The 57,034-nt window shown below is 71.4% G+C and carries 53 protein-coding genes (1 of these 53 cut by a window edge); 13 read left to right on the forward strand and 40 right to left on the reverse strand.

What is annotated here, in order from left to right; genetic code table 11:
• Positions 1 to 304 (forward strand): integrase core domain-containing protein (locus tag ABD213_RS11885; RefSeq protein ID WP_344328763.1); only part of this gene is annotated, 304 nt, incomplete at its 5' end.
• A gap of 253 nt (positions 305 to 557) precedes the next feature.
• Here ABD213_RS11885 and ABD213_RS11890 read toward each other — a convergent pair.
• The 14 genes from ABD213_RS11890 to ABD213_RS11955 all read right to left on the reverse strand — a co-directional run bounded on the left by ABD213_RS11890 (position 558) and on the right by ABD213_RS11955 (position 19,503).
• A complete protein-coding gene (locus tag ABD213_RS11890) occupies positions 558 to 1,676 on the reverse strand; it encodes a cysteine desulfurase family protein (RefSeq protein ID WP_344328766.1) in 1,119 nt (372 codons plus the stop codon).
• Entirely contained in the window at positions 1,673 to 2,551 is an 879-nt protein-coding gene (gene nadC, locus ABD213_RS11895) for a carboxylating nicotinate-nucleotide diphosphorylase (protein ID WP_344328769.1), read from the reverse strand. The genes ABD213_RS11890 and nadC overlap by 4 nt, the downstream gene beginning before the upstream one ends.
• Entirely contained in the window at positions 2,548 to 4,200 is a 1,653-nt protein-coding gene (gene nadB / locus ABD213_RS11900; RefSeq protein ID WP_344328772.1) for an L-aspartate oxidase, read from the reverse strand. Before nadB ends, nadC begins: the two co-directional genes overlap by 4 nt.
• Complete coding sequence (gene nadA / locus ABD213_RS11905) at positions 4,200 to 5,486, reverse strand: quinolinate synthase NadA (RefSeq protein ID WP_344328774.1); 1,287 nt, start codon at positions 5,484 to 5,486, stop codon at positions 4,200 to 4,202. The genes nadB and nadA overlap by 1 nt, the downstream gene beginning before the upstream one ends.
• Positions 5,483 to 6,160 carry an NUDIX hydrolase gene (locus ABD213_RS11910; RefSeq protein ID WP_344328776.1) on the reverse strand — a complete coding sequence of 226 codons (678 nt, stop codon included), beginning with the start codon at positions 6,158 to 6,160 and terminating at the stop codon, positions 5,483 to 5,485. The genes nadA and ABD213_RS11910 overlap by 4 nt, the downstream gene beginning before the upstream one ends.
• Positions 6,161 to 6,358: 198 nt before the next feature.
• A complete protein-coding gene (locus ABD213_RS11915) occupies positions 6,359 to 9,847 on the reverse strand; it encodes an error-prone DNA polymerase (protein WP_344328779.1) in 3,489 nt (1,162 codons plus the stop codon).
• A 24-nt stretch (positions 9,848 to 9,871) separates the two neighbouring features.
• Positions 9,872 to 11,389 carry a DNA polymerase Y family protein gene (locus ABD213_RS11920; protein ID WP_344328781.1) on the reverse strand — a complete coding sequence of 506 codons (1,518 nt, stop codon included), beginning with the start codon at positions 11,387 to 11,389 and terminating at the stop codon, positions 9,872 to 9,874.
• Entirely contained in the window at positions 11,386 to 12,129 is a 744-nt protein-coding gene (locus ABD213_RS11925; RefSeq protein WP_344328785.1) for a hypothetical protein, read from the reverse strand. Before ABD213_RS11925 ends, ABD213_RS11920 begins: the two co-directional genes overlap by 4 nt.
• Before the next feature lie 76 nt (positions 12,130 to 12,205).
• Entirely contained in the window at positions 12,206 to 13,924 is a 1,719-nt protein-coding gene (locus tag ABD213_RS11930; RefSeq protein WP_344328789.1) for a dipeptide ABC transporter ATP-binding protein, read from the reverse strand.
• Positions 13,921 to 14,898: an ABC transporter permease gene (locus ABD213_RS11935; protein ID WP_344328791.1), complete on the reverse strand. Its 978-nt coding sequence runs from the start codon at positions 14,896 to 14,898 to the stop codon at positions 13,921 to 13,923. The genes ABD213_RS11930 and ABD213_RS11935 overlap by 4 nt, the downstream gene beginning before the upstream one ends.
• Positions 14,891 to 15,817, reverse strand: coding sequence for an ABC transporter permease (locus ABD213_RS11940; RefSeq protein WP_344328793.1), 927 nt, complete (start codon positions 15,815 to 15,817; stop codon positions 14,891 to 14,893). The genes ABD213_RS11935 and ABD213_RS11940 overlap by 8 nt, the downstream gene beginning before the upstream one ends.
• A gap of 93 nt (positions 15,818 to 15,910) precedes the next feature.
• Positions 15,911 to 17,530: a peptide ABC transporter substrate-binding protein gene (locus ABD213_RS11945; protein WP_344328796.1), complete on the reverse strand. Its 1,620-nt coding sequence runs from the start codon at positions 17,528 to 17,530 to the stop codon at positions 15,911 to 15,913.
• 225 nt (positions 17,531 to 17,755) lie between these two features.
• Positions 17,756 to 18,706, reverse strand: a complete 951-nt coding sequence (locus ABD213_RS11950; protein ID WP_344328799.1) for an electron transfer flavoprotein subunit alpha/FixB family protein — start codon at positions 18,704 to 18,706, stop codon at positions 17,756 to 17,758.
• Between the two features lie 14 nt (positions 18,707 to 18,720).
• Positions 18,721 to 19,503, reverse strand: coding sequence for an electron transfer flavoprotein subunit beta/FixA family protein (locus ABD213_RS11955; RefSeq protein ID WP_344328803.1), 783 nt, complete (start codon positions 19,501 to 19,503; stop codon positions 18,721 to 18,723).
• Between the two features lie 189 nt (positions 19,504 to 19,692).
• Between ABD213_RS11955 and ABD213_RS11960 the strand changes: the two genes are divergently transcribed.
• Complete coding sequence (locus tag ABD213_RS11960) at positions 19,693 to 20,460, forward strand: class I SAM-dependent methyltransferase (protein WP_344328808.1); 768 nt, start codon at positions 19,693 to 19,695, stop codon at positions 20,458 to 20,460.
• Here the strand turns inward: ABD213_RS11960 and ABD213_RS11965 are convergent.
• From ABD213_RS11965 to ABD213_RS11985, 5 genes are all read right to left on the reverse strand, one after another.
• The gene (locus tag ABD213_RS11965) at positions 20,447 to 21,961 is read right to left on the reverse strand and encodes a hypothetical protein (protein ID WP_344328813.1); all 1,515 of its coding nucleotides are present in this window, start codon (positions 21,959 to 21,961) and stop codon (positions 20,447 to 20,449) included. The two genes, ABD213_RS11960 and ABD213_RS11965, sit on opposite strands and share 14 nt — an antisense overlap.
• Positions 21,912 to 24,812: a hypothetical protein gene (locus ABD213_RS11970; RefSeq protein WP_344328816.1), complete on the reverse strand. Its 2,901-nt coding sequence runs from the start codon at positions 24,810 to 24,812 to the stop codon at positions 21,912 to 21,914. The genes ABD213_RS11965 and ABD213_RS11970 overlap by 50 nt, the downstream gene beginning before the upstream one ends.
• A gap of 141 nt (positions 24,813 to 24,953) precedes the next feature.
• Entirely contained in the window at positions 24,954 to 25,586 is a 633-nt protein-coding gene (locus ABD213_RS11975; protein WP_344328820.1) for an acyltransferase, read from the reverse strand.
• On the reverse strand, positions 25,586 to 26,572 hold the full coding sequence (locus ABD213_RS11980; protein ID WP_344328826.1) for a class I SAM-dependent methyltransferase: 987 nt from the start codon (positions 26,570 to 26,572) through the stop codon (positions 25,586 to 25,588). The genes ABD213_RS11975 and ABD213_RS11980 overlap by 1 nt, the downstream gene beginning before the upstream one ends.
• Positions 26,572 to 27,354: an enoyl-CoA hydratase/isomerase family protein gene (locus tag ABD213_RS11985; protein ID WP_344328832.1), complete on the reverse strand. Its 783-nt coding sequence runs from the start codon at positions 27,352 to 27,354 to the stop codon at positions 26,572 to 26,574. Before ABD213_RS11985 ends, ABD213_RS11980 begins: the two co-directional genes overlap by 1 nt.
• Before the next feature lie 137 nt (positions 27,355 to 27,491).
• Here ABD213_RS11985 and ABD213_RS11990 point away from each other — a divergent pair, with 137 nt between their 5' ends.
• The 3 genes from ABD213_RS11990 (at position 27,492) to ABD213_RS12000 (ending at position 32,447) form a co-directional block, all read left to right on the forward strand.
• Positions 27,492 to 29,396 (forward strand): alpha-1,4-glucan--maltose-1-phosphate maltosyltransferase, encoded by a 1,905-nt coding sequence (locus ABD213_RS11990; RefSeq protein WP_344328838.1) that lies wholly within the window; start codon positions 27,492 to 27,494, stop codon positions 29,394 to 29,396.
• Positions 29,397 to 29,475: 79 nt separating this feature from the next.
• Positions 29,476 to 31,149, forward strand: coding sequence for a maltose alpha-D-glucosyltransferase (treS, locus tag ABD213_RS11995; protein ID WP_425546059.1), 1,674 nt, complete (start codon positions 29,476 to 29,478; stop codon positions 31,147 to 31,149).
• Entirely contained in the window at positions 31,146 to 32,447 is a 1,302-nt protein-coding gene (locus ABD213_RS12000) for a maltokinase N-terminal cap-like domain-containing protein (RefSeq protein ID WP_344328844.1), read from the forward strand. The genes treS and ABD213_RS12000 overlap by 4 nt, the downstream gene beginning before the upstream one ends.
• 45 nt (positions 32,448 to 32,492) lie before the next feature.
• On the opposite strand, the gene ABD213_RS12005 is transcribed toward ABD213_RS12000, so the two are convergent.
• The gene (locus ABD213_RS12005; RefSeq protein WP_344328850.1) at positions 32,493 to 33,197 is read right to left on the reverse strand and encodes a lytic transglycosylase domain-containing protein; all 705 of its coding nucleotides are present in this window, start codon (positions 33,195 to 33,197) and stop codon (positions 32,493 to 32,495) included.
• An 84-nt stretch (positions 33,198 to 33,281) separates the two neighbouring features.
• On the opposite strand from ABD213_RS12005, the gene ABD213_RS12010 reads away from it, so the two are divergent.
• Complete coding sequence (locus ABD213_RS12010; RefSeq protein WP_344328855.1) at positions 33,282 to 34,145, forward strand: NUDIX hydrolase; 864 nt, start codon at positions 33,282 to 33,284, stop codon at positions 34,143 to 34,145.
• Positions 34,146 to 34,173: 28 nt separating this feature from the next.
• Here ABD213_RS12010 and ABD213_RS12015 read toward each other — a convergent pair whose 3' ends face one another.
• The 7 genes from ABD213_RS12015 to ABD213_RS12045 form a co-directional block, all read right to left on the reverse strand.
• On the reverse strand, positions 34,174 to 35,127 hold the full coding sequence (locus ABD213_RS12015) for a DUF8094 domain-containing protein (RefSeq protein ID WP_344328859.1): 954 nt from the start codon (positions 35,125 to 35,127) through the stop codon (positions 34,174 to 34,176).
• On the reverse strand, positions 35,124 to 36,173 hold the full coding sequence (locus ABD213_RS12020; RefSeq protein WP_344328861.1) for a hypothetical protein: 1,050 nt from the start codon (positions 36,171 to 36,173) through the stop codon (positions 35,124 to 35,126). The genes ABD213_RS12015 and ABD213_RS12020 overlap by 4 nt, the downstream gene beginning before the upstream one ends.
• 79 nt (positions 36,174 to 36,252) lie before the next feature.
• Entirely contained in the window at positions 36,253 to 37,173 is a 921-nt protein-coding gene (locus ABD213_RS12025) for a tetratricopeptide repeat protein (RefSeq protein WP_344328864.1), read from the reverse strand.
• A gap of 32 nt (positions 37,174 to 37,205) precedes the next feature.
• Entirely contained in the window at positions 37,206 to 37,760 is a 555-nt protein-coding gene (locus ABD213_RS12030; protein ID WP_425546060.1) for a PH domain-containing protein, read from the reverse strand.
• Between the two features lie 7 nt (positions 37,761 to 37,767).
• Entirely contained in the window at positions 37,768 to 37,926 is a 159-nt protein-coding gene (locus ABD213_RS12035) for a hypothetical protein (protein WP_344328872.1), read from the reverse strand.
• Positions 37,927 to 38,015: 89 nt separating this feature from the next.
• The gene (gene meaB, locus ABD213_RS12040) at positions 38,016 to 38,981 is read right to left on the reverse strand and encodes a methylmalonyl Co-A mutase-associated GTPase MeaB (protein WP_344328875.1); all 966 of its coding nucleotides are present in this window, start codon (positions 38,979 to 38,981) and stop codon (positions 38,016 to 38,018) included.
• Positions 38,982 to 38,989: 8 nt separating this feature from the next.
• Positions 38,990 to 40,180 carry an acetyl-CoA C-acetyltransferase gene (locus tag ABD213_RS12045; protein WP_344328879.1) on the reverse strand — a complete coding sequence of 397 codons (1,191 nt, stop codon included), beginning with the start codon at positions 40,178 to 40,180 and terminating at the stop codon, positions 38,990 to 38,992.
• Between the two features lie 169 nt (positions 40,181 to 40,349).
• Between ABD213_RS12045 and mce the strand changes: the two genes are divergently transcribed.
• The 3 genes from mce to ABD213_RS12060 all read left to right on the forward strand — a co-directional run bounded on the left by mce (position 40,350) and on the right by ABD213_RS12060 (position 43,632).
• Positions 40,350 to 40,844 carry a methylmalonyl-CoA epimerase gene (gene mce / locus ABD213_RS12050; protein WP_344328883.1) on the forward strand — a complete coding sequence of 165 codons (495 nt, stop codon included), beginning with the start codon at positions 40,350 to 40,352 and terminating at the stop codon, positions 40,842 to 40,844.
• 100 nt (positions 40,845 to 40,944) lie between these two features.
• Positions 40,945 to 42,285 carry a crotonyl-CoA carboxylase/reductase gene (ccrA, locus tag ABD213_RS12055; protein ID WP_344328887.1) on the forward strand — a complete coding sequence of 447 codons (1,341 nt, stop codon included), beginning with the start codon at positions 40,945 to 40,947 and terminating at the stop codon, positions 42,283 to 42,285.
• A gap of 117 nt (positions 42,286 to 42,402) precedes the next feature.
• The gene (locus ABD213_RS12060; protein WP_344328892.1) at positions 42,403 to 43,632 is read left to right on the forward strand and encodes a DivIVA domain-containing protein; all 1,230 of its coding nucleotides are present in this window, start codon (positions 42,403 to 42,405) and stop codon (positions 43,630 to 43,632) included.
• Between the two features lie 22 nt (positions 43,633 to 43,654).
• Here the strand turns inward: ABD213_RS12060 and ABD213_RS12065 are convergent, their stop codons facing one another.
• The gene (locus ABD213_RS12065; protein WP_344328895.1) at positions 43,655 to 43,927 is read right to left on the reverse strand and encodes a hypothetical protein; all 273 of its coding nucleotides are present in this window, start codon (positions 43,925 to 43,927) and stop codon (positions 43,655 to 43,657) included.
• Positions 43,928 to 44,061: 134 nt separating this feature from the next.
• Positions 44,062 to 45,255 (reverse strand): 3-hydroxyacyl-CoA dehydrogenase family protein, encoded by a 1,194-nt coding sequence (locus ABD213_RS12070; protein WP_344328898.1) that lies wholly within the window; start codon positions 45,253 to 45,255, stop codon positions 44,062 to 44,064.
• An 81-nt stretch (positions 45,256 to 45,336) separates the two neighbouring features.
• Between ABD213_RS12070 and ABD213_RS12075 the strand changes: the two genes are divergently transcribed.
• Both ABD213_RS12075 and nucS read left to right on the forward strand, forming a co-directional pair.
• Positions 45,337 to 45,720 (forward strand): hypothetical protein, encoded by a 384-nt coding sequence (locus ABD213_RS12075; protein ID WP_344328903.1) that lies wholly within the window; start codon positions 45,337 to 45,339, stop codon positions 45,718 to 45,720.
• Positions 45,721 to 46,398, forward strand: a complete 678-nt coding sequence (gene nucS / locus ABD213_RS12080) for an endonuclease NucS (RefSeq protein ID WP_344328909.1) — start codon at positions 45,721 to 45,723, stop codon at positions 46,396 to 46,398. It begins immediately after the preceding gene.
• A 215-nt stretch (positions 46,399 to 46,613) separates the two neighbouring features.
• Here the strand turns inward: nucS and ABD213_RS12085 are convergent, their stop codons facing one another.
• Together ABD213_RS12085 and ABD213_RS12090 are read right to left on the reverse strand one after the other, a co-directional pair.
• Positions 46,614 to 47,042: an SSI family serine proteinase inhibitor gene (locus tag ABD213_RS12085; protein ID WP_344328914.1), complete on the reverse strand. Its 429-nt coding sequence runs from the start codon at positions 47,040 to 47,042 to the stop codon at positions 46,614 to 46,616.
• Positions 47,035 to 47,559 (reverse strand): ferritin, encoded by a 525-nt coding sequence (locus ABD213_RS12090; RefSeq protein WP_344328919.1) that lies wholly within the window; start codon positions 47,557 to 47,559, stop codon positions 47,035 to 47,037. The genes ABD213_RS12085 and ABD213_RS12090 overlap by 8 nt, the downstream gene beginning before the upstream one ends.
• A gap of 111 nt (positions 47,560 to 47,670) precedes the next feature.
• Between ABD213_RS12090 and ABD213_RS12095 the strand changes: the two genes are divergently transcribed.
• A complete protein-coding gene (locus tag ABD213_RS12095; RefSeq protein WP_344328924.1) occupies positions 47,671 to 47,838 on the forward strand; it encodes a hypothetical protein in 168 nt (55 codons plus the stop codon).
• A 73-nt stretch (positions 47,839 to 47,911) separates the two neighbouring features.
• On the opposite strand, the gene ABD213_RS12100 is transcribed toward ABD213_RS12095, so the two are convergent.
• A complete protein-coding gene (locus tag ABD213_RS12100) occupies positions 47,912 to 49,891 on the reverse strand; it encodes a protein meaA (protein ID WP_344328928.1) in 1,980 nt (659 codons plus the stop codon).
• 121 nt (positions 49,892 to 50,012) lie between these two features.
• Between ABD213_RS12100 and ABD213_RS12105 the strand changes: the two genes are divergently transcribed.
• On the forward strand, positions 50,013 to 50,615 hold the full coding sequence (locus ABD213_RS12105; protein ID WP_344328933.1) for a cob(I)yrinic acid a,c-diamide adenosyltransferase: 603 nt from the start codon (positions 50,013 to 50,015) through the stop codon (positions 50,613 to 50,615).
• Positions 50,616 to 50,703: 88 nt separating this feature from the next.
• Here the strand turns inward: ABD213_RS12105 and ABD213_RS12110 are convergent, their stop codons facing one another.
• The 8 genes from ABD213_RS12110 to ABD213_RS12145 all read right to left on the reverse strand — a co-directional run.
• Complete coding sequence (locus tag ABD213_RS12110) at positions 50,704 to 50,889, reverse strand: hypothetical protein (protein ID WP_344328937.1); 186 nt, start codon at positions 50,887 to 50,889, stop codon at positions 50,704 to 50,706.
• 128 nt (positions 50,890 to 51,017) lie between these two features.
• Positions 51,018 to 51,461 carry a DUF2550 domain-containing protein gene (locus ABD213_RS12115; RefSeq protein ID WP_344328940.1) on the reverse strand — a complete coding sequence of 148 codons (444 nt, stop codon included), beginning with the start codon at positions 51,459 to 51,461 and terminating at the stop codon, positions 51,018 to 51,020.
• 35 nt (positions 51,462 to 51,496) lie between these two features.
• Positions 51,497 to 51,874 carry a F0F1 ATP synthase subunit epsilon gene (locus ABD213_RS12120; RefSeq protein WP_344328945.1) on the reverse strand — a complete coding sequence of 126 codons (378 nt, stop codon included), beginning with the start codon at positions 51,872 to 51,874 and terminating at the stop codon, positions 51,497 to 51,499.
• Entirely contained in the window at positions 51,874 to 53,331 is a 1,458-nt protein-coding gene (gene atpD / locus ABD213_RS12125) for a F0F1 ATP synthase subunit beta (protein ID WP_344328950.1), read from the reverse strand. The genes ABD213_RS12120 and atpD overlap by 1 nt, the downstream gene beginning before the upstream one ends.
• 5 nt (positions 53,332 to 53,336) lie before the next feature.
• Positions 53,337 to 54,281 carry a F0F1 ATP synthase subunit gamma gene (locus ABD213_RS12130; RefSeq protein WP_344328954.1) on the reverse strand — a complete coding sequence of 315 codons (945 nt, stop codon included), beginning with the start codon at positions 54,279 to 54,281 and terminating at the stop codon, positions 53,337 to 53,339.
• A 6-nt stretch (positions 54,282 to 54,287) separates the two neighbouring features.
• Positions 54,288 to 55,928, reverse strand: coding sequence for a F0F1 ATP synthase subunit alpha (gene atpA, locus ABD213_RS12135; RefSeq protein ID WP_344328956.1), 1,641 nt, complete (start codon positions 55,926 to 55,928; stop codon positions 54,288 to 54,290).
• Positions 55,929 to 55,957: 29 nt separating this feature from the next.
• Complete coding sequence (locus tag ABD213_RS12140; protein ID WP_344328958.1) at positions 55,958 to 56,761, reverse strand: F0F1 ATP synthase subunit delta; 804 nt, start codon at positions 56,759 to 56,761, stop codon at positions 55,958 to 55,960.
• Between the two features lie 23 nt (positions 56,762 to 56,784).
• Positions 56,785 to 57,034, reverse strand: the 3' portion of a protein-coding gene (locus ABD213_RS12145) for a F0F1 ATP synthase subunit B (RefSeq protein ID WP_344328961.1). Its footprint extends 287 nt past the window's final position; only the last 250 of its 537 coding nucleotides appear in the window; its start codon lies beyond the right edge, outside the window; the stop codon is at positions 56,785 to 56,787.

Consider the following 57,034-nt stretch of genomic DNA (forward strand, 5'->3'; position numbering starts at 1 on the left):
CACCGGCAAGGCGTTCAGGACCCGCGTCGAGGACCTGGGTCTGGTTCATCACCGGATCCCGCCCCGCTCGCCGAACCACAACTCGGTCTGCGAACGGTTCCACGGCACCGTGCTGCGCGAGTTCTACCGGCCCCACTTCCACCGCGGCCGCGTCGAGAACATCGACCTGCTCGATCGGTCCCTGCAAGCCTGGGTGGTCGACTACAACCACCACCGACCCAACCACGGCGACTACATGGCCGGCCGCACCCCGGTCCAGGTCAAGAAGCAACTGAGCCGCCGCACCCGGCAGACTGCTGCCTGACAACCATCACCGGCAACACCAGAGACGTCGACCTGTCACCCCAACCCGTGCTCCGGAAGCCCTAGAGAAGGAAACATCGCGTCGGACGACCACCCTTCGTACCGCACACACCCGGACACGCTGACGAGGACGGCCAAAGTGCTCGGCCTCAGCCGCTCCAGCACCGCGCTCAGAGTCGCTGACGGCCGCTACCCCTTCTCATCACCAGGCCACGCTCGTCCTGCATCAGCGAACGGCTGAGAATCGTCGAGCCCTATGCCTTCGCACCGGCGACGGTGGTGAACAGCTCGGCTGCAGCGCGGAGGTCATCCGCGGACACGGCAGGTCCGAAGCTGAACCGGACCGCCGTCTGCGCGAGCTCACGTTCGAACCCCATGGCGGTGAGCACGTGGCTGGGCTCGTCGCTGCCGGCGTGGCACGCCGAGCCGCTGGAGGAGGCGACGCCGTGCCGGTCGAGGTCGAGCAGCACCGACTCCCCCGACCGTCCGGGCAGGACGAACGAGGCGTGACCAGGGAGGCGGTCGGTGCGATGACCGGTGAGCCGGGCGCCGGGGACACGGGCGAGGACATCATCGACGAAGACGTCGCGGCGGGCCGCGACCTCGACCGCCCTCGCGAGGTCGACGAACCCGAGCGCGGTGGCGAGTCCGACGGCGCCGGCGACGTTCTCGGTGCCCGAGCGACGGCCGGCCTCCTGCCCGCCACCGTGCACGATCGGCTCGAGCGGCACGCCGCGCCGCACCCACAGCGCGCCGATCCCCTTTGGGGTGCCGAGCTTGTGGCCCGACAGGCTCAGCGCCTGCACGCCGAGCCGGTCGACGGTGAGGTCGAGCCACGGCGCGGTCTGCACCGCGTCGGTGTGGAACGGGACGCCACGCTCCGCCGCGACGGCCGCGAGCTCGGCGACCGGCTGCACGGTGCCCACCTCGTTGTTGGCGTGCTGGACGCTGACGACCGTGGTGTCGTCGCGCAGTGCAGCGGCGAGCGTCTCGGGGTGGACGAGGCCGTCGGAGTCGACGTCGAGCTCGGTGACCTCGAAGCCGAGCCGGCCGAGCCAGCGTGCGGACTCCAGCACGGCCGGGTGCTCGACGGCGCTGACGACGACGTGCCGACCTCTCGGCGTCGCCAGCGCGATGCCCTTGACGGCGAGGTTCGCGGCCTCGGTGCCGCCGGAGCAGAACACGATCTCGCCCGGCCGGGCGCCGAGGGCGTCGGCGACGGCTCGACGGGCGTCGTCGAGCGCCCTGGCCGCGACCTCACCGGTCGCGTGCCGACTCGACGGGTTGCCGAACGCCGGGCCGAGGTAGGGGCCCATCGCGGCGAGCACCTCGCGGCGCACGGGAGCGGTGGCGGCCTCGTCGAGGTAGATCACGAGACCGCTCCCCCGGAGCCTCCGAGGCGGACGTCGACGTCGAGCCCCAGGTCGATCGCCGGGACGCCGTGCGTGAGGGCGCCGACGCTGATGACGTCGACGCCGGTGCGGGCGACGTCGCCGATGGTCTCCAGCGTGATGCCGCCGCTGGCCTCGATCGTGGCGCGACCGGCGACCTGCTCGACGCCCGTGCGCAGGTCGCCGAGGGAGAAGTTGTCGAGCATGATCGTGCCGACGACGCCGGAGGCGAGGACGGGCTCGACCTGGTCGAGCCGGTCGACCTCGACCTCGATGTGCGTGGTGTGCGGCAGCCGCTCGGCGGCCTCGCGCAACGCGGAGGTGACGTCGTCGAGCAGGGCCAGGTGGTTGTCCTTGGCCATGACGGCGTCGGAGAGGGAGAAGCGGTGGTTGTGGCCGCCGCCGCAGCGCACGGCGTGTCGCTCGAGGGCGCGCAGGCCGGGGGTCGTCTTGCGGGTGTCGACGACCCGCGCCCCGGTGCCGGCGACCTCGGCGACGTACCGCGCCGTCAAGGTGGCGACGGCGCTCATCCGCGCCACGAGGTTGAGGGCGACCCGCTCGGCCTGCAGCACCGCACGGGCCGGACCCTCGACGCTCGCGAGCCGGTCGCCGGGCTGGAACGTGTCACCGTCGACGGCGTGGAGCGTCACAACGACGGTGGGGTCGACGGACGTCATGGCGACCTCGAAGACCTCGGCCCCGGCGAGCACCCCGGCTTCGCGGGCGACGAGGTGAGCCACCGCAACGGCGTCGGCCGGCACCAGCGCGGCTACGGTGACGTCGCCGAAGGGCGCGTCCTCGGCCATTGCGGCCTCGACGACGCGACGGATCTCCGCCCTCGAGAGCGGCGCGCTCATCGCAGCACCACACCGGAGTGCACGGCGGGAGCCCCGGCGGGGGTCCCGGGCCCTGGGCGGGGAGAAGACACTGCGGGGGTCCCGGGCCCTGGGCGGGAATCGGACACGGCGGGGGCCCCGGGCCCCGGGCGGGGAGAAGACACTGCGGGGGTCCCGGGCCCCGGGCGGGACACCGGCACAGCATCGGTGCGGTGGTGGCCGCCGCGCGACTCGGTGCGGACGGCGGCTGAGGCGACGACGGCGCGAGCGACGAGCAGCAGAGCGGCATCCTCGGCGGCCTTGGCGTCGACGGGCTCGGGCACTCGCCACTGAGCCAGCGCATCGGCGGCCTCGGCGAGTCCCTCGCCGTCGCGGACGAGGCCGGCGGCGTCCCACATGAGCTGCTGGAGGTCGGCCCGGCTGCCCTGGACGGTCCCGGCGGTGCGCTCGAGCACGAGCGGCTCGGCCCACTGCTCACCGAACGACCTCGAGGTGTCGGCCTCGTGGGGGTCGGCCTCGTCGAGGACGGCCCGCGCGACCCGGCGGCCGTAGACGGCGCCCTCGAGCAGGGAGTTGGAGGCGAGCCGGTTGGCGCCGTGCAGGCCGTTGCAAGCCACCTCGCCGACGGCGAGGAGTCCTGGCACGGAGGTGCGTCCCCAGACGTCGGTGCGCACGCCACCCATGAAGTAGTGCGCCGCCGGGGTGACGGGCAGCGGCTCGCGCGACCAGTCGAAGCCCTGGGACCGCACGACGGCGTCGATCGTCGGGAAGCGACGCGCCAGGAACTCCGCCCCCATGGCGGTGGCGTCGAGCCGGACCGGGACGCCGTTCTGCGCGGCCATCTGCGCGGCGATGCCGCGAGCCACGACGTCGCGCGGGGCGAGCTCGGCGTCAGGGTGGACGTCCGTCATGAAGCGACGACCGTCGGCGTCGAGCAGCACGGCGCCCTCGCCACGGACGGCCTCGGAGACCAGGTGGTTGCCAGGAGCGGCGAGCGAGGTGGGATGGAACTGGTAGAACTCCAGGTCGGCCGCGACCGCACCGGCCCGCAGCGCGAGCGCGATGCCGTCACCCGTGGCCACCGCGGGGTTGGTGGTGTACGGGTACAGCTGGCCGGCGCCGCCGGTGGCGAGCACCACGGCGTCGACAGTCAGGGTCTCACCGCCGAGCAGCCGGACGCCCGTGACGCGACGGTCGTCGCGGAGCAGCTCGACGACGGTTGTCTCGGCCCGGACGGTGACGCGGGAGCGGCCGAGGGCGGCGAGCAGGCCGTCGGCGATGGCCGCACCGGTGGCGTCGCCGCCTGCGTGCAGGATGCGCGGGTGGGCGTGTGCAGCCTCCAGGCCCAGGGCGACCTGGCCGTCCTCGACGTCGAAGCGCACCCCGCGGCGGATCAGGGCCGCCACGGCGTCCGGACCCTCGGCGCACAGCACCTCGGCGGCGGGCTCGTCGCTCAGGCCCGCACCGGCGACGAGGGTGTCGGCGACGTGCGACGCGACGGTGTCCGGCTCGCCCGTGACGACGGCGATGCCGCCCTGGGCGTAGCGCGTGTTGCTCTCGCGCAGGGGCGCCTTGGCCACGAGCGTCACCTCGACGCCCGGCCGCTCCGCCAGCTCGAGCGCGGCGGTGAGTCCGGCCACCCCCGCACCGACGACGACGACCCTGGTCATCAGGCGTCCTTGGGCAGCGCGGCGAGCATCCGCTCCAGCGCGACCTTCGCGTCGGCGGCGGTGGCGTCGTCGACGACGATCTCGTTGCGGACCTCGCCCTCGACCAGGCCGTCGAGCGTCCACGCCAGGTAGCCGGGGTGGATGCGGTACATCGTGGAGCAGGGGCAGATGACCGGGTCGAGGCAGAAGATCGTGCGGTCCGGGTACTGCGCGGCGAGCCGGTTGACCATGTTGATCTCGGTGCCGATCGCGATGACGTCGCCGGGGCTGCTGGCCGCGACGAACTTCTTGATCGCGTCGGTGGAGCCGGCGGCGTCGGCGGCGTCGACGACCGGCATCGGGCTCTCGGGGTGCACGATGACCTTGCAGCCGGGGTGGTCGGCGCGGGCCTTGTCGATCTGCGCGACGGTGAAGCGCTTGTGCACCGAGCAGAATCCCGGCCACAGCAGCACGCGGGCCTGCGCGAGCTCCTCGCTGCTCAGCCCGAGACCGGGCTTGCGGGCGTTGACCATCGGCATCTGCTCGAGTGGGATGCCCATCGCCTTGGCGGTGTTGCGACCCAGGTGCTGGTCGGGGAAGAACAGCACCCGCTGGCCGCGCTCGAACGCCCACTCCAGCACGGTGGCGGCGTTCGACGACGTGCACACGATGCCGCCGTGACGTCCGCAGAACGCCTTGAGGGCCGCCGAGGAGTTCATGTACGTGACGGGCACGACCGAGGCGATCTCGCGGCCGTCGGCGTCGGTGAGGTGCTCGTCGGCGTAGGCGGCCATGAGCTGTTCCCACGCGGTCTCGACCGAGTCCTCGTCGGCCATGTCGGCCATCGAGCAGCCGGCTGCCAGGTTCGGCAGGATCACCCGCTGCTCGGGCCGGGCGAGGATGTCGGCGGTCTCGGCCATGAAGTGCACGCCGCAGAAGACGATCGTCTCGGCCTCGGGACGGGTGAGCGCGGCATTGGCGAGCTGGAAGGAGTCGCCCACGAAGTCGGCGTACTGGACCACCTCGTCGCGCTGGTAGAAGTGGCCGAGGATGACCAGGCGGCTGCCGAGCGTCTCCTTGGCGGCGCGGATGCGCGCGTGCAGCTCGTCGTCGCTCATGCGCTGGTAGGCGGCGGGCAGCTGCCCGGGACGCACGACGGGGTCGGGCATGACGTCGCCCTCGGAGGCGCCAGGACCGTAGCCGGGGACGAGGTCGAAGATCGACGGGTGCTCGGCGAGGTCGGCGTCGCAGGTCTGTGCCGGGGCGGCCACGACGGCGTCGTTGACCGAGACGGTGGAGGTGCTCATCGGGACTTCTCCTGCTCTCGTGGGGCGGCGCGGTACAGCGCCGGGGGTCGGTGGCTGGTGCCGGTCAGGTGGGTGCCGGTCGGTTCGACGGTGCCGCCGGCAAGCACCTGGCGGCGGAAGTTGGCCGGGTCGAGGCAGCGGCCGAGCACGGCCTCGTGCACGCCGCGCAGCTCTGCGAGGGTGAACTCGTCGGGCACGAACGCCAGGGCGATCGGCGAGTAGGTGATCTTGGCGCGCAACCGGTCGAGCGCGTGGCGCACGATCTCGTTGTGGTCGAAGGCGAGCTGCGGCACCTCGTCGGCGACGAACCACTCGACGTTGGGGGTCTCGGTGGTGCGGGCGTCCTCGTCGGGCCGCACGAGCGCCCAGTAGACGATGGAGACGACGCGGTCCGCCGGCGACCGGTCGACCGCACCGAAGGAGTAGAGCTGCTCGAGGTGGGCGGGCTCGAGGCCGGTGGTGTCGGCCAACGTCTCGCGGGCCGAGGCCGCCAGGTCCTGGTGGGCCTTGAGGGGGCCACCGGGCAGCGCCCAGCGCCCCTCGTAGGGCTCGCGGATGCGGCGCACCAGTGGCAGCCACAGCGTGGTCTCCCCCGTACGGGGGTGCGGGCGCAGGGCGAACACGACGGTCGAGACCGCGAGGCTCACCTGCTCGGTGACGACGCTGCTGCTCATCGCCCGCTCCTTAAGGTGGAAATGACACTAACTGCGAGCCCTACTCTACGGGGCACTTCTGGTCTAGGCAACCCTAAGTGGATCGACGCTCAGGCACGGACACAGGGCACGACGGGTCCAGCGAGGAGGACGACGACGCCACGTGCGATGCCCTGTTCTGCCGTGGGCCGGTCGAGGTCGCCGACTACTTCTGAGACCTCACTGGAAGTCGCGCGAGCGGTGCCTGGCCGGCAGCGCCCCGGCCGAGTCCGGGTACAGCGACTCGATCGGGGCGACGTCGTCCAGCACCAGGTTGGTGGCACCCTCGACGTTCTCCACCGTGCCGGTGACCAGCACGCCGGCCGCCGAGCGCAGCACTCGGCGGTACCGCTCCCACATCCCTGCGAAGACGACGACGTTGAGCATGCCGGTCTCGTCCTCCACGTTGAGGAAGGTCACCCCCGAGGCGGTGTAGGGGCGCTGGCGGTGGGTGACGAGCCCGGCCACCCGGATCCGCCGCCCCGTCCCCTGGCTCGAGCAGTCCTGCACCGCGAGCACCCCCTCGCTCCGCAGGAAGGACCGCAGGTGCAGCATCGGGTGGTCCTGCGCGGAGATGCGCGTGGCCCACAGGTCGGCGACGGTGAGCTCGACGTCGCTCATGCCCGGCAGCATCGGTGGTGGCGCCTGGACCGCGGTGCCCTCGAGCCGGTCGGGTGCGTCGCCGTAGCCGGCGTTCCACAACGCCTGGCGTCGGGAGATACCGAAGACGTCGAACGCCCCCGCGGTGGCGAGGGACTCCATCTGCGCGACGTCCAGACCCGTGCGCCGCACGACGTCGGACATCGACGTGAAGGCTCGCTCGGTGCGGGCGGCGACGATCCGCTCGGCGTCGGCCTCCCCGATGCCCTGCACCTCGGTGAGCCCCAGCCGCACGGCGAGGGCGGCGTCGCGGCGGTGCTCGCCGAGACGGTGGTCGGCGTCGGGGTCGAACTCCGAGGGTGGCGGCTGGTCACGCTCGCGGCAGCCCGGCAGTCCTGACGCCCGGACCGGCCCCCCATCGACCGAACCACCGATCGGTTCGAGGTCGGAGTGCACGGCCGAGGCGGCGATGCACGGACGGCGCACCTGCACCCCGTGGCGACGGGCGTCGGCGGTCAACGACTGCGGCGAGTAGAACCCCATGGGCTGGGAGCGCAGCAGCGCAGCGAGGAACGCTGCCGGGAAGTGCAGCTTGAGCCACGCGCTGGCGTAGACGAGCAGGCCGAAGCTCAACGCGTGGCTCTCGGCGAAGCCGAAGTTCGCGAAGGCCTGGATGCGGGCGTAGATGGCGTCGGCGTCGTCACCGACGATGCCGTTGCGCTCCATGCCGGCGTACAACGTCTCGCGCAGCCGCTCGATGCGCTCGACCCCGCGCTTGGAGCCCATGGCCCGGCGCAGGAGGTCGGCGTCGTCGCCGGTGCACTCCCCCACCGCCATGGCGATCTGCATGAGCTGCTCCTGGAAGAGCGGGACGCCCAGGGTGCGCTCCAGCACCGGCACGAGCTTGGGGTGCTGGTACGTGATGGGTTCCTTGCCCAGGCGTCGGCGGATGTAGGGGTGGACGGCGCCGCCTTGGATGGGTCCGGGGCGGATGAGGGCGATCTCGATGACGAGGTCGTAGAAGCGGCGCGGGCGCAACCGCGGCAGCGTGCCGATCTGCGCACGGCTCTCGACCTGGAAGACCCCCACGGAGTCGGCCCGGCACAGCATGTCGAAGACCGCCGGCTCCTCCGCAGGGATGGACGCGAGGTCCCACTGCTCCCCGACGTGCTCGGCGGCGAGGTCGAACGTGCGTTGGATGGCTCCCAGCATGCCGAGGCCGAGGAGGTCGAACTTGACCAGACCCATCCACGCGCAGTCGTCCTTGTCCCACTGCAGGACCGTGCGCTGGTCCTTGCGTGCCCGCTCGATGGGCACGACCTCCCCGACGGGTCGCTCGGTCAGCACCATGCCACCGGAGTGGATGCCCAGGTGGCGGGGCGCCTTCAGCAGTGCCGTCGCGAGCTCCACCACCGTCGGCGGGATGACGGGGTCGTCGGACCGGTCGGACTCGTCCACGACCCCGGGCCCGACCGGGGACCCGGTGGTGACCTGCGTCCAGGACTCGATGCTCTTGCTCCAGGCGTCCTGCTGCCCGACGGAGTAGCCGAGCGCCTTGGTGACGTCGCGCACCGCCGACTTGGGCCGGTAGGTGATGACGTTGGCCACCTGGGCGGCGTTGCGGCGCCCGTACCGGTCGTAGACCCACTGGATGATCTCCTCGCGACGGCCGGCGTCGAAGTCGACGTCGATGTCGGGCTCCTCGTCGCGCGTGGCCGACAGGAACCGCTCGAACGGCAGCCCGTAGCGGATGGAGTCGACCGCGGTGATGCCGAGCGCGAAGCACACCGCGGAGTTGGCCGCCGAGCCCCGTCCCTGGCACAGGATCCCGCGCCGCCTCGCCTCGGCGACGATGTCGTGGACGATGAGGAAGTAGCCGGCGAACCCCTTGTCCTCGATGACGGCGAGCTCGCGCTGCAGTCGGGTCTCGGCACCGGCCCGGGCGTGGGCGTAGCGGTCGTCGGCGCCACGGCGCACGAGCTCGCGCAGCCAGCTCATCGGCGTGTGTCCGGGCGGGACGTCCTGGACCGGCAGGCGCGGAGCGGCGCGACGCAGGTCGAAGGCGACGTCGGCGGCGATCTGGACCGACCGCTGCACCGCACCGGGGTAGCGCGCGAACCGCGCCTGCATCTCCTGCCCCGACCGCAGACAGGCCTGTGACGACGCGGCCAGCCAGCCGTCCATCTCCGCGAGGGAGCGGCGGGCCCGGACCGCGGCCATCACCTGGGCCAGGCGCAGTCGGGACACGGTGGCCGCGTGCACGTTGCCGGTGGCCACGACCGGCAGCCCGACCCGGCGCGCGAGGGTGGCGAGGGCGTCGTTGGTGGCGGAGTCGGTGGGTTGGGCGTGGTCGGTGAGCTCGACGTCGACGTGCTCGGACCCGAACAGCTCGACGAGGCGCCGCAGCGCCCGCTCGGCCGCCTCGGGGCTCTCGGCGAGGCCCTGACGGACGAATCCCTTGCGGCAACCGGTGAGGACGTGCCAGTGACCACGCCCGGTCTCGGCCAGGCGCTCGAGGTCGTAGACCGGGCGTCCCTTCTCGTCGCCCTCCAGCTGTGCCTCGGTGATGGCACCGGCGAGACGGTGGTAGCCCTCGACCCCGCGGGCGAGCACCAGCAGGTGGCTGCCCTCGGGGTCGGGGACGCCGTTCTGGGGACCAGTGAGCCCCAGGGACAGCTCGGCGCCGTAGACCGTCGCGAGTCCCGGGTGGGCCTGGGCGGCTTCGGCGAAGCGCGCGGCGCCGTGGAACCCGTCGTGGTCGGTGAGGGCGACGGCCGTCAGTCCGAGCTGGGCCGCCTGCTCGACGAGGCTCTCCGGCGAGCTGGCGCCGTCGAGGAAGCTGAAGTCGCTGTGGCAGTGCAGCTCGGCGTACGGCACCGCACCGGGACGGACGACACCGTCCACGGACGGGGTGTAGGGACCGCGCTTGCGACTGAAGGCCGGGCCGTCGCCACCGTCGGGGGGCCGCTCGTGGCCGCCCCGACCGTCGTGCGGGAGTGCGTGGGTGGGCCGGCCCGACAACCGCGCCTCCAGCTCACGCCACGGGACGTCGGGGTTGTTCCAGCCCATCAGGGACCTCCGGCGGACGAGCGGTCAGTCATAGCGGGCCTCGGTCCACCACTGGCCGTTCTCGACGAGCATGAGCCAGGCCGTGCCGTTGACACCGACCACCTGGAACCGCGCCACCCGCCGGGCGGAGGCCTCGTCCCACCACCGCTCGTCGACGGGCCACGGACCGGCCCAGGAAGCCACCGGCTGCCAGCCCTCCTCCTCGACCCGGACCCGCGTGGGCTCGCAGGTGACGGCGCCGCGACCGTCGACGCCGACCACCTGACCGCTCGCCCCGACGACGCGAGCGGCCCGCGGGACGGGGAAGACCACTGCCGGGGCAGGCGCCGGGATCGAGGCGGGCCACGGGCCCTGGCGGGCGCGCTGAGGGTCGGTCTGCTCCCCCCAGGGGGAGGCCGCGCGTCGATCGGCCGGGGAACGACCACCCTGCACCCGCACCTGGACGACGCCCTCGTGCCCCACCATCGACTGCACCCGCGCGACCGCCCGCTCCACCCGCTCGTCCGGCCGCGGACCGAAGAGAGGGTCGGCGTGGTCGGCGACGGTCTCGGTGGTCTCCGGGACGAACCGCACGGCGTCGATGCCCCTCCCGGGGCCACCCAGCGCCGCGCCCTCGAGCTGCCAGCGCACCCGGTCGACGAGGTCGGCACCGCCGAACCACCGCGGATGGCGCCACGTGCGACTGGAGGCCACCACCTGGTCGACGTCGGCCTCGATGCGGACCGCGGTGCAGACGACGCCGCGGTCAGCCAGCCGCGCCACGAATGCGTCGGCCGCGGCCCGGACGCTGAACGCGACGGTCTCGCTGCTCTCCAGCGCCGGCTCGAAGACCACCTGCCGCTCGAGCTCCGGCGGGAGGTCGCGGCGGCTCACGGGAGCGGGGTCGAGCCCCTGGGCCAGGCGGTGCAGCACCGCCCCCTGCGAGCCGAAGCGGGTGAGCACGTCGGAGGCGGGGAGCGAGGCGAAGGCCCCCAGGGTGGTGAGTCCGAGCCGGCGCAGCAGGCTGACCAGCTCGGCGTCCTCCAGCACGTCGATGGGCAGGTCGGCGACGAAGGCCCGCGCCTGGCCCTCGGGCACGACCAGGCAGTCCTGGGCCGCGGCACGTCGGGCGGCCTGCTCGGCGGCGAAGAGGGTGTCGGCCACACCCAGGCGGACGTCCCACACCCCGAGGGCGACGAGGCGTTCCGCGACCACCGCGGCGGCCTCCGCCTCGCCGCCGTAGAACCGCGACGACAGCCGGATCGCACACAGACCGGGCCGCAGGGGGCTGACGCCCGCGGTGAGCTCCTCGACCGCGACGAGCACCTCCTCGAACGCCCGGGCGTCCGCCTCGGGCCGGTGCTCGGCGACGACCAGCTCCGGGGACCGCGACTGCGCGTCGCGCCGACGCATGCCACGGCGCACCCCGTCGGCCCGCGCTCCCGGCGAGCAGGCCAGCACCGTGCCCGCGGACAGCACCGCCACGGGGGTCCCCTCCGGCTGCTCGGCGAGCTCGGCCATGACCGGCCAGTCCGGGCACCAGACCACCAGGGTGCGCATCATGCACCCCACGCCGCGTCCGTCACTGGGGCCTCGTCCTGCGCGAGGACATCCGGAGGTCTCCGGTCCGCCCTGTCCTCGCCGGGCCCGACCGGCCGCACCGAGAGATCGGCTGCCGGCCACCACAGGGTGCGGGTCCGCGCCGGGGCGCGCCCGCGCTCGACGGCGACCTTCACCTGGCGCGAGCGCAGGTGACCGTGACCCCGCCCGACGCCGGCCCATCGAGGTTCGGACACGCTCAGGTGGGCGTCGGCCCCCGGCCAGGCGCCCCACGGGACGAGCACCGAGCCCCGGCTGCGCAACCGTGCCGCGACCCGCTGAGCCTGCCCGGGTCCCACCTGCTCGGGCGGCCGAACGACCACCAGGGAGAGGACGTCGACCAGGGCGGCGGTGACCTCCAGCCACCGCGGGCCGGGATCGGGCACCACGACGGTGCGGGCGGGGTCGACGCCGAGCTCGATCGCCGCCTCGACCCCCAGCTCGGGGGCCCCGACGATCCCGCACCATGCTCCGCCGGCCGAGGGTCCGGCCAGCATCAGCAGCGCGAGACCGGCGGAGGCGACCGTGTAGGTGCCCCCCGCACGCGGCTCGAGCAACCCGGCCAGCCCTGGATGGACCGGCAGCGGCTCGGGCGTCGAGCGCCCCTGCAGGCGGTCGACCCGGGCCCTCAGGTCGGCGACGACCTCCAGCACCGGCCGAGGCCCGGAGGCGTCGGGCTCGAGGCGGGAGGGGACGGCGACCATCCACCCATGATCGAACACTTGTTCGACCGTGTCAATCGCACACCCGTTCCCCCCTCGAGCGCCGAGTCGTTCGTCGTCAGCGACCGCCTCCCAGCGGGATGGACCCACCAGGGATGGCGTCGAGCAGGGCCCTGGTGTACTCCTCGCGTGGCGAGGCGAACAGCTCCTCGGCCGGCGCGTGCTCCACCACGCGACCCTCCTGCATCACCAGCACGTCGTCGGCGATCTGACGCACCACCGCCAGGTCGTGGGTGATGAACAGGTAGCTCAGCCCCAGCTCGGCCTGCAGGTCGTTCAGCAGGTTCAGGATCTGCGCCTGCACCAGCACGTCGAGCGCGGAGACCGCCTCGTCGCAGATGACGACCTCGGGGTCGAGGGCCAGGGCCCGCGCGATCGCCACGCGCTGGCGCTGGCCGCCGGACAGCTCGCTGGGGTAGCGACGCATGACCGAGGCCGGCAGCGAGACCTTGTCCAGCAGGTCGCGGATCTTGGCCTCCCGCTCGGCCTTCGACCCGATCTTGTGGGTCGCGAGGGGCTCCTCGATGGAGCGGTAGATCGTGAACCGGGGATCCAGGGAGGCGAACGGGTTCTGGAAGACCGGCTGCATCTGGCGACGGAACGCCAGCTGCTGGGTGGTCGACCTCAGCGTCGTGATGTCGACGCCGTCGAACTCCACCGTGCCCGAGGTGGGGTCGAGCAGGCCGAGCACCATGCGTGCGACGGTGGACTTGCCGGAGCCGGACTCGCCGACGATGGCGGTCGTCGTGCCGCGACGGATGCCGAACGAGACGTCGTCGACCGCCGTGAAGTCGGTCGAGGCACCGGGACGACTGCCGCGGATGGTGAAGACCTTGGTGAGGTTCTTGACCTCCACGACGCGCGAGCGCCCCTCGCCGAACTCGTCGCCGTGCGAGGCGACCTCGGCGGCGACCTCCTCGGCGACGGACTCGGCCTGCTCGCGCACCTCGGCACGGTGCTCCTGGGCGGACAACCGCTGCGAGGCCAACGACGGAGCGGAGTCGACGAGCCGCTTGGAGTAGGGGTGGCGCGGGTCCTGCAGGATCTCCAGCGCCGGACCGGACTCCACGACCTGCCCCTTGTACATGACCACCAGGTGGTCGGCCCGCTCTGCGGCCAGCCCGAGGTCGTGCGTGATGAGCAGGACCGCGAAGCCGAGCGTGTCGGTCAGGTGGTCCAGGTGGTCCAGGATCTGCTTCTGGACGGTGACGTCCAGCGCCGACGTGGGCTCGTCGGCGATGAGCAGCTTGGGCCGCGCCGCCAGACCCATGGCGATGAGCGCTCGCTGGCGCATGCCGCCGGAGAACTCGTGCGGGAACTGCTGCGCGCGACGCTCGGCGTCGGGCAGACCCGCCTCCTGCAGGAGCTCCACCACACGGGCGTCGGCCTCCTTGCCCTTGGCGACGCCGTTGGCCTCGAGTGCCTCCCTGATCTGCTTCCCGACCCGGATGAGGGGGTTGAGGTTGGACATCGGGTCCTGGGGCACGAGGCCGACCGACGATCCGCGCAGCGCGAGGATGTCGCCCTTGCTCGCCCCCGCGACGTCCTTGCCCTCGAAGAGGATCCGACCGTCGGTGACGCGGCCCGTGCCGGGCAGCAGGTCGATGATGGCGTGGGCGGTGGTGGACTTGCCCGACCCGGACTCGCCCACGATGGCGACCGTCTGCCCGGGGTAGACGACGAGGTTCGCCCCCCGCACGGCCGGGACGACCTTCTTGCGGTCGGTGACGAAGCCGACGTGGAGATCCTTGACCTCCAGCAGCGGGGTGGGGCTCATCGGCTCCTCCTCTTGGGATCGAGGGCGTCGCTGACGGCGTCGCCCAGCAGGATGAACCCCAGGGCGGTGAGGGCGAGGGCACCGGCGGGCCAGTACATGACGCCCATGCGGTTGCCCGAGCGGACCTGGACCTGGGCCGCGGCGATGTCGTTGCCCCAGGACACGATGCCGAAGGGCAACCCGATGCCGAGGAAGGACAAGGTCGCCTCGGCGACGATGAAGATGCCCAGCGAGACGGTGGAGGTGACGATCACCGGCGCCAGCGAGTTGGGGACCACGTGACGCATCAGGTTGCGCCGCCGGGTGACCCCGATCGCCTTGGCCGCGTCGATGAACTCGAGGTTCTTGACCTCCAGCACGGCACCGCGCGTGATGCGGGTGATCTGCGGCCAGGCGAAGGCGCCCAGGGCGATGACGACCGCGATGATCGCCGCCCAGAAGCCGCGGTTCGGGAAGAGGTTGTTGACCACCGAGAGGCCGACGATGGCACCGAGCAGCAGCGGGATGGCGAAGAAGACGTCCGCGAGGCGCGAGAAGATCGTGTCGACGAACCCTCCGTAGAAGCCGGCGAGCGCGCCGGTGATGACGCCGATGACGACGACCACCACCGTGCACAGGAAGCCGACGAGCACCGAGGCCCGTGCCCCGTAGACGGTCCGGGCGAAGACGTCGTAGCCCTGGCGGTTGAACCCGGCGATGTGTCCGCCGCTGGGGCCTTCCAGGCTCCGCGAGAGGTCCGCACGGTTCGGGTCGAGGTCGGTGAACAGCGACGGCCAGACGACCATGAGCGCGACGACGGAGAGGATCGCGGCGGAGACCCAGAAGATCCAGTTGCGACGCAGGAGCTTCCACGCCTCCTTCCACTGGTTCTCCGGCGGCTGGGAGTCGTCGATGGCGCCGCCGGTCTCCTGCAGGGGGGTCTCGTCGAGGGGGGCGACGAACCGCTCCTGCCCGGGCAGGGGGGTCTCAGGCATAACGGATCCTCGGGTCGAGCGCGGCGTAGAGGAGGTCGACGACCAGGCTCATGATGATGTAGATGAGCACCATGACGGTGACGACGGAGACGACCGTGGAGCCCTCGCCACGCAGGATGGCCTGGTAGGCGAGGTTGCCGATCCCGGGGATGTTGAAGATCCCCTCGGTGACGATCGCCCCGGCCATCAGGGTGCCGAGGTCGGCACCGAGGTAGGTGGTCACGGGGATGAGGGAGTTGCGCAGCACGTGCCGGCGGTTGACGTCGCGGTCCGACACGCCCTTGGCGCGGGCGGTGCGGACGTGGTCGGCCATCAGGTTCTCGACGACCGAGGTCCGCGTCAGGCGCAGGACGTAGGCGAAGGAGACCAGGCCGAGCACGATGGCCGGCACGAGCAGCTCGCGGAACCCGGCGTTCTGGCCGGCGGTGATGGGCACCCAGCCGAGCCGCACGCCGAAGACGAGCTGCATGAGGAAGCCGAAGACGAAGATCGGGATGGCGATGACCACGAGCGAGACGACCAGCATCGTGGAGTCGAACAGCTTGCCGCGACGCAGGCCGGCGTAGAAGCCGGCGGCGATGCCGAGCACGGCCTCGATGACGAGTGCCATGAAGGCCAGTCGCAGCGTGACGGGCAGGGCGTCGGCGAGCAGCTCGGTGACCGGCCTGCCGGAGTAGGCGATGCCGAAGTCCAGCGTGAGGATGCCCTTGAGGTACAGCAGCCACTGCACGATGAAGGGCTTGTCCAGGTTGTACTGCGCAGCGATCTGGTCACGGACGGCGTCCGAGACCGGCTTCTCGCCGAACAGGGCTGCGATGGGGTCCCCGGGTTGCAGGAAGACCAGCGCGTAGATCAGGAAGGTCGAGCCGAGCAGCACAGGGATCGCCTGCAGTGCCCGTCGGCCGATGTACCACCACATGATTCGGTGCCTCCTCGAGGAGCGCCCACACCGAGGAGTGGGGCAGCACCCAAAGGTACTGCCCCACTCCGTCGGCAGTGAGCGTCGACCTGCTTACTTGGTGACGTTCTGGAGCTCGGGCCTGTTCTGCCAGTTGAACTCCACGTTCTCGACACCCTGGGCTGCGGCGGCGGCGATGCCGGTGTTCCACAGCGGGATGGCGGGCAGGTCCTCCATCAAGATGGCCTGGGCCTCGGCGAGCAGCTCGTAGCGCTCCTCGTCGTCCTGCGCACCGGCGGCGCGCTGGATGGTGTCGTCGAACTCGGCGTTGCTGTAGTCACCGTCGTTCGAGCCGGCCCCGGTACCGAAGATCGGGCCCAGGTAGTTGTAGATCGACGGGTAGTCGGGCTGCCAGCCGGTGCGGAACGCCGTGCCGATGGAGCGGTCGGTGACCCGCTCGCGCAGCTCGGCGAACGTCGGGAACGCCTGCGGCTCGGCACCGATGTCGAGGACGTTGTTGATCTGGTTGACCACGGCCTCGACCCACTCGCGGTTGCCCGGACCGTCGCCGTTGTAGGCGAGGACGAACTCGCCGTCGAACTCGGCGATCTCGTTGGCCTGCTCCCACAGGTCCTGCGCCTCGGCCTCGTCGAACTCCAGGACCTCGTTGCCCTCGATGTCCTCGGTGTAGCCGGGCATCAGCGGCGAGCTGAAGTCCTTGGCCGGGATGCGCGAGCCGTCGAAGATCGCGTCGGTGATCTCCTCGCGGTTGATGGCGCGGGAGATGGCTGCACGACGCAGCTTGCCCTCGTCGTTCTCCCCGAACCCGGGCAGCGAGGACGGGATGGTGATGGTCGCGTTCGGCGAACCGGCCTCCTTGAAGGCCTGGATGTCGTCGTTCTCGTACGTGGTCAACGCGCTCGGCGGGACCTGGTCGAGGACGTCGAGGTTGCCCGCGAGGACGTCGGAGTACGCGGCGTCGGGATCGGTGTAGAACTTCAGCGTGACGCCACCGTTGCGGGCCGGGCGGTTGCCGTCCTCGGGGTAGGTCTCGCTGGGCACCAGGCGGGCCTCGACGTTGTTCTCGAGGGCCTCGAGGTCGTACGGACCGTTGCCGACGGGAGCATCGCCGAAGGCCTCGATGTCCTCGAACGCGGACTCGGGCAGCGGGAAGTACGCCGAGTAGCCCAGACGGCCCGGGAAGTCGGACTCGGCCTGCTTGAGGGTGATCGTGAAGGTGCGCTCGTCGATGACCTCCAGGCCGGAGATCTCGTCGCCGCCACCCTCGATCGTGCCGTCGCCGGACGTGCCCTCGATCGGGTAGAAGAAGTACGCCGAGAGCTGCTCGTTCTCGGGGTTGGCGCCATAGTTCCACGCGTCGACGAAGGAGTTGGCCGTGACGGGCGTTCCGTCGGAGAACTCCCAGCCCTCCTCGATCGTGACGGTCCAGGTCTGGTTGTCGTCGGACTCGATGGACTCCGCGACCTCCAGCTCGGTCTCGCCGTCGATGGAGTAGGAGACCAGACCAGCGAAGATCAGGTCGACGATGTTGCCGCCACCGACCTCGTTGGTGTTGGTCGGGACGAGCGGGTTCTGGGGCTGCACGCTGTACGACGTGATGACAGCGTCGGTGCTGTCGCCCTCATCTCCTCCGCCACCGCACGCGGCGAGCACGAGGCTGCCGACGGCGACGAGGGCCACACCCGCAAGGCGAGTACGCCGAGTGAGACGCATGGATGTCCTCCTGTAGTAGCTGCGCACGCGATCGCGTGCGCCCCCATTGCTATCACCGCGAAGGGACCGGACGACAGGGATCGGCGGCTACTTAACCAAAGTGGAACCTACTCCGACGGGCCATGTCGCCTTGGCACGCACGAGGCAGCACCCATGGGCCGTTCGGGCCAGGACGCACCGGACCCCCGGAACCGACGGGGGTTCCGGGGGTCCGACGGACGGGGTTCAGCCCTTGCGGGAGGCGATGCCCTCCGTGGCCTGCGGCAGGACCGTCTTCAGGTCGCCCACGACGCCGAAGTCGACGAGCTCGAAGATCGGCGCCTCCTCGTCCTTGTTGACCGCGACGATGGTCTTGGACGTCTGCATGCCGGCCCGGTGCTGGATGGCGCCGGAGATGCCGTTCGCGACGTACAGCTGCGGCGAGACCGTCTTGCCGGTCTGACCCACCTGGAACGAGTGGGGGTACCAGCCGGAGTCGACGGCGGCGCGCGAGGCGCCGACGGCGGCGCCGAGGCTGTCGGCGAACGCCTCGACCTCGGAGAAGTCGCCGCCGGTGCCACGACCACCGGAGACCACGATGGCGGCCTCGGTGAGCTCGGGGCGACCCGTGGAGGCCTTCTCGGAGCTGGAGACGATCCTGGCGCCCTTGGCGGCGTCGGAGATGTCGACGCTGACGGACTCGACGGTCCCGGCGCCGAAGGCGGCCTCCGGGCTCGTGGAGTTCGGCTTGACGCACACGACCGGGACGCCCTTGGTGACCACGGACCTCGTGGTGAAGTTGCCGGCGAAGACCGACTGCGTCGTGGTGACGGTGCCACCGTCGACGGCGACGTCGACGGCGTCGGTGATCATGCCGGACTCGGTCTTGAGCGCCACGCGGGCGGCAATCTCCTTGCCCTCTCCTCCGGAGACGACCAGGACGGCCGCCGGGGAGGCGTCGGTGACGAGCTTGGCGAGCGCCTCGGCCTTGGGAGCCACGAGGTAATCGCTGTAGACGGCGTCGTCGAGCTGGTAGATCTTCTCGGCGCCGTGCTCGGCGAGGACCGAGGGGACCTCTCCCCCGCCGAAGTAGACGGCGGACGGCTCACCGATCGAGCGGGCGATCGTGAGGAGCTCGAGCGTGGGCTTGGTGACGGCTCCGTCGACGTGGTCGACGAGCACGAGGACTTCGGACATCTCGGTGCTCCTTCTCAGACGAACTTCTTGGACGCGAGGAACTCGACGAGCTTGGTGCCGCCGTCTCCCTCGTCGGTGACGACCTCGCCGGCGGTGCGCGGCGGACGGGCCTCGTAGGACTCGACCTTCGTCCAGGCGGCGTCGAGACCGACCTCGGAGGCGTCGACACCGAGGTCGGAGAGGTCCCAGGTCTCGACCGGCTTCTTCTTGGCCGCCATGATGCCCTTGAAGGACGGGTAGCGGGCCTCGCCGGTCTGGTCGGTGACCGAGACGACGAGCTTGCCGTTGCCGGTGATCTCCTGCGTCGCGGCGTCGCCGTCGCGGCGGATCGTGACGGCGTCGCCGTCGACGGAGATCTCCGAGCCGAGCGTCACGGCGGGCAGGCCCAGGCGCTCCGCGACGAGCGCGGGCATGACGCCCATGGAGCCGTCGGTGGAGGCCATGCCGAAGAAGACGAAGTCGTACTCGAGCTTCTCGATGGCCTTGGCCAGCACGAGCGACGTGGCGAAGGCATCGGACCCGGCGATCGCGTCGTCCTCGACGTGGACGCCCTTGTCGGCGCCCATCTGCAGCGCCTTGCGCACCGCGTCGGCGGCGTCGGCCGGGCCGACGGTCAGCACCGTCACCTCGCCCTCGCCCTCCTCGACGATCTGCAGCGCCTGCTCGACCGCGTACTCGTCGAGCTCGGACAGCAGGCCGTCGACGTTCTCGCGGTCGACGGTGTTGTCTGCGGAATCAAAGGTGCGGTCGGCCGTGGCATCCGGCACGTACTTCACCGCGACGACGATGTTGGTCACGAGGACCCTCCTGTGGTCGGGGGTACGCGGCGACTCTCGCCGCGGGTGGGAATGGGCTCACCCTGCCACGTCGGGGACTGCAGCGGTCAGGTCGCCCATGCCTGCCGACATGTTACCCACGCGTAACGGATCGAGCGAGCGCCCGGCCGCATGGAGTGGGTCACACGAGCACGCCGATAGGGTCCTCGCGTGGACGAGCAGAACGGCGCCGAGCACGCGCGCCCGACGATGGTGATCACCGGTGAGCGGACCGTCCCGGGGATCTGGCACGAGAACTACTGGTTCCGCCGCCACGAGGTGGTCTACGAGTGGGTCGCCTCCCGCGTCACCGGTCTCGAGGTCCTCGAGGCCGGGTGCGGGGAGGGCTACGGGGCGGACCTGCTCGCCCGCCACGCCGCCGGGGTCGTCGCGCTCGACTACGACGCGTACGCCACCGGCCACGCCAGGTCGGCGTACCCGGACGTGCCGGTGGTCCGCGGCAACCTGGTCGCCCTGCCGCTCGCGGACCGTTCCGTCGACGCCGTGGTCAGCCTGCAGACGGTCGAGCACCTGTGGGACCAGCCGACGTTCGTCGCCGAGTGCGTCCGGGTGCTGCGTCCCGGCGGACTGCTGGTCATCAGCACCCCCAACACCCTGACCTTTCCGCCCGGCAACATCTACCACCCTCGAGAGCTCGAGCCGCACGAGCTCGAGGCGCTCGTCGACCCCGTCGCCGACGTCGCCGCCCATCTCGGTCTTCGCCACGGTCCCCGTCTGCGCGCCTGGGAGGACCAGCACGGCTCCATCGTCGACGCTCAGGTCGCCGGCACCCCGGACACCTGGTCGCCCGCCACCTGCGCCATGGTCCGTGACGTCACCACCGCCGACTTCGAGCTGCTCGAGGACGGGTTGGAGGAGAGCCTGGACCTCGTGCTCGCCGCGCGGCGCTCGCCCGAGACGTCGGTCAGCGACCGGTGACGATGCGCGCGACCTTGGGGATCGCGAAGGCCAGTCCGAGGTACAGCAACGAGCCGATCCCGTAGGCCGCGAAGGCGTTGCGCAGGTCGGCGTCCTCGCCGGACAGGGTCACGATGCCGCTGACCGGAGCACTCATCGCGTCGCCGAAGCCGTAGAGCGCACCCGCGGCGCCGGCGTCCGACACGCCGGCACCGAGCAGCAGTGCCGCCATCGCCAGCGCGACGGAGACCACGAAGGCCGCCACGGCCACGACGTTCGCCGTCTGGACGACCACGGCCGCGGCCCGGGCCGAACGCTCCTCGGGGACCGACGGAGGTTCGGGGACGTCGTCGGTACCACGACCCGACGACCCGCGGCGCTTGTCGGCCTTGGCTGCCTTGGCCGCGAGGGCGGTCCTGCGGGCCGCTGCACGTTCGGCGCGAGGATCGACCTCGTCCGCCTCCTCGGCAGGCGCCCCGGCCGACGAGGAGATGAGCGTCAACTCGGTCTCCTCGGCCCCCCGCTCGGCGGCCTCGGCGTGGGCGTCGGGATCGGCGTCGACGTCATGGGGAGCCCCCGTCGCGTCCGCCGCAACGGCCGCCGGGGCTGCGGCCGCGTCGCCCTCGTCCTCGACCCCGTCCGCGTCCTCGACATCGGCCGTGCCGTCCTCCACGACGTCGCCGTCACCGTCGCCGGCACCCTCGCCCGAGTCCTGCTCGTCGGCGGCCGGAGCGTCGACGACGCTCCCCTCCGCGCCGTCGGTCGTGCCGTCCCCCTCGGAGCCCACGTCCTCCGCGGCGTCGGATTCTGGGCCGTCGCCAGACTCCGGCGTGGTCGCGGCCGGGCGCCGGACCAGCCGTTCCTTCACCGATGCCCCAGGAGCAGCGGCGAGCGCCGCGACCGCTGCCGCCTTCTCACGCTCGCGCCGCTCCGCCTTCGCCGCAGCCGCCTCGGACGCCTCCTTCTCGAGCCGCTCCTGCTCGCGCTGGGCCTCACGCTGCTCGACCGCGAGCCGCTCGGCGTCCTCGCGACGCGATCGCTCGGCGGCGTCACGCTCGGCCCGCTCGCGCTCGCGCTGCTCCGCGCGACGGCGAGCCGCGTCCTCGCGACGCCGGCGCTTGGCCGCCTTGGCCTCGGCACGCTTGGCCTTGGCCTCCGCACGCGCCTGCCCGCGCTCGGCCTTCGCCCGCGAGCGGGCGTCGCTCGACTCCGCGTCCGCCCCACCAGAACGTGCGAGCTCCCCTGCATCGGAGGATCCCTCGCCCGAGAAGTCCTCCTCCGGCGTGCCCGGCACGTCGGCGCCGACGGCACCGGGGACCGCGTCCTCGTAGCTCAGCTGAGCCGTCGTCAGGACCGCCTCCGACCGTCGATCGGCCGCATCGTCCTGGGACTCCGTGGCGACCTCCCAGGGCCGCCGCCGCGCCCGCTCCTCGGCGGACATGCTGGCGACGATCGCACCGGCGGTCAGGTACTCAGCGGCGTCGGACGATTCTTTTTTTGGTCGGGGTGGCGGATCCCCCACGCCCGTCGCTCACCTCCTGGGGAGCCGGGTCCGACGCCTCGGGCGTGGGCTTCTCCTCGACGAACTCGCTGACGTCCGGCGGGAGGGAGGGCTCGAAGGTGGGCGCCTCCTTGCCCGACTGGTTGGCCACGACGATGTGAGCCTGAGCCACCCGCTCCGCCTCGGCCTCGGCGGCGGCAACCCACTCCAGAGCCGTCCGCTCGGCGTCCGCGAGCTTCTGCTCGGCCGCCTCGCGAGCAGCAGCGACAGCCTGGCTGAGACGCTCGTTCGCATCCTTCTTGGCCACCTGCGTCAACCGTTCCGCCTCGCGGCGGGCCTCCTCCATGCGGCGCTGCGCCTCGGCCTCGGCCCGCTCGGCGACGCGCTTGGCCTCGGCCTCGGCCTTGGCGATGCGCTCCTCGGCGTCCTTCTCGGCCTTGGCGATCCGCTCCTCCGCCTGGCGCCTGGCCGCCTCCGTCTCCGCTGCCTGGACCCGCGCGGCCTCCTCCCGCTCGCGGGTGGCAACCCGTGCGGCCTCGGCGGCCTCGGCGGCCACCCGCTCGGCCTCGACCTGGGCATTGCGCACCCGCTCCTCGGCGACCCGCTCCGCCTCCTCGAGCTTGGCCTGCGCCTCGGCCTTGTCCTCCTCCGCGCGCTGCGCCACCTTCTGGGCCTCGGCGGTGACCCTCTCGGCCGCGGCACGCGCCTCGTCGCGCTGACGAGCCAGCTCGTTGGCGGCCTGGTCGTGGCGACGCTGCGCCTCGGCCGCCACGCGGTCGGCCTCCTCCTTGGCCCTCGCCAGCTTCTCCTCGGCGACCCGCTCGGCGTCGGCGACCTTGACGGCGATCGCGACGCGCTCCGCCGCGACCTCCTGTGCGTACCGTTCCGCCTCCGCCTTCGCCGCCGCGATGTGCCCCTGGGACGTCTCCTCGGCCTCGCGCACGACGCGGTCGGCCTCGGCTCGGACCTCGGCGAGCTTGGCCTCGGCCTCCTGGCGCTCGCGGTCACGCTGTGCCTGGGCGGCCTCCCGCTCACGCTGCGCCTGGGAGGCGAGCTGCTCGGCCTCGGCGCGTGCCTCGGCGATGCGGCGCTCGGCGTCGCGCTCGGCCGCCTCCTGGCGCTTGCGCGCCGCCTCCTCGGCAGCCGCCTCGGCTTCGGCCAGACGAGCCGCCGCGCGCTCCTTGGCCTGCTTCTCGGCCTCGGCGATGCGGCGCTCGGCCTCGGCCTTCGCCTCGTCCAGACGCTCCTGCGCCTCGCGCTCGGCGTCGGCGCGGGCTCGCTCGACGCGCTCGTCGGCCTCCGCCTGCAGCTGCTTGATCTTGGCGTCGGCAGCCTCTCGCTCGCGCTCGATCTCCTGCGTGACCCGCTCGGCCTCCTGGCGCGCGGCCTGCACGCGCTCCTCCGCGGCCTGCTCCGCTGCCCGGAGCCTCTGGGTCAGGATCTCGCGCTGCTGGGCCTCGTCGGCCTCGATGCGCCGCGCCGCCTCCTGGCGCTCCCGCGCGGCCTCCTCCATGAGGCGCTGGGCCTCGGCACGTGCAGCGGAGACACGCTCCTGTGCAGCGGCGCTCGCGGCGGCGAGCTTCTCGGCGAAGCTCACCGGGGCGGAAGCGCCGCCGGACGGTGCGGCACCTCGGGCTGGGTCCGTCTGCTCGGCTCGTGACACGTCGGCCCGCCCCTGCCCGGCTCGTTCCTGCTCGGCACGCACGCGGTCCGCACGCTCACGCTCGACCTTCTCCTTCTCGGCGGCAGCCTCGTCCGCTGCGGCCTTCTCCTGCTCAGCCTTCTGCGCCGCGGCCTTGTCCTGCTCAGCCTTCTGCGTCGCAGCCTTGTCCTGCTCAGCCTTCTGCGTCGCAGCCTTCTCCTGCTCAGCCTTCTCCTGCTCAGCCTTCTCCTGCTCAGCCTTCTGCGCAGCAGCCTTCTCCTGCTCAGCCTTCTCCTGCTCAGCCTTCTGCGCCGCAGCCTTCTCCTGCTCAGCCTTCTCCGCCGCAGCCTTCTCCTGCTCAGCCTTCTCCGCAGCAGCCTTCTCCTGCTCAGCCTTCTCCGCCGCAGCCTTCTCCTGCTCAGCCTTCTCCGCCACAGCCTTCTCCTGCTCAGCCTTCTCCGCAGCAGCCTTCTCCTGCTCAGCCTTCTGCGCCGCGGCCTTGTCCTGCTCAGCCTTCTGCGCAGCAGCCTTCTCCTGCTCAGCCTTCTCCGCCGCAGCCTTCTCCTGCTCAGCCTTCTGCGCAGCAGCCTTGTCCTGCTCAGCCTTCTGGGCGGCCGCCTTCTGCTCCTCGGCCCGCCGGCGCGCGATCTCCAACGCGCTCTCGGCCGCGGTGTCGCCGCTGTCGGTGAGCGCCTCCTCGACGGGATCGGCCGTACGCTGGCTGGCGGCGCGAGCGGCCAACCGCTCACCGAGCGTCCCGCCACCGCTGGACGGGGCCCCCGCGGGAGCGTCCTTCGGGATCGAGGGCACCTCCGGCGCGGTGGTGGACGACTGGTCCGACGTCCTCGCGCCGATGTCCGTGCCGTCGGTCCGCTCCTCGATCGCCGCCGGAGCGACCTCGGCAGGCGGGACGGCCGCGGGGGCGTCCTGCTCCTCGCCCGGCGTCGACGCGGCCTCTGCCGGCGGTGACGCGTCCGACGCGTCGTCCTTGCCGTCGTCGTCGCCGGAGGCACGCCGCGAACCACGCTTGGCAGCAGCGAAGGCACGCGCGGCCTCGCGCTCACGGCGACGCTTCTCGGCGGCTTCCTGGCGCGCTGCGCGTGCCGCCGCGCGACGGCTCTTGCGCTCGTCGGCGTGAGCACGACCGCGTGGGGCCTGCGCCGGGGAGTCGGCGTCCTCGGACGTCGGCTGGTCCTGGCCCTCGCTGCGCGAGAGCATCTCAGCAGCCACCTTGAGAGGATCGGCTGGGCCGCGCCCGGCGGGGGGAGTGGGTCCTGAGTCGGTCATGGCGTCCCTTCTACGACGCGACGGCGTCCCGGTCGTGGCTCAGTATGCCTCATGAGTCTCCTGTGTCACACAGCATCGAGAAGGTCACCGGACGTCGTCGACCGCTCGACGTCGCACGACGCGCGCCGGCACCCCCGCGAGGATGGATCCGGGTGGTGCGTCCCCACGTACCACCGCGTGGGCCGCGAGGACGCTGCCGGCTCCGACGTCGCTCCCGCGCAGGACGGTCACCTTCGTGCCGATCCAGGTACCCGGACCGATCCGTACGGGGCTCAGGACGAGACCCTGGTCCTTGATGGGACGGTCAGGCTCCGCGGTCCGGTGGTCGAAGTCGCAGATGTAGACCCAGTCCGAGATCAGGGTCGCGGCGCCGATCTCGATGTCCAGGTGGGCGTTGACGGTGTTGTCCGAGCCCAGCACGACCTTCTCCCCCAGCCGCAGGACGCCGTTGTGGGCGCGCAGCTTCGTCCGGTCGCCGAGATGGACCCACCGGCCGAGCACGACCTGACCCGCCCACTCGTGGACCTCGATCTCGACCCCACGTCCCAGGAAGACGAACCCCTCCGTCACGACGCGCGGGTGACGCAGGCGGAACCGCGCGAACCGCGCGTAGCGCACGAGGTGGTACCAGCTCCAGGCCCGGTTCTCGACGATCCACCGCAGCGACGCCACGGTGAGGAAGCGCGCCTGGCGAGGGTCGCGACGGCGCCGACCCATCAGACCGTGGCCGTCACCGAGACGTTGTAGTACAGCGCGTCGGGCACGACCGGCTTGACCCGCTCGTCGAGCCGGCTGAGCAGGATCCACGACCGGAACGCCATGACCCGCCAGGCTCGCGTCAGCCGCTCCTCGCGGATCGCGGCCTCCAGCGTGCGGACGGGCCACCCCCACCACGCTGCCGTGAGCTCCTCGGTGACGGTGCGGACGTCGCGGCCCCCGGCGCGACGCACCAGGGCCCGCAGCTCGGCCGGATCGAAGGTGTGCAGGTCGACGACCGCCTCCAGGGCCGCCGCCCGCGAGGACTCGTCGAGCTCCTCCTGCGGACGCGCCCAGTCGCGCAGGAACGGCAGCCGGGTGGCCGTCGTGGCCGCCCACCACGTCGCGCGCGACAGTCGACGCGCGACGACGTCGCCGTAGCGCGTCGGCTCCCCGCAGATGACGATGCGACCGCCGGGACGCACGACGCGCACCATCTCCCGGAACGCCTGCTCGACGTCGGGAAGGTGGTGGATGACGGCATGGCCGATGACGAGGTCGAAGGAGTCGTCCTCGAAGGGCAGGTCCTCGGCGTCGACGGCCTCGCCGTCGACGTGCAGACCCAGGCCCTCGGCGTTGCGCTTGGCCGCGGCGACCATGCCCGGCGAGATGTCGGTGACCGTGCCGGAGACCACGATGCCCGCCTGCATCAGGTTGAGCGTGAAGAAGCCGGTGCCGGCACCGATCTCGAGGCTCGAGCCGTACGGGGCCTCCGGCATCCCCGCCACGGCCACGAAGCGGTCGCGGGCGTAGTCGATGCAACGCTGGTCGAAGGAGATCGACCACTTCTCGTCGTAGGTACCGGCCTCCCAGTCGTGGTAGAGCACCTGGGCGAGCTTCGTGTCGTTCCAGGCCGCCTCGACGTCGGCGGCCGAGGCACCGACGGCCTCGTGGGAGGCGGGATCGGAGGAGGCGAGGGTCTGCGCAGCAGAGCCGACGACGTCCATCAGCGACCCTCGAACGTGGCCTTGCCAGGCCCGTTCTCGACGAAGGACGTCATGCCGGTGCTCTGGTCGTCGGTGGCGAACAGACCGGTGAACTCCAGCCGCTCGATCTCCAGACCGGTCTGGAGGTCGACCTCCAGACCACGGTCGATGCTCGACTTCGCCGCGCGCAGCGCGAGCGCGGGCCCGCCGACGAACTGCGAGGCCCAGTCGACCGCCTCTCGCAGGACCTCCTCGGCGGGGACCACGCGGTCGACCAACCCGATCCTCTCGGCCTCCGCGGCCGTCACGAAGCGGCCGGAGTAGATCAGGTCCTTGGCGCGGGACGGACCGACGAGCCGCGACAGACGCTGCGTCCCGCCGGCACCCGGGATGATGCCGAGCAGGATCTCCGGCTGACCGACCTTGGCGTTCTCGGCCGCGAACCGCAGGTCCGTCGACAGCGCGACCTCCAGGCCGCCACCGAGCGCGAAGCCGGTGATCGCCGAGACGGTCGGCTTGCCGATGGCCGCGATCGCCCGGGTGAAGCCCTGCAGCAACGTCGCGTGCCGCACCATCTCCTGGTACGACATCGCCGCCATCTCCTTGACGTCCGCCCCGGCGGCGAAGACCTTCTCGCCTCCGAAGACCACGACGGCCGCGACGTCGTCGCGCTCGTCCGCCTCGCGCGACAGGGCGACCAGCTCGGTCTGCAGCTGCGCGTCGAGGGCGTTCATGGGGGGTCGGTCGAGGCGAAGGATGCCGACGCCGTCGGTCACCTCGAGTCGCGCGAGCTCAGTCACCATGGTCCTTCCGTCCGGATCGTGACACCGATGCTGTCACAGCTGGACCGAGCATAGGCCAGTTGTCTCGGGACCAGCGGGCGGGACGGATGACCCCGACCTGCCCGTGGCACGGGCCCGACACCCTAGGGTGAGGCGTCATGGTCACTCGTGTCCCGATCCTCGACGTCCGCCCCCGCGTCGAGTGCGGGACCTTCCCGGTCAAGGCCGTCGAGGGCGAGGAGCTGACGGTCCGCGCCCGCGTCTTCGGCGAGGGACCCGCCGTCGTGCGCGCCGCCGTCGTGCTCACCGACCCCGACGGCCACGACCTCCCACCGGTCCCGATGCACCACCTCGGCAACGACCACTGGGCCGCCGTCGTGCGACCCGGGGCGCCCGGCGACTGGACCTACCGCGTCCAGAGCTGGCACGACCCGATCGCCACGTGGGTCAAGATCGCCACCCGTCGCTTCGAGGCGGAGGTCGACCTCGAGCTCACGCTCGCCGAGGGTGCCGCCGTGCTCCGCCGCGCCGCGGACCGCGACCCCGCTGCCCGCGCCATGGCCCCACAGCTGGAGGACCCCGAGTCCGACCCCGTGGACCGCTTCGCCATCGCTCTGGCGCTGATCGAGACGCTTCCTGCCGACACGATCCAGGACCACCTCGACGAGAGCGCGCCGCTGCGCCTCGCCGTCGACCGCGAGCGTGCGCTGGTCGGTGCGTGGTACGAGATGTTCCCCCGGTCCGAGGGCGCCCGGCGTGACCCCGACGGCACCGTGCGGTCCGGGACCTTCGCGACCGCGGCGGAACGCCTCCCAGGGATCGCCGCGATGGGGTTCGACGTCGTGTACCTGCCCCCGATCAACCCGATCGGCGTGACCGGTCGGAAGGGCCGCAACAACGCGCTCGTCGCCGAGCCCGGCGACCCCGGATCGCCCTGGGCCATCGGTTCGGCCGACGGCGGGCACGACGCCATCCACCCCGACCTGGGTACCGAGCAGGACTTCGCCGCGTTCGTCGCACGCGCCGACGAGCTGGGGCTCGAGATCGCCCTCGACCTCGCCCTGCAGTGCTCCCCCGACCACCCGTGGTTGAGCGAGCACCCGGAATGGTTCGTCCACCGGCCGGACGGCACGATCGCGTTCGCCGAGAACCCGCCCAAGAAGTACGAGGACATCGTCCCGCTCGACTTCGACGTGGACCCCGTCGGGCTCTACCTCGAGGTCGTCCGCATCGTCCGTCTGTGGATCTCGCGCGGGATCCGCATCTTCCGCGTCGACAACCCGCACACCAAGCCGCTGGCGTTCTGGGAGCAGCTGCTGGCCGACGTCCGCGCCACGGACCCCGACGTCGTGTTCCTCGCCGAGGCGTTCACCTCGCCGGCGATGCTGCACGCCCTGAGCGCCGCCGGGTTCCACCAGAGCTACACCTACTTCACGTGGCGCCAGGGCGCCTCGGAGACCGCCGACTACCTCGACGAGGTCAGCAATCGCACCAGCGACTTCCTGCGGCCCAACTTCTTCGTCAACACGCCCGACATCTTGCCGCGGTACCTGCAGAGCGGGGACGAGGCGATGTTCCGCATGCGTGCCGTGCTCGCCGCCTGCGGCTCGCCGTCATGGGGGATGTACGCCGGCTACGAGCTCATGGAGCACACGCCGGCAGGACCCGACACCGAGGAGTACCTGGACTCGGAGAAGTACGAGTACGCCTTCCGCGACTGGTCGCAGCCGGGTCCGCTGGTGCCCTTCGTCACCCGCCTGAACGAGGTCCGCCGGGCCCACCGCGCACTCCAGCGGCTGCGCAACCTCCAGGTCCACCCCACCGACGCCGACGGCGTCATCGCCTTCTCCAAGGCCACCGGCGACGACGTCGTGCTGGTCGTCCTCGACCTGTTCCCGTCCTGGGAGCGCACCGTGGGGGTCCGCGTGGCGCCGGGGGACGTCGGGCTCGTGGGCGTCGAGGGATCACTGCGCGACGAGCTGGACGACTCCCTGCACACCCTGAACGCCGTCACCCTCTCCCCGGCCGCGCCGGCACGGATCCTCGTCCCTGCCGACCGGTGACCCCGCGGCGCCCGGCGCGCGGCAACGAGCCCGACCGTGACGTCACCACCGTGACAGCAGGACTGGCATGATGACGCCGGTGAGCAGCGACCAGCCTCCGTGGTTCAAGCGCGCCGTGTTCTACGAGGCCCTGGTGCGCTCCTACGCCGACTCCGACGGTGACGGTGTCGGGGACCTCGTCGGGCTCACCCAGCGGCTCGACCACCTGCAGTGGCTGGGCGTGGACTGCCTGTGGCTGCCGCCGTTCTTCCCCTCCCCCCTGCGCGACGGAGGGTACGACGTCGCCGACCACACCGACGTCGACCCCGAGCTTGGCAGCATCGACGACTTCGTGGAGCTGCTCGGCCAGGCCCACCGGCGGGACATCCGCGTCATCATCGACGTCGTCATGAACCACACCTCGGACGCCCACCCGTGGTTCCGCGCCTCCAGGGAGGACCCGGACGGCCCGTACGGCGACTTCTACGTCTGGTCCGACACCGACCGGCGCTACGAGGACGCACGCATCATCTTCGTCGACACCGAGTCCTCGAACTGGACGTGGGACCCCGTTCGCCAGCAGTACTTCTGGCACCGCTTCTACTCCCACCAGCCCGACCTGAACTACGACCACCCGCCCGTGCACGACGCGATGCTGCGGGTCCTCGACTTCTGGTTGGACCTCGGCGTGGACGGCTTCCGGCTCGACGCCGTGCCCTACCTCTACGAGCGCGAGGGCACCGACGGGGAGAACCTGCCCGAGACCCACGCCTTCTTGAAGAAGGTCCGCGCCCACGTCGACGCGCGGTACCCGGGTCGGATCCTGCTGGCCGAGGCGAACCAGTGGCCGAGCGACGTCGTCGACTACTTCGGCGACCCGGCCGACGGGGGCGACGAGTGCCACATGGCCTTCCACTTCCCCGTCATGCCGCGGCTGTTCATGGCGGTGCGCCGGGAGTCGCGCTACCCGATCAGCGAGATCATGGCGCAGACGCCCGCCATCCCCGCCGGGTGCCAGTGGGGCATCTTCCTGCGCAACCACGACGAGCTCACCCTGGAGATGGTCACCGACGTCGACCGCGACTACATGTGGTCCGAGTACGCCGACGACCCGAGGATGAAGGCCAACATCGGCATCCGTCGACGCCTCGCGCCGTTGCTGGACAACGACCTGGACCAGATGGAGCTGTTCACGGCGCTCCTGCTGAGCCTGCCGGGCTCGCCCGTGCTGTACTACGGCGACGAGATCGGCATGGGCGACAACATCTGGCTCGGCGACCGCGACGGTGTGCGGACCCCGATGCAGTGGAGCCCGGACCGCAACGCCGGCTTCTCCTCCGCGACGCCAGGGCGCCTCGTGCTCCCGGTGAACCAGGACCCGGTCTTCGGGCACCAGTCCGTCAACGTCGAGGCGCAGACCGCCGACCGGTCCTCCCTGCTGCACTGGACGCGACGCATGCTGCAGATCCGCCGTCAGCACCCGGCCTTCGGACTCGGCGACTTCCGCGACCTCGGGGGCTCCAACCCGTCGGTGCTGAGCTTCGTGCGCACCCACGACGACGACACGATGTTGTGCGTGAACAACCTCTCGCGCTTCCCGCAGCCGGTCGAGCTCGACCTCAGCGCGTGGGAGGGGGTGGCGCCCATCGAGATGTTCGGCGGCGTGGAGTTCCCCCGCATCGGGCAGCTTCCCTACCTCCTCACGCTGGCCGGGCACGGCTTCTACTGGTTCCGGCTGCGACGTGGGCTGGCCGGCGCCCTGGAGGTCCCGTGAGCCGCGACGGCTACCTGCGGCGCCAGCGGTGGTTCGTCGGGACCGACCGCGAGGTCGTGGGGCGGCGAGCCCTCCCCTGGTCCCGGGAACCGGACGCCGACGGCTTCGGCGTGCGCATCGAGCTCGTCGACGTCCACACCGCCACGGGGGCGCTGCGCACCTACCAGGTGCCGGCCTCGTACCGGCGCGAGCCGTTCCCCGGGCTGGAGAACGCCCTCATGGACGAGGAGGACGGGTACCTCGTCTACGACGCGCTCCTCGATGCCCACGCACGCGGTGCCCTGCTGGCCGGTCTCGCCGACGACGACGCGCAGGGCGCTGGTCGTGCCGTCTTCGCCAGCGACGACGGCACCCGACTCGACCCGGCCGCCGTCACCGTGCCACTCGTCGCGGAGCAGAGCAACACCTCCGTCGTGGTCGGTGACTCCCTGCTGTGGAAGAGCTTTCGCATCGTCGGCTCCGGCCCCAACCCGGACATCGAGCTCGGACGTGCCCTGACGGCGACGGGCGCGAGGTGCGTCGCCCCCGTGCGCGGCTGGGTGGGGGTCGGCGACGTCGACCTGGCGATGTTCTACGACTACTACCCGAGCGCGAGCGACGGCTGGGACGGGGCGCGCGCGAGCGTGCGGGACCTCCTGGCCGACCCGGGCCCCGCCTCGACGGCCGGAGCGGACTTCGCCGCCGAGGCCGCCCGGTTGGGTGCCGCCGTGGCACAGCTGCACGACCTGCTCCGGCGCATGGGAACCGCGACCGCCGACCCGACGCAGCTCGCGGACCGGTTGCGTCGTCGCTTCGAGGCGACGTCCTCGTCGCAGCGCTGGGGCCACGCCGCGGCGGTCGCCTTCGACGAGCTCGCCGGCTTGGCCGAGCCGGTCGCCGTGCAGCGCGTGCACGGCGACCTGCACCTCGGACAGACCCTGCGCACCGTCGACGGCTGGCGTGTCTTCGACCTCGAGGGCGAGCCGAGTGCTCCGCTGGAGCGTCGCCGCGAACCGGACTCGGTGTGGCGCGACGTGGCCGGCATGCTGCGATCCCTCGACTACGCACCGTGGTCGGTGGGCCTGCAGGTCGGGACCGACCCCGACGTGCTCACTCCCCTCGCGCGGGACTGGACGACCCGCAACGCCTCGGCCTTCCTCGAGGGCTACGGCGCGACGGCCGACCGCGCCACGTGGATCCTGCTGCGGTGCCACCAGATCGACAAGGCGGCCTACGAGGTCGACTACGAGCTCGCCCACCGGCCGTCCTGGGCCTCGATCCCCCGCGACGCGCTCCAGCGCCTGCTCGCCGCCTCGTAGCGACGTCGCGGCGAGGCGTCCGGCCGGCAGGCCGGTCACCTCGGCTCAGCCGTCGGCCCGCACGGCGTGGCGCTCGCCGTAGGAGGCGACCTCGGAGGCGTAGGCCGCGCTGTTGTTGTACGTCAGCACGGCCTCCAGCCATCCGCGCCGGGTGGACAGGTCTCCTCCGGCGTCGCACAGGTAGCGCCCGGCCGCGAGCGCGGCGTCGTCGATGTTCTGCGGGTTGCGCCCGCCGTCGCCGTTGCCGTCGGCGCCCCAGCGTTCCCACGTCCCGGGGATGAACTGCATCGGTCCCACGGCTCGGTCCCACTCGGTGTCGCCGTCGAGCCGTCCGGCGTCGGTGTCGGGGATGGCGCGGACGCCCGGTCCGCCGTCGAGAGCGATCCCGACGATGTCCGGTCGCGCGACCCCGTCGTCACCGATCGCGGAACCGTTGATCTGGCCGTGCACGGACTCCACCCTCCCGATGCCGGAGAGGGTGTTCCAGGACAGGCGGCACCCCGGCTCCTCCTGCGCGATCCGCACGGCGGCCGATGCGTACCCCTGCAGCGCCCGCCGAGGGATCTCGGTCGCCTCGGACACGTCGTCGAGCCACTGCTCGTCGACCACGCCGTCCGTCGTCGCGGGATCGGCCGCGGCCCTCGGCATGTCGACGTCCGGGAGCGAGCGCGGCTCGTCGCGACCGCCGTTCCCGCACGCGGTGAGCACCACGGCGACGACGGCCAGGGCGACGACGTGCCGTGGTGACATGGCGCCCAGTCTGGCCGAGCCGTCCAAGGGGGGCAGGCCTTCCACCCGACAGCGGACTCGGGCCCGTGACAGTACCGTGGCACGGTGGTCACCCTCACCGACGACGGCCTGGTCCTGGAACCGACGACCGGCTCCGACGAGTTCACCGGCTGGTCGGTGAACGTCGACGGCGAACGGCGCGGAACGATCGCCCTGCGCGAGGAGACCCGGTCGAGCGTCTCCGTCCGGTGGAACACCGGGACCGGCGACGGCGCCCTGCCCATCGCCACCCGTGCTGTCCGGCTCGTCCTCGAGCACGCCTTCGCCTCCCTCGGGGTGCGACGGGTCGAGGCGCGTGTCCCCGTGGAGCGTGCCGGCGACGTCCGTGCCGCCTCCATCGCCGGCATGCGCCGCGAGGGCATCGTGCGCGGGGCCGCGGACGAGCCCGACCGTGTCCTCATGGCGCGCCTCGTCGACGACCCGCCGGCCGCCTCCCGCGACGGATTCATCGCCCTGCTCAACGCCGGCCTGCCGACCAAGCGGGTCATCTCCCAGGGCCTGCTGCGCGACCCCGACGGACGGGTCATGCTCTGCGAGCTCACCTACAAGTCCGAGTGGGACCTGCCGGGGGGCGTCGTCGAGGTCGGCGAGTCGCCGGCCGTCGGCCTGGTGCGCGAGATCTCCGAGGAGCTCGGCGTCGACGTGTCCGTCAAGAGCCTGCTGACCGTCAACTGGTTGCCGGCGTGGCGCGGCTGGGACGACGCCTGCATCTTCCTGTTCGACCTCGGGGTGGTCGATCCGGCCATCACCGAGACGATGACGCTGCAGCCGACCGAGATCCGCTCCGTGCAGTGGTGCGACGCCGACCGCGTCGCCGAGCGTGCCACCGGTGCCGCCGTCGAGCTCCTCGCGGCCGTCGCCGACGGCGACCTCCCCACCTACCGCGAGGCTCCGCTCCAGCCCGAGTGAGCCGGCCCGTCGTCGGTCGGGTCCGGGCTCAGAAGCCCTCGGCGCCCACCACTCCACCGAACTGGCCGATCACGCGGGGCGGCTCGTCGCCCACGGGGATGAGCATCAGCACCTGGTGCCGGTAGAGCAGGGTGCCGGTCGTCGACAGTCCCTCGGGGATGAAGGCACGCTGCGGGGAGTCCTCGGGCCACGTGACGGTGACGTCGTCGGGGACGTCGTAGGTGTCGGAGCGGGAGAGGTCGACGAAGGCGAGGGTGCCGCCGTCGCTCGTGCGCACGGCGTGACGCACCTCCTGCGCCTCCCACGTCTGCTCGAACCCGACTCCCTCGAGCGCGCGGTTCTGCTCGGCCGCCGCTCGCACCTGCTCGACGAAGCCGTCCTCGGCGAAGGTCGTCGCGACCTCCGCCTCGGGGTCGGCGAGCAGCGCGGCGTAGTCGTCAGCAGCCTGCTGCGCCGAGACACCGGTCCCGGCGTCGTCGTCCGCTGCCACGCGGACGACCGCACCGTCACGCTCGCGCAGGTCGGGGAGCTCGGCGTCGAGCACCGTCTCCGGTGTCGCGATGAGCAGCCAGGGGTCGGCCGCCGCGGCGCGCTCGAAGACCTGCACGCGCGTGACCTCACGGCCCTCGTCGCGCACGACGGCCACGAACCAGAGGGGGTAGGAGCCGAACCGCGGGGTGTAGGTCCGCTGGACGTCGATGGGGTCGTCGCGCTCGGGGTCGCTCGCCGCGAGGCGCTGGGCCATCTCGAACGAGCCCGTCTCGATGTCGAGCACGGCCTCGGTCTGGATGATCGACAGCGGGTTCGGGCTGAGCAGCCGTGCTGCGGTGTCCCGCACCGTCGCGTACCGCTCGAAGACGGCGTCGATCTCCTGGGGCGTGGCAGCGACCTTGCCCAGCGTCTCGTCCGTGCGCTGCTGCGGCACGGTGCAGGCGGCGACGAGCAGTGCGGTCGTCAGCAGGACCAGGGGCAGGCGCCTCATCGCGGGGACTCCTCGTCCTCGTCGACGAGCTCGTACTCCTCGAGGTCGTAGTCGGCAAGCTCGGCGGTGGAGATCTCACGCTCGACGCCGTCCTCGTCGACCACGACGTAGACGACGTCCTCCTCGACCAGTGGCGCTGTGGTGACCGATGACGTCGGCGCGACGGACGGAGCAGGGTCGTCGACGGGCCCGGGCGTCGGCTCGTCCGGCAGGACGCCGTCGAGCGACCCGTCGTCGCTGCCGCCACGACTCGCGCGCTCGGGGTCGTCGTCGAGCATCCGCGCGGGCGCGGCCTGCGTGCCCACTGGCTCGTCGTCGCCCTCCGCGTCCTCGACGAGGCCGAGCGCCTCGGCCTCCGCCGCGGAGATCTCCCGCTCGACACCGTGCTCGTCGACCACGACGTAGACGATCTCCTCGACCACCTCGAGGTCGTCGTCCTCGTCGCCGGCCGTCACCGCGCCGCCGCGCAGCACGACGACCCCCGCGAGCAGCACGCCGGCGCCGAGCAGCGCGACGCCGAGCGAGGCCGCGAAGCCGCCTCGCGGACCGTACGCGAGGGTGACCTCGAGCCCGGAGAGGTTCGTCGCGCCCACCGCCACCACCGCGAGGGACGTGGTCTCGTCGGGCAGCGTGACGCTGATGGATGCCCCGCCGAGCCCGGCCGAGCCGGCGATCCACCAGTCCAGGGCTGTCGGCGCCCCCGGCAGGCCCGGTCGACCGTCGACGGTCTCGGTGGTGATGTCCCAGGGTCGTTGGAAGGACGTGACCTCGAGCCGCTGGGTCTCCGCGACGTAGTCGGTGACGTCGACGCTGTTCCCCAGGCCGACGAAGACCGGCTTGTCCGCAGGCACCTCGACGAGGACGTCGACCTGCAGCCCCCGCCAGCCGATCACCCCCGGCTGGGTGAGGACGACCGTGCCGGAGGTGTCGACCGGGTGCGGCCCGGTCGTGAACCGGCTGTCCGGGCCGAGCACGACCGCGGCTGAGACGCCGACGGTCAGCAGCAGGGCGCCGAGCGCTGCGAGGAACCAACCGAGCCCACGCACACGACCTCCCACGCTCCGTCAGGTGCCGGCCACGTCCCGCACCGGCCCGACCCTACCCGTGCGGAGGCCGGCCGGAGGCTCAGAACAGTGCCGAGGCGAGCGCGCGTCGGGCGTCCGCGACGCGCGGGTCGTCCGTGCCGACCACGGTGAAGAGCTCGACGAGCCGGGTCCGGATGCGCTCGCGGTCGTCGCCGCTCGTGCGTCGGACCAGGTCGATCAGCCGGGCGAAGGCGTCCTCGACGTGCCCACCGCTGACGTCGAGGTCGGCCACGAGCAGCTGCGCGTCGACGTCGTCGGGTGCGTCCGCGGCGCCTCGACGCGCGCTGTCGAGGTCGGCCCCGTGGGTGCGTGCCAGCAGCCGGGCACCGGCGAGGCGTTCCTTCACCTCGGCGTCGGCGGGGTTCTGGGCGAGCAGCTTCTCGTACTCGCCGACCACGGTCTCGAAGTCGTTCCGCGCGAAGGCGGCGTCGGCCGCGGCGAAGCGCGGATCGGGCGCCTCCTCGGCCTCCTCGTCGTCGGCGGGTGCAGCACCGCCGACGGGCGCGGCCCGCCCCGTCAACCCGTGCTGGGCGCCGAGGGTCACGAGCTGGTCGAAGTACTGCCGGACGTCGGCCTCCTCCGCGGTGCCCTGGAAGAGCGGCACGGGCTGACCCTTGACCAGGCCGACGACGAGCGGCACCCCCTGCGCCTGCAGGGCCTGCGCGATCTGGACGTTGGCGTCGACGTCGACCTGGGCGAGCAGGATCGCACCTGCGTAGGAGTCGGTGACCCGGGCCAGCACGGCGTTGAACTCGGCGCTCTGTGCGGCCCGGGGCGACCACAGGCTCAGCACGACGAGGTGCTGCATCGAGCCCTCGAGCGCGACTGTCTGGAAGGTCTGCTCGGTGACGTCCACCACCCAGGTGGCGCCGCTGGCGGCGCCACCTGCGGCCGAGGGGGGCGGGCTCGCAGGCTTGGCGAGGGCGGACAGGTCGATCGCTCCCGGGCGCGAGAAGTTCATGCGTCCATCGTAGTGAGGCCGCAGACGGTCGCTCAGCGCCCGTCCATGAGGTGGCGGTCCAGCCCCGACCGGGGGCCACGCAGGCCGGCCTTCTGCACGACGCGCTGGATCGTGAGGTCGCGGCCGTCCGGGTCACCGATGTAGCGGATGTCGCGCAGCCCCTGGGACTGCGCCGCCGACTCGAACACGAAGTGCCCGTAGCCGAGCACCCGACCCACGAACGGCTTCTCGACGGTGATGTCGAGGATGCGGGTGATCGGCATGGTGGCGATGCGGACCGTGAACACACCCGAGGCGCGGAAGACGCGCATCGTGGTGATGACGAAGACGTCGCGGTGCTCACGGAGGGTGAGGTAGAGCGCGTGCAGCCCGAGAGCGACGCCGCCCAGCAGGAAGAACCAGCCCCACTGGATGGGCCCGAACAGAGCGATGCTCCACAGCACCAGGACACCGAGCAGCTCCGCCGCCGGCCGGACGTAGACGACGCCGTGCTTGCGGACGAGGTCGATGATCTCCTCGCCCTCGGCGGAGAGCAGGTGGCTCTCGACGTCCTGCTCGGGCAGGTGACGGGTGATGGCGCCCATCACGGTGCGGTCAGCTCGTCAGCTCGTTGAAGAAGATGAAGATCTGGCCGAAGGCGTCGATGATCGCGGTGAAGGCCCCGGAGACGGCGTCGGCAGCACCGGCCGGCGCGGTCAGCAGGTAGTAGACCACGAAGCCGACGACGAGCAGCAGCAGCACCTTCTTGAGCACGCATCCTTCCTACCGCACCCGGTGTCGAGCAGGCGCGAGGCGCGCCGGGTCGTCGGTCGGGTGCCTCGTGCCTGCTGAGGCCAGCCGCCTCAGAGCTCGTCCAGGACGCGGTCGGCGGCGCGGAACGGATCGGTGGCGCCGTCGAGCACCTCCTGGGCGAGGGCGTCCAGTGCGGCGTGCCCCGACAGGTCCCCCACCCGCCGACGCACGGTCTCCAGGGCGATGGCGCGGATCTCCCGCCGGAACCGGGCGCGGCGGCGCTCGGCGAGCCGCTCCCCCGCGAGGTGCTCGCGGTGGGCGTCGATCTGCTCGACCAGGTCGCCCAGACCCTCGCCGCGCGAGGCCGACGTCATGACGATCGGCGGGCTCCACGCATCGGCCTCCCGCTCGGCCATCCCCAGGACCGAACGGAGCTCGCGGCGCGTCGACTGCGCACCGTCGCGGTCGGCCTTGTTGACCACGAAGACGTCGCCGATCTCGAGGATGCCGGCCTTGGCGGCCTGGATGCCGTCGCCCATGCCCGGGGCGAGCAGCACGAGCGTCGTGTCGGCGAGGCCGGAGACCTCCACCTCCGACTGCCCCACCCCGACGGTCTCGAGCAGGATGACGTCGCAGCCCGCGGCGTCGAGCACCCGCAGGGCCTGTGGGGTCGCCCAGGACAGGCCGCCCAGGTGACCGCGGCTGGCCATCGAGCGGATGAAGACGCCGTCGTCGGTGGCATGGTCGGACATGCGGATGCGGTCGCCGAGCAACGCCCCTCCGGAGAAGGGCGAGGTGGGATCGACCGCGAGCACGCCGACGCGGTGGTCACGCCGTCGGAGCGCGCCGACGAGGGCGGCGGTCGTCGTCGACTTGCCGACCCCCGGGGAACCGGTGAGTCCCACGACGTGTGCACGGCCCGTGTGGGGCGCGAGTGCCGCGCTGACGTCGCGCAGGGCCGGCGACTCGTCCTCGACGAGCGAGATGAGCCGCGCGACCGCCCGAGGGCGGCCGGCGCGGGCCTGCTCGACGAGGTCGGCGACGTCGACCCGCGACGCGTTCCCCTCCGAGCCCACGCCGGGGCTCAGGAGGCCGGGACGCGCACGATCAGGGCGTCGCCCTGACCACCGCCACCGCACAGGGCGGCAGCACCGAGTCCGCCGCCACGACGCTTGAGCTCGAGAGCGAGGTGGAGCACCACACGCGCGCCGCTCATGCCGATCGGGTGACCGAGGGAGATCGCGCCGCCGTTGACGTTGACGATGTCCTCGCTGATGCCGAGCTTGCGGGTCGAGGCGATGCCGACGGCCGCGAACGCCTCGTTCATTTCCACGAGGTCGAGGTCCTCGGGGGTGCGACCCTCCTTCTCCAGGGCCTTCAGGATCGCGTTGGCCGGCTGCTCCTGCAGCGTGGAGTCCGGACCCGAGACGTTGCCGTGGGCCCCGATCTCGGCCAGCCACTCCAGGCCCAGCTCCTCGGCCTTGGCCTTGCTCATGACGACGACCGCGCACGCGCCGTCGGAGATCTGGCTCGCCGTGCCGGCGGTGATGGTGCCCTCGCGCGAGAACGCGGGACGCAGTCGGCCCAGGGACTCCGCCGTGGTGTCGCCGCGGACGCCCTCGTCGGTCGCCACCACCACGGGGTCGCCCTTGCGCTGGGGGATCTCGACGGGGACGATCTCGTCGTCGAAGACCCCGTTCTTCTGTGCGGCCGCAGCCAGCTGGTGCGACCGGGCACCGAACGCGTCCTGCTCCTCGCGGGTGAAGGAGTCGACGTCGGCGTTGCGCTGCTCGGTGAGCGAGCCCATCGCCTGGTCGGTGAGGGCGTCCCACAGCCCGTCGTGCTCCATGTGGTCGAGCATCGTGGCCTTGCCGTACTTCGTGCCCTCGCGCGACCCGGTCAGCAGGTGCGGCGCCTGGGTCATCGACTCCTGCCCACCGGCGACGACGACGTCGTACTCGCCGGCACGGATCAGCTGGTCGGCCAGGGCGATGGCGTTGATGCCCGACAGGCACACCTTGTTGATGGTGATCGCCGGGACGTCGAGGGGGATGCCGCCCTTGAAGGCCGCCTGACGGGCGGGGACCTGGCCGGCAGCGGCACCGAGGACCTGGCCCATGATCACGTAGTCGACCTGGTCGCCGGTGATCCCGGACTTCTCCAGGGCCCCTTTGATGGCGAGGCCGCCGAGGTCGGACCCGGACAGGGTCTTCAGGCCACCGAGGAGGCGACCGATGGGGGTACGGGCACCGGCGACGATCACGGACTGGGTCATGGGGACTCCTGGGACGACTCTGGCCTGCTGGGCTGTTCGGCTGGGCTGGACGACGACCTCTCGGCCGCCGCGGCGGGGTGGCCTCACTGTACTCATCGGTAGCGACGACGGAACCTTGTGTGCCCTCCCTCACACTGCCACACCGGCCGGTTCCTCTACCCTGCTCGGCATGAGCGACAACGCCCCCGCATCGTCCGGCGCACCCACACCGAACAGTCCCACTCTCGGCGACTCCGTCCCCGGCCACCTGCTCGTCGCGATCGACCACGTCGGCATCGCCGTGCCCGACCTCGACGCGGCCCTGGAGTTCTACTCCTCGACCTTCGGCCTGGAGTCCGTCCACGAGGAGGTCAACGAGGAGCAGGGTGTCCGCGAGGCCATGCTCGCCGTCGGCGACTCCGGCTCGTGCATCCAGCTGCTCGCCCCCCTGAGCGACGAGTCCACCATCGCCAAGTTCCTCGACCGCAACGGCCAGGGCGTCCAGCAGCTCGCCTACCGCGTGACCGACATCGACGCCGTCAGCGCCACCTTGCGCGACCGCGGCGTCCGCCTGCTCTACGACGTCCCCAAGCGGGGCACGTCCAACAGCCGGGTGAACTTCGTGCACCCCAAGGACGCCGGGGGCGTGCTGGTCGAGCTCGTCGAGCCCGGCGACGGTCACTGACCACCTCACCCGTCGGGCCGACGTGAGCCGTCCCACACCCGGCCCCGCCACGGCTACGGACCGGTAACATTCCCGCAACCCATCGACCCTGGAGGCCCCCGTGCAGCACATCCGCGACGCCATCCTCGCCGGCGACACGTCGCCCGAGGAATTCGCCGCCATCGAGATCCCCGACCACTACACCGCCGCGACCGTCCACAAGGACGAGGTGGACATGTTCGAGGGTCAGGCGAGCCGCGACAAAGACCCCCGCAAGTCCATCCACGTCGAGGACGTCGCCCTGCCCGAGCTCGGACCCGGTGAGGCGCTCGTCGCCGTCATGGCCAGCGCCATCAACTACAACACCGTCTGGACGTCGATCTTCGAGCCCGTCTCGACGTTCGGGTTCCTCGAGCGCTACGGCCGTCTGTCCGAGCTCACCAAGCGCCACGACCTGCCGTACCACGTCGTCGGCTCCGACCTCGCCGGCGTCGTGCTGCGCACCGGCCCTGGCGTCACCCAGTGGAAGCCCGGCGCCGAGGTCGTCGCCCACTGCCTCTCGGTCGAGCTCGAGGACCCGGCCGGTCACGACGACACCATGATGGATCCCCAGCAGCGCATCTGGGGCTTCGAGACGAACTTCGGCGGTCTCGCCCACATCGCCCTGGTCAAGTCCAACCAGCTCCTGCCGAAGCCCGACCACCTCACGTGGGAGGAGGCCGCCTCCCCCGGCCTCGTCAACGCCACGGCCTACCGCCAGCTGGTCTCGAAGAACGCCGGCAACATGAAGCAGGGCGACAACATCCTCATCTGGGGCGCCTCCGGCGGCCTGGGCGGCTTCGCCACGCAGTATGCGCTCAACGGTGGCGCCAACCCGATCTGCGTCGTCTCCAACGAGGAGAAGGCCAAGATCGTGCGCTCCATGGGCGCCGAGCACGTCATCAACCGTTCCGAGGAGAACTGGCAGTTCTGGAACGAGGACGGCACGAAGCAGAACCCCAAGGAGTGGCAGCGCCTCGGCAAGCGGATCCGCGAGCTCACCGGAGGCGAGGACATCGACATCGTCTTCGAGCACCCGGGCCGCGAGACGTTCGGTGCGTCGGTCTACGTCACCCGCAAGGGCGGCACGATCACCACGTGCGCGTCGACCACGGGATTCATGCACGAGTACGACAACCGCTACCTGTGGATGAACCTCAAGCGGATCGTCTCGAGCCACTTCGCCAACTACCGTGAGGCCTTCGAGGCCAACCGCCTCATCGCCCAGGGCAAGATCCACCCGACCGTCTCCAAGACGTACGCCCTCGAGGACGTCGGCCAGGCGGCGCTCGACGTCCACCACAACCTGCACCAGGGCAAGGTCGGCGTCCTGGCGCTGGCTCCGGAGGAGGGCCTCGGCGTGCGCGACGAGGAGTTCCGCGCCAAGCACATCGACGCGATCAACCGTTTCCGGGGCATCTGAGCGGACGCACGACCGGGACCCCCGTGACCATCGCCACGACGGTCACGGGGGTCTCGCACGTCCGGCTATGGTGGGAGCCGTTCGCACCCTGAGTCACGACGAGAGAGCCGAGCCAGCATGTCCGACCAGTCCGGATTGTCCATCTTCGACGCGGCCAGCAAGTCCGAGCAGGTGTCCTTCCCCCAGGCCCGACGCGGTGGGTACGACACCGACGCGGTCGATGCCTGGGCCCGCAACCAGGGCTCCCAGCTGCGCGAGGCCGCCACGACGATGCAGGCCCTGCGCGAGGAGAACGACGAGCTCCACGACCTCGTGTCCCAGCTGCGCGAGCGCCTCGAGGCCATCGACAAGCCCTCCTACGCCGGTCTCGGCGGTCACGCCGCCCAGCTGCTGAACCTTGCCGAGAAGGAGGCCGCCGACATTCGCTCGCGCGCCCAGCGCGAGGCCGACGAGCTCATCCGCGTGGCGGAGGAGGACGCCGAAATCCTGCGCACCACGGTCCGCAAGGAGGTCGAGGACCTGCGCAGCCGGGCGGCCTCCGAGCTCGAGCAGAAGCGTCGCAACCTCCTGGAGGAGGCCGAGTCACGCAGCGCCGAGGCGACGACCCACGCTGCCGACATCCGCGCCCAGGCCGAGCGCGAGGCCGAGCAGCTGCGCCTGGCCGCCGAGCAGGAGGCGCAGAACGCCCGCCTGGGCGCCCAGCGCGAGGTCGAGCAGGCCCGCGCCGCCGCTGACCGGGAGGTCACCGAGGCTCGTCGCGTGCTGGCGGTCGAGAAGGAGCGCCTCGCCCGCGAGGCCAGCGAGGCCCACGCCGCCGCCACCGAGCAGACCGCGAAGCTCGTCGCCGACGCCGAGTCCCGCGCCCAGGCCGCCGACGAGCGCGCCCGCAACCTCATGAAGCAGGCCGAGGCAGCCCGCGAGGCCAGCGGCGCCGAGACGGCTCGCATGATGGAGAACGCCAAGAGCGAGGCCGACGCACTGCTCGCCAACGCCCGCGCCGAGGCCGAGCACCTGCGCGCGTCGGCGACCACCGACGTCGAGCGCCAGACCCGGTCCCTGCGCGCCGAGGTGGAGGAGCTGCAGGCCCGGCGCCAGACGATCCTCGACCAGATGGGTCAGCTGCGCGACGTCATGGCGAGCTTCGCGGGCGTCCCGGCGCCTGCCGGGCAGGTCGAGCAGGCCCCGAGCGACGAGACGGTCGCCGAGGACGAGCCCGCGGAGGCACAGGCCACTGACGTCGAGGAGGTCTCGGACGCCGAGCAGACGCAGGTCGTGCCGGCGGTCCAGGACGATGCCGACGACGACGCCACGGCCATCCAGCCCGCCGTGCGCGACGACCAGCCCTGACCCCCTGCGTCCCGAGCAGAGCTCAGGCGAGCCGCTGCCAGCAGTCGCGGTGCCAGTGCCGACGCTCGTCGATCGCATCGGCGCTGAGCAACGCCTTCTCGACGGGCCAGACGAGGACGTGGGGCGTGGCCGGCGGGATGGGCCGGTGACAGCCCGGGCACGTGTAGGTCTTGGTCGCCGAGGCGCCGGTGAGGCGGCGCACGTGCCAGTCACCGCTGCGACGCCGCTCGACCTCGTCGCCGGGCGCGAAGGCAGGGCGCGACGACCCTGAGGGGCGACGGCGACGGCGGGGCACCGCTCGATGGTAGTCATCCGGCACGCCGCCTGCCGCACGGACACGGGGGACCGCACGGATGCACCGCCGGAAGGTCGACCCCACGCGACGGGGCCGACCACCGCGCGGTGGTCGGCCCCGTCGCGTGTGTCGACTCAGTAGGTGTGGAAGCCCTCGCCGGTCTTGCGACCCAGCTTGCCCTCGGCGACGACCTTCTGCAGGGTCGCCGCCGGCGTCCAGCCCTCGTGGCCGAACGCCTCGACGAGGGTCGTCTGGATCGCCAGCGACACGTCGTTGCCGACCACGTCGAGCAGCTCGAACGGACCCATGGGCAGCTTGGTGGCCTTCATGGCGTCGTCGATGTCGCCCATCGGGACACCCGACTCGTGCAGCCGCACGGCGTCGTTGAGGTAGGGGAACAGCAGGGCGTTGACGATGAACCCAGCGCGATCGCCGCAGGAGACCGGGTGCTTGCCGATGTCGAGGCACAGCGTCTTGACCGTGTCGGCCACCTCCGGGGAGGTGCCGTCGGCGCTGACGACCTCGACGAGCTTCATCACGGGGGCAGGGTTGAAGAAGTGCATGCCGATGACGTCGGCGGGACGTGACGTGACGGCGGCGCACTCGGCGATCGAGAGCGAGGACGTCGTCGTGGCGAGGATGGCGCCGGGCTTGCAGATGCGGTCGAGGTCGCGGAACAGCTCGAGCTTGATGTCCAGGTCCTCGGCGATGGCCTCGACGACGATGTCGACGTCGCCGAGCGCCTCGCGCTCGGTCGCGGCGGTGAGCCGGTCGATGACGGCGGACTTGCCGGCCTCGTCGAGCTTGCCCTTGGCGATCGCGCGGTCGAGGTTCTTCTCGACGCGCGCCTGGACGGCGGCGGCCTTCTCGTCGGTGCGCCCGACGAAGACGACGTCGTGGCCGGCCTTGGCGAAGACCTCGACGATGCCGGAGGCCATGGTGCCGGTGCCGACGACGCCGACCTTGGCGACGGGGTGGTGCGAGACCGGCTCCTCGGCGGCCGCGCCGGCGGAAGCCTCCTCGGCGAACGTGCTGGAGGAGACGGCGAGGCGCGCCAGCAGCGGCGCCGGGACGTGCAGCTGGTCACCCGTGCGCTCGTGGAGGTGGGCCAGGCCCTCGGCGACGGTCGAGGCGCCCAGGGCGTCGACGAGGTCGAGCGGACCGATCGGGTAGCCGCAGCCGAACCGCATCGCAGCATCGATGTCGGCCTTCGTCGCGTACCCGCTCTCGAACATCGTGGCGGCGTGGTTCAGGTAGGGGAACAACAGCGTCCGGGCGATCCCGGCGGCCTCGTCCTCGGCCGTGATGCGGTCGACGATCTCCTGCATGCCTACTCCTCGGTAATGATGGGGTCGTGACACACTAGCGTCCGACCACGTCGAGCGACAGGGAGCATGATGAAAGCCCGTATGACGATCGCCACAGGCCTCCTGGCCGCCAGCGGCCTGCTGCTCTCGGCCTGCGGGACCGGTGACGACCAGCCGGACCCGAGCGCCACGACCACCGCTCCCCCGACGGCCGCGCCGGCCCCCACCGCCTCCGACGAGCCGGCCATCGAGTCCGCCGAGGACCTCGTCGGCGAGTGGAGCGACCCCGCCGCGGAGTGGACGGTCACCTTCTCGGCCGACGGCACCTTCAGCGAGGACTTCCAGGGCAACGAGGGCTTCCGCACCGGCACCTACGAGGTCGAGGACGGCATCGTCTCGCTCGTCGGTGGCGACGGGAACACCGACAACGGCGAGATCGAGGGCGAGGGCATCGTCTTTCGCCTCGGCACCCTGACGAGGTCCTGAGTGCGACTCGTCGTCGCGCGCTGCCAGGTCGACTACGCCGGGCGGCTCACCGCCCACCTGCCCATGGCGACGCGCGTCATCATGGTCAAGGCCGACGGCTCGGTGCTCGTGCACTCCGACGGCGGGTCCTACAAGCCACTCAACTGGATGAGCCCGCCGTGCATGCTGCGCGAGGGCACGACCGACGACGGCGTGCTCGAGTGGACCGTCAGTGCCGCCAAGAGCGACGACACCCTGCGCATCCTCCTCGAGGAGGTCCTGCACGACTCCTCCCACGAGCTCGGCGTCGACCCGGGCCTGCGCAAGGACGGCGTCGAGAAGCACCTGCAGGAGCTGCTCGCCGAGCACACCGCCACCCTCGGCACCGGCATGAGCCTGGTGCGCCGCGAGTACATGACCGCGATCGGTCCGGTCGACCTGCTGTGCCGTGACGACGCCGGCGCCGCCGTGGCCGTGGAGATCAAGCGCCGCGGTGAGATCGACGGCGTCGAGCAGCTGACCCGCTACCTCGAGCTCATGAACCGCGACCCCCAGCTGCGACCCGTGCGCGGCGTCTTCGCCGCCCAGGAGATCAAGCCCCAGGCCCGGGTGCTCGCCGAGGACCGCGGCATCGAGTGCGTCGTGCTCGACTACGACGCCCTGCGCGGCATCGACGACCCCAGCCTGCGGTTGTTCTGACCCCCTGATCGGTGCCTGAGCAACCGAATGGGCCCGGCAATCCGTGATCGGTGCCTGAGCAACCTGATCATCGCCTCCTGGGTTGTTCAGACACCGATCGGACGACTCTCGACGATCGGTGCCTGAGCAACCTCGAGCCCGCGCTGGACGTTGCTCAGGCACCGATCAGCAACATCCCATCGATTCCGTTGCTCAGGCACCGATAGGGCGTCGCCTCACTGGATCGGGACGTCGAAGACCGCCGTGCCGAGCGCGTCCCAGCGTGCGATCTCGCAACCGTTCTGGCGGATGAAGCGGGCGTCGACCTCCACCCCGTCGAGGCTGCCGGTGATGGTGGCCTCCTGCGGGCCTCCGTAGATCATCGTGCACGGCTGGTCCTCGGGCACCGGCTCGAAGACCCCCGGGTCGGCGCCCGCCAGCACCTCGCAGGCCGCCTGCGCGTTCGGGTGGTCGCCCCCCACCGGGTCGCACTCCAACGTCATCACCCGCGGCTCCTCACCGGACTCCGGGTCGGCCTGAACCGTGATCGTCAGCGACGTCGCCGGATCGTCGGGGCCGTCCTCGTCGGATCCACCGCCGGAGTCCTGGGCGCACGCCGCGAGCACGGCGGCGGCGAGCCCCGCGACGACCACCAGCTCACGCACCGGCGATCCTCGGCGCCGTCGGGTCGGAGGCCTCGCTGCGACTCTCGCGCGCCACCCACTCCTCGATCCGGTCGACGTGGTCCTGCGAGCGGGTGACCACCGCCAGGAGGTCACCCATCGAGGCCACCTCCTCGACCTGCTCCTTGATGAACCACTGCATGAACTGCTCCGACGCGAGGTCACCGGCCTCGCGGGCGACGAGGGTCAGGGCGTTGATTTGGTCGGTCACGCGCCGCTCCTGCTCCAGGGCCACGGCCACCGGCTCCACGACGTCGGCGAACTCGCACCGGGGCGCCGACAGCGCCGGGATGCGCGGCACCTCGTCGGCGTCGAGGAGGTACTGCACCATCATCATCGCGTGGTCGCGCTCCTCCAGCGCCTGGGCGTAGAACAGCGCCGCGGTGCGCGGCATGGTCTGGGCGTCGAAGTACGTGGCGATCGCCACGTACTGCTGGTGGGCGTCGAACTCGTGCCCGACCTGCTCGTTGAGTGCGCTGACGAACTGCGGTGCTGCCACGTGATCTCCGATCGTCGGTCAGGTGAGGTGAGCCTCGCCTGAGGGCGTTACGCTGTGCGGGTGTCGAAGAAGTCCAAGGGGAAGTCCAAGGGACCAAAGAAGAAGTGCTGCGTGAGCAAGCCCAAGTGCAAGCGCTGTCCCCTGCGCATGATGAAGGAAGGCACGCTGCCCGACGGCTACACGGTCAAGAAGCGCAAGCTCGTCAAGGTCAAGGGCAAGGACACCGCCACGAAGTCCAAGACGTCCGTGACGACCACGGACTCCCCCTTGGCCGCGTGATCGTCCCATGACGCGAGCCTAGGCTCTGCCCGGTGCGGGCGCCAGGACCGGCGTCCGACGGCGCCGTCCGACGTCAGCCGACGTCGACGCCGTTCGCCCGCGCGATCTCGTCGGCGATGCGGCCCATGATGTCGGTCATGCCGAAGTCCTTGGGGGTGAACACCGCCGCGATCCCCTGCTGCTCGAGCCGCTTGGCGTCGGAGTCGGGGATGATGCCCCCGACGATGATCGGCACGTCTGCGGCCCCGGCGTCGGCCATCCGACGCTGGACGTCGGGCACCAGCTCCATGTGCGAGCCGGACAGGATCGACAAGCCCACGCAGTGGACGTCCTCGGCCACCGCTGCGGCGACGATCTGCTCCGGCGTCAGGCGGATGCCCTGGTAGACGACCTCGAAGCCCGCGTCGCGCGCCCGCACGGCGATCTGCTCGGCACCGTTGGAGTGCCCGTCCAGACCCGGCTTGCCGACGAGGAGGCGCAGACGCGTGCCCATCGACTCCCCGATGCCCTGCACCTTCTCGCGCACGGCCCGCAGCTCGCCACCGGCCTCCGCCGCTCCCACGGCGCCGGAGACGCCCGTGGGTGCACGGTACTCACCGAACACCTCACGCAGGGCACCGGACCACTCCCCCACGGTGGCACCGGCGCGGACGGCCGCGAGGGTCGCCTCCATCAGGTTGGTCTCGGTCTTCGCGAGCTTCTGCAGCTCCTCCAGCGCCTCATCGACGGCACCCTGGTCACGCTGCGAGCGCCACTGCTCGAGGTCGGCCTTCGCCTTCGCCTCGGCCTCGGGGTCGGCGACCATGATGGCGCCGTCGAGGTCGGCGGTCAGCGGCGACGGCTCGGTCTCGGTGTAGGAGTTCACGCCGACGACCTTGATGTCGCCCGCCTCGATCCTCGCGCGACGCTCGGCGTGCGAGGCGACGAGCTCGGACTTCATGTAGCCGGACTCGACCGCGGCGACGGCGCCACCCATGGCCTGGACCCGGTCGATCTCCGCCTGGGCGCCCTCGATGAGCTCGGCCACCTTGGCCTCGATGACGTGGGAACCGTCGAAGATGTCCTCGTACTCCAGCAGGTCGGACTCGAAGGCGAGCACCTGCTGCAGGCGCAGCGACCACTGCTGGTCCCACGGGCGCGGCAGGCCGAGGGCCTCGTTCCACGCCGGGAGCTGCACCGCCCGGGCGCGGGCGCTCTTGCTCAACGTCACGCCGAGCATCTCCAGCACGATCCGCTGGACGTTGTTCTCGGGCTGGGCCTCGGTGAGGCCGAGGGAGTTGACCTGGACGCCGTAGCGGAAGCGACGCATCTTCGGGTCCTGCACGCCGTAGCGCTCGCGCGTGATCTGCTCCCACATCTGCCCGAAGGCCCGCATCTTGCAGGTCTCCTCCACGAAGCGGACACCGGCGTTGACGAAGAACGAGATCCGCCCGACGACCTTCTCGAAGTCGGCCTCGTCGACCTGTCCGGAGTCCTTCACGGCGTCGAGCACGGCGATCGCGGTGCTGAGCGCGTAGGCGAGCTCCTGCGTGGGCGTCGCGCCGGCCTCCTGCAGGTGGTAGCTGCAGATGTTCAGCGGGTTCCACTTGGGGATGTTGTTGACCGTGTAGGCGATCATGTCCGTCGTCAGCCGCAGCGACGCCTCCGGCGGGAAGACGTAGGTCCCGCGCGAGAGGTACTCCTTGATGATGTCGTTCTGCGTCGTGCCGGCCAGCTGCTCCGGCTCGGCCCCCTGCTCCTCGGCCGCCACCTGGTACATCGCGAGCAGCCACATGGCGGTCGCGTTGATCGTCATGGAGGTGTTCATCTCCGACAGCGGGATGTCCTGGAAGAGGCGCCGCATGGCCCCCAGGTGAGGGATCGGGACACCGACCTTGCCCACCTCCCCACGCGCCAGGACGTGGTCGGGGTCGTACCCCGTCTGCGTCGGCAGGTCGAAGGCGACGGAGAGTCCGGTCTGGCCCTTGGCCAGGTTCTTGCGGTACAACGCATTGGACTCCGCAGCGGAGCTGTGGCCGGCGTAGGTGCGCATCACCCAGGGACGATCAGACATGCGGGCAGGTTACCGCGCTGTAACGTGACCTGGCACGCATTGTGACCAACGACGCCCGACGTCGTCGCGCGCGGCGGGCCGCAGGCGTGGGCGCCGCGCAGCGACGACCTAGACTCGCGCCATGGTCAACCTGACGCGCATCTACACCCGGACCGGGGACGACGGCACCACGAACCTCGTGGACTTCAGCCGGACGTCCAAGAACGACACGCGACTGGTGGCCTACGCCGACGTCGACGAGGCCAACAGCCACATCGGCGTCGCCCTCGCCTTCGACGAGCTGGCCGACGACGTCGCCAGGGTCCTGCGGCACGTGCAGAACGACCTCTTCGACGTCGGCGCGGACCTCGGCGCCCCCGTCGTGCCGGACCCGCCGCACCCGCAGCTGCGCGTCGAGCCGGACTACGTCGAGCGGCTGGAGCAGTGGTGCGACGAGTACAACGAGCAGATCGAGCCGCTGCGCTCGTTCATCCTGCCCGGGGGCACCCGGTCCGCCGCCGCCCTGCACGTCGCCCGCACGGTGACGCGACGTGCCGAGCGGGCGGCCTGGGCCGCGATCGACGAGCACGGCGACTCGATGAACACCCTCACGGCCACCTACCTGAACCGGCTCAGCGACCTGCTGTTCATCCTCGGCCGGTGCGCGAACGCCGAGGAGGGTGACGTCCTCTGGGTCCCGGGCGGCGAGCGCAGCGCCTCGCGGGATGCCGACCCGACGGACTGATCGACCGCAGCACTCGGTCGTCGGCACCACGACGACAGCGACCCCGGCCGATCGGCCGGGGTCGCTGTGCGTGGGTCGGGCTGGTCGGTCAGTACCAGTCGATGCGCTGGGTCGAGACGCCGCCGGTCTTGGTCTTGGCGGACTCCCAGTCGATGGCCTGCGTGCCGGAGCTCTTGGCCGGCGCGGCGGAGGCCGACGTGGACATCGGGACGATCGCGACGGCGGCGGCGAAGACGCCGACCACCAGGCGGCGTGCCAGGGGGCGGTTGGACATGGGGGTTCTCCCTCGACGGTGGGTGGGCCCCAGGGTGGAGCGCCTCAGCCATTCTGCTCGCCACCACCGGTGAAGTCAACGACTCCGCCCGCGCCTGCACCCGTCCTCGGACGATCATCCGGGCCGCGTCACAGCACGCGGTTGACGCTGCGCCCGGGCGGGGACGACTCGAGCCACGCGAGCAGCCCGGTGAGGGCGCCGGCACTGACGGAGACCTGACGCACCTGGTCGGCCTGACTCGCGGCGACCACCACGTGCCCGGCGTAGATGGCGTGCGCCTCCGAACCCTGCGGCAGCCGCCGTCCCTCCACCTGCATCTCGCCACGCACGAAGCGGTACCGCGGTCGCAGGCGGAAGGAGAACGTCCGGTACCAGTCGAGCGTGTCGGCGCCGTACACGGCGACGCCGAGCATCCACCCCGCCGCACCCGGTTCGGTGCGCCGGTTGACGCTCATGTCGAAGGCGCCGCGCCGGGTGAGGACCCGACGACGCACGGCGAGGGCGAGCAGCACCAGGACGGTGCCGATCACGACCAGGCCGAGCACGTCGATCACCCACCACCACCACGGCACGACGCTCTCCTCACTGCGTCAGGCGGGAACGGGCCTCAGGCCAGCTCGACCCCGCGAAGCTTCGCCTCGGCCCGACGGATGAGCTCCTCGTCACCCTCGCTCCTGGCGCGCTCGAGCTCGGCCTTGGCATGGGCCTCGTCGATCTCGCCGGCCAGGTGCGCGACCTCGGACAGGATCGAGATCCGGTCGTCGGCCACGGACAGGAAGCCGTCCTCGACGACGGCGAAGACCCGCTCGCCGCCGGCGTCGATCCGCACGACGCCCGGCTGCAAGATCGCCAGCAGCGGCGCGTGCCCGGCCAACACCCCGAGGTCGCCCTCGGTGGTGCGGACCGAGACCTCCGACGCGTCACCGGACCACAGGGTCCGGTCGGCGGCGACCAGCTCGACGTGCAGGACGTCCTCGCCCGCCATCAGGAGTTCTTCTGGATCTCGGCCCACTTCGCGTCGACGTCCTCGAGACCGCCGCACATGAAGAAGGCCTGCTCGGCCACGTGGTCGTACTCGCCGTCGCAGATCTTGGTGAAGGCGTCGATGGTCTCGTCGAGCGGGACCGTGGAGCCCTCGATGCCGGTGAACTGCTTGGCGACGTAGGTGTTCTGGCTCAGGAAGCGCTGGATGCGACGGGCGCGCGAGACGATCGTCTTGTCCTCCTCGCTGAGCTCGTCGACACCGAGGATCGCGATGATGTCCTGCAGCTCCTTGTTGCGCTGCAGGATGCTCTTGACCCGGTTGGCGACCGCGTAGTGGTCGGCAGCGATGTAGCGGGGGTCGAGGATGCGCGAGGTCGACGTCAGCGGGTCCACCGCGGGGTAGATGCCCATCGAGGCGATCTCTCGGTTGAGCTCGGTGGTGGCGTCCAGGTGCGCGAACGTCGTGGCCGGCGCCGGGTCGGTGTAGTCGTCGGCCGGCACGTAGATCGCCTGCATGGAGGTGATCGAGTTGCCTCGCGTCGAGGTGATCCGCTCCTGCAGCACGCCCATCTCGTCGGCCAGGGTCGGCTGGTAGCCCACCGCGGACGGCATGCGGCCGAGCAGCGTGGAGACCTCCGAGCCGGCCTGCGTGAACCGGAAGATGTTGTCGATGAACAGCAGCACGTCCTGGTTCTGGACGTCGCGGAAGTACTCGGCCATCGTCAGCGCGGACAGGGCGACGCGAAGGCGCGCTCCGGGCGGCTCGTCCATCTGGCCGAAGACCAGGGCGACCTTGTCGAGGACGCCGGACTCCTCCATCTCGACGATGAGGTCGTTGCCCTCACGGGTGCGCTCGCCGACACCGGCGAAGACGGACACACCGTCGTGGTCCTTGGCGACACGGGCGATCATCTCCTGGATCAGCACGGTCTTGCCGACACCGGCACCACCGAACAGGCCGATCTTGCCGCCGAGCACGTACGGCGTCAGCAGGTCGATGACCTTGATGCCCGTCTGGAACATCTCGGTCTTGGACTCGAGCTGGTCGAAGGTCGGCGCCTTGCGGTGGATGCCCCAGCGCTCGGGGGCCTCGAAGGTCTCGCCCTCCTCGAGGTTCATCACGTCGCCGGTGGTGTTGAACACGCGACCGAGGGTCGCGTCGCCGACGGGCACCTCGATCGGTGCGCCGGTGTTCACGACGGTGGAGCCGCGGACGATGCCGTCGGTCGGGCGCAGGCTGATCGCGCGGACCAGGCCGTCACCGATGTGCTGGGCGACCTCGAGGGTCAAGGTCTCGGTGACGCCGTCGATCGTGGTGTCGACCTTGAGGGCGTTGTAGATCTCCGGCATGGAGTCCGAGGGGAACTCGATGTCCAGCACCGGACCGATGACCCGGGCGACGCGTCCGTTCACGGGCGTGCCAGGCGTGGTGGTGGTCTCTTCAGCGGTTGCAGTCATGTCTCTCACTCATTCCCAGCGGAGCTGGACAGCGCTTCCACGCCGCCCACGATCTCGCTGATCTCCTGGGTAATCCCGGCCTGGCGGGCCTGGTTGGCAATGCGGGTGTACTTCTCGATGAGGTCCTGGGCGTTGTCGGTGGCCGACTTCATCGCCTTCTGGCGGGCGGCGAGCTCGGAGGCCGCGGCCTGCAGGAGGCAGAAGTAGATGCGGCTGTTGACGTACTTCGGCAGCAGCGCATCCAGCACCTCCTCCGACGACGGCTCGAACTCGTACAACGGCAGGAGCTCGCTCTCGTCGGGCTCCTCGGTGCCCTCGACGACCTCCAGCGGGAGCAGACGGATGACGTCGGGCTCCTGCGTGAGCATCGAGCGGAACCGCGTGAACACGATGTGCAGCTCATCGACCGCACGGGAGGGGTCGAGCCCCGCTTCCTCGCTCGCCTCGGGGTCCTCGTCGTCGGCCCGGAAGGCCGCGGTCAGGGTGTCGCCGATCTCGCGGGCGTGGACGTACTCCGGACGGTCGGAGTAGCCGGTCCAGGACTCGACGAAGTCGCGCTGGCGGAAGCTGAAGTAGGCGACGCCCTTGCGTCCGGAGAGGTAGAGGTCGACCTCCTTGCCGTCCGCCCGCAGCTTCTCGCCGAGCCGCTCGGCCTCCTTCAGCACACCCGAGGAGTAGGACCCCGCCAGACCACGGTCGCTGGTGATGACCAGGACCGCCGCCTTCTTGGGGTTCTCCTTCTCGGTGGTGAGCGGATGATCGACCCCGGAGAACGTCGCGACGGCCGAGACCGCGCGCGTCAGCTCGCGGGCGTACGGCGTCGCCGCCGCCGCCTGCTGCTGGGCCTTGATGATCCGGGAGGCGGCGATCAGCTCCATGGCGCGCGTGATCTTCTTGGTCGCCTGTGTCGACCTGATCTTCGCGCGCATCTCGCGCACGGACGCTGCCATGGGTGATCAGCCTCGCTTCTGCTTGACGATCTGCTCCTGCTCGACGTCCTCGTCGTCAAGAGCCTCGAACTCCTCGTGACCGACGCGGATGCGCTCACCCTCGCTGGTCTCGAACTGCTCGAGGAAGGAGGTGTAGGCGTCCTCGAGGGCCGACTCGGAGTCGTCCTCGAACTTCCCGGACTCGCGGATCGCGTCGAAGATGCCCGAGTGCGACCGCATGACGAACTCGAGGAACTCCTCCTCGAACCGGTTCACGTCCTGCACCGGGACGGGGTCGAGCTTGCCGGACGTGGCCGCCCAGATGGAGACGACCTGCTGCTCGACGGGGAACGGCTTGTACTGACCCTGCTTGAACAGCTCCATGAGGCGCTGTCCACGGGCCAGCTGGGCCTTGGACGCCGCGTCGAGGTCGGAGGCGAACATCGCGAACGCCTCCATCGCGCGGTACTGCGCGAGCTCGACCTTGAGCGAACCGGTGACGGCCTTCATCGACTTGGTCATGGCGGCGCCACCGACGCGCGAGACCGAGATGCCGACGTCGACCGCGGGGCGCTGGTTGGCGTTGAAGAGGTCCGACTGCAGGAAGATCTGACCGTCGGTGATGGAGATGACGTTGGTCGGGATGAAGGCCGAGACGTCGTTGGCCTTGGTCTCGATGATCGGCAGACCGGTCATCGAGCCCGCACCCAGCTCGTCGCTGAGCTTGGCGCAACGCTCCAACAGGCGCGAGTGGAGGTAGAAGACGTCGCCCGGGTAGGCCTCGCGGCCCGGCGGGCGGCGCAGCAGCAGCGAGACGGCGCGGTAGGCGTCGGCCTGCTTGGAGAGGTCGTCGAAGATGATCAGGACGTGCTTGCCCTGGTACATCCAGTGCTGGCCGATGGCCGAACCGGTGTAGGGCGCCAGGTACTTGAAGCCGGCCGACTCCGACGCGGGCGCCGAGACGATGGTCGTGTACTCCAGGGCGCCGGCGTCCTCGAGCGCGCCGCGCACCGAGGCGATCGTCGAGCCCTTCTGGCCGATGCCCACGTAGATGCAGCGGACCTGCTTGGACGGGTCGCCGGACTCCCAGAACTCCTTCTGGTTGATGATCGTGTCGATCGCGATCGCGGTCTTGCCGGTCTGGCGGTCGCCGATGATCAGCTGACGCTGGCCGCGGCCGATGGGCGTCAGGGAGTCGATGGCCTTGATGCCGGTCAGCATCGGCTCGTGCACGGACTTGCGCTGCACCACCGAGGGGGCCTGCAGCTCCAGGGCGCGGCGCTCGCTCGTCTCGATCTCGCCGAGGCCGTCGACGGGGTTGCCGAGGGGATCGACGACGCGGCCGAGATAGTTGTCGCCGACGGGGACGGACAGGACCTCGCCGGTGCGGCGGACCTTCTGTCCCTCCTCGATGCCGGAGAAGTCACCGAGGATGACGACGCCGATCTCGCGGACGTCGAGGTTCAGTGCGAGGCCCAGCGTGCCGTCCTCGAACTCGAGCAGCTCGTTGGCCATGGCCGAGGGCAGACCCTCGACGTGCGCGATGCCGTCGGAGGCGTCGGAGACGACGCCGACCTCCTCGGTGGTGCTGGAGCTCGGGGAGTAGTCCGACACGAACTGCTGGAGCGCGTCGCGGATCTCCTCCGGACGGATGGAGAGTTCCGTCATGTCTGTGCCTGCCTTCTGTGGTTCGTGCTTCAGCCTGCGAGCTGCCGACGGGCAGCCTCGAGGCGACTGGACATGGTGCCGTCGACGACCTCGCTGCCGACGGAGACGGCGATGCCTCCGACGACCGAGGGGTCGACGACGATGTTGAGGTGGACGCCGCGGCCGTACCTGGCCGCCAGCGCCGAGGTGAGGCGCTCCTGCTCGTCCTCACCGAGGTCGTAGGCGACGCGCACGAGCGCGACGACCCGGTCACGCCGGGTGGCGGCGAGGTCGCCGAAGCCCTTCAGCACCCGCTCGAACGACCCGGCGCGACCGACGACGGCCTGGTGGACGAGGTCGAGGGTCTGGCCCTTGACCTTGCCGGCGAACAGGCGGTCGACGAGCGTCAGCCGGTGCTCGATCGGCACGGTGCGGTCGGCGATGACCGCGCGCAGCTCGTCGTCGGAGGCGATCGCCTGGCCGACCTCGAAGAGCTCGGTCTCGACGTCGTCGAGGGTGCCCTCGGCGTCCGCGGAGGCCACGAGCGCCGCGACGCCCGCCGTCTCGAGGCCGTCGGTGAGGTCGCGCCCGGCCGCCCAGCGGCCACCGACGGCGACCGAGAGCACCGACAGGGTCTGCGAGGAGATCTTGCCCTCGAAGACGGACGCGGCCAGGGCCTTCTTGGCCTCGGCCTGCGTGGACGGGTCGGTGAGGACCCGTCGCAGTGCCGCGGCGCCGTCGAGCACGCCGACCACGGAGAAGAGCTCGGTGCCCAGCGCGGCCGCGGAGGCCGCGTCGGCGGACTCCACCGCCTGGAGGACCTCGTCGCGCGAGGCCGCTGAGATTCCGCGCATGTCCGCGCTCGTAGAGGAGCTCATCAGTGGGAGGACTCCTCGAGCTCGGCGATGAAGCGCTCGACGGTGCGACGCTGGCGCGCCTCGTCGTCGAGGGCCTCGCCCACGATGCGCCCGGCGAGCTCGGTGGCGATGGTGCCCACCTCGGCCTTCAGCTGCGCGAGCACCTGCGAACGCTCGGCCTCGACCTGCGCGTGCGCGGTGGCCGTGATGCGCTCGGCCTCCTCCTTGGCCTGGGCCCGGAGCTCGACGACGATCTGCGCGCCCTGCTCC

It is taken from the genome of Aeromicrobium halocynthiae (genome assembly GCF_039531385.1).
In the GTDB taxonomy this organism is placed as follows: Bacteria; Actinomycetota; Actinomycetes; order Propionibacteriales; family Nocardioidaceae; genus Aeromicrobium; species Aeromicrobium halocynthiae.

Coding starts and splice junctions, on each gene's coding strand:
- nadC (WP_344328769.1), bottom strand. CDS start 2,551: ATGAGCGCGCCGCTCTCGAGGGCGGAGATCCGTCGCGTCGTCGAGGCC.
- nadB (WP_344328772.1), bottom strand. CDS start 4,200: ATGACCAGGGTCGTCGTCGTCGGTGCGGGGGTGGCCGGACTCACCGCC.
- nadA (WP_344328774.1), bottom strand. CDS start 5,486: ATGAGCACCTCCACCGTCTCGGTCAACGACGCCGTCGTGGCCGCCCCG.
- ABD213_RS11910 (WP_344328776.1), bottom strand. CDS start 6,160: ATGAGCAGCAGCGTCGTCACCGAGCAGGTGAGCCTCGCGGTCTCGACC.
- ABD213_RS11915 (WP_344328779.1), bottom strand. CDS start 9,847: ATGGGCTGGAACAACCCCGACGTCCCGTGGCGTGAGCTGGAGGCGCGG.
- ABD213_RS11920 (WP_344328781.1), bottom strand. CDS start 11,389: ATGATGCGCACCCTGGTGGTCTGGTGCCCGGACTGGCCGGTCATGGCC.
- ABD213_RS11925 (WP_344328785.1), bottom strand. CDS start 12,129: ATGGTCGCCGTCCCCTCCCGCCTCGAGCCCGACGCCTCCGGGCCTCGG.
- ABD213_RS11930 (WP_344328789.1), bottom strand. CDS start 13,924: ATGAGCCCCACCCCGCTGCTGGAGGTCAAGGATCTCCACGTCGGCTTC.
- ABD213_RS11935 (WP_344328791.1), bottom strand. CDS start 14,898: ATGCCTGAGACCCCCCTGCCCGGGCAGGAGCGGTTCGTCGCCCCCCTC.
- ABD213_RS11940 (WP_344328793.1), bottom strand. CDS start 15,817: ATGTGGTGGTACATCGGCCGACGGGCACTGCAGGCGATCCCTGTGCTG.
- ABD213_RS11945 (WP_344328796.1), bottom strand. CDS start 17,530: ATGCGTCTCACTCGGCGTACTCGCCTTGCGGGTGTGGCCCTCGTCGCC.
- ABD213_RS11950 (WP_344328799.1), bottom strand. CDS start 18,706: ATGTCCGAAGTCCTCGTGCTCGTCGACCACGTCGACGGAGCCGTCACC.
- ABD213_RS11975 (WP_344328820.1), bottom strand. CDS start 25,586: ATGGGTCGGCGCCGTCGCGACCCTCGCCAGGCGCGCTTCCTCACCGTG.
- ABD213_RS11980 (WP_344328826.1), bottom strand. CDS start 26,572: ATGGACGTCGTCGGCTCTGCTGCGCAGACCCTCGCCTCCTCCGATCCC.
- ABD213_RS11985 (WP_344328832.1), bottom strand. CDS start 27,354: ATGGTGACTGAGCTCGCGCGACTCGAGGTGACCGACGGCGTCGGCATC.
- ABD213_RS11990 (WP_344328838.1), top strand. CDS start 27,492: ATGGTCACTCGTGTCCCGATCCTCGACGTCCGCCCCCGCGTCGAGTGC.
- ABD213_RS12005 (WP_344328850.1), bottom strand. CDS start 33,197: ATGTCACCACGGCACGTCGTCGCCCTGGCCGTCGTCGCCGTGGTGCTC.
- ABD213_RS12015 (WP_344328859.1), bottom strand. CDS start 35,127: ATGAGGCGCCTGCCCCTGGTCCTGCTGACGACCGCACTGCTCGTCGCC.
- ABD213_RS12025 (WP_344328864.1), bottom strand. CDS start 37,173: ATGAACTTCTCGCGCCCGGGAGCGATCGACCTGTCCGCCCTCGCCAAG.
- ABD213_RS12045 (WP_344328879.1), bottom strand. CDS start 40,180: ATGACCCAGTCCGTGATCGTCGCCGGTGCCCGTACCCCCATCGGTCGC.
- mce (WP_344328883.1), top strand. CDS start 40,350: ATGAGCGACAACGCCCCCGCATCGTCCGGCGCACCCACACCGAACAGT.
- ABD213_RS12060 (WP_344328892.1), top strand. CDS start 42,403: ATGTCCGACCAGTCCGGATTGTCCATCTTCGACGCGGCCAGCAAGTCC.
- ABD213_RS12070 (WP_344328898.1), bottom strand. CDS start 45,255: ATGCAGGAGATCGTCGACCGCATCACGGCCGAGGACGAGGCCGCCGGG.
- ABD213_RS12075 (WP_344328903.1), top strand. CDS start 45,337: ATGACGATCGCCACAGGCCTCCTGGCCGCCAGCGGCCTGCTGCTCTCG.
- ABD213_RS12100 (WP_344328928.1), bottom strand. CDS start 49,891: ATGTCTGATCGTCCCTGGGTGATGCGCACCTACGCCGGCCACAGCTCC.
- ABD213_RS12105 (WP_344328933.1), top strand. CDS start 50,013: ATGGTCAACCTGACGCGCATCTACACCCGGACCGGGGACGACGGCACC.
- ABD213_RS12110 (WP_344328937.1), bottom strand. CDS start 50,889: ATGTCCAACCGCCCCCTGGCACGCCGCCTGGTGGTCGGCGTCTTCGCC.
- ABD213_RS12120 (WP_344328945.1), bottom strand. CDS start 51,874: ATGGCGGGCGAGGACGTCCTGCACGTCGAGCTGGTCGCCGCCGACCGG.
- atpD (WP_344328950.1), bottom strand. CDS start 53,331: ATGACTGCAACCGCTGAAGAGACCACCACCACGCCTGGCACGCCCGTG.
- ABD213_RS12130 (WP_344328954.1), bottom strand. CDS start 54,281: ATGGCAGCGTCCGTGCGCGAGATGCGCGCGAAGATCAGGTCGACACAG.
- atpA (WP_344328956.1), bottom strand. CDS start 55,928: ATGACGGAACTCTCCATCCGTCCGGAGGAGATCCGCGACGCGCTCCAG.
- ABD213_RS12140 (WP_344328958.1), bottom strand. CDS start 56,761: ATGCGCGGAATCTCAGCGGCCTCGCGCGACGAGGTCCTCCAGGCGGTG.